This window comes from Bosea sp. (in: a-proteobacteria), assembly GCA_023910605.1.
Taxonomy (GTDB): domain Bacteria; phylum Pseudomonadota; class Alphaproteobacteria; order Rhizobiales; family Beijerinckiaceae; genus Allobosea.
This window is the reverse complement of the sequence record JAAVVV010000001.1, coordinates 2492143-2548067: the sequence shown is the minus strand read 5'-3', so window position 1 is coordinate 2548067 and position 55925 is coordinate 2492143. Positions and strand designations below refer to the sequence as shown.

The 55925-nt window shown below is 66.2% G+C and carries 53 protein-coding genes and 2 tRNA genes (2 of these 55 only partly in view); 39 read left to right on the top strand and 16 right to left on the bottom strand.

Translation table 11 applies throughout. From position 1 onward, the window contains the following. A protein-coding gene (gene dctP, locus HEQ16_12245; GenBank protein MCO4054793.1) for a TRAP transporter substrate-binding protein DctP crosses the window boundary here: on the top strand, positions 1 to 534 show its 3' end. The gene continues 555 nt to the left of window position 1, outside the view; 534 of the gene's 1089 nt are visible here — the last part of the coding sequence; its start codon lies beyond the left edge, outside the window; its stop codon occupies positions 532 to 534. Here the strand turns inward: dctP and HEQ16_12240 are convergent, their stop codons facing one another. Further along, a complete protein-coding gene (locus HEQ16_12240) occupies positions 535 to 735 on the bottom strand; it encodes a hypothetical protein (protein MCO4054792.1) in 201 nt (66 codons plus the stop codon). Here HEQ16_12240 and HEQ16_12235 point away from each other — a divergent pair. Next, positions 734 to 1336, top strand: coding sequence for a TRAP transporter small permease subunit (locus HEQ16_12235; GenBank protein ID MCO4054791.1), 603 nt, complete (start codon positions 734 to 736; stop codon positions 1334 to 1336). The two genes, HEQ16_12240 and HEQ16_12235, sit on opposite strands and share 2 nt — an antisense overlap. A gap of 43 nt (positions 1337 to 1379) precedes the next feature. Then, positions 1380 to 3029 carry a TRAP transporter large permease subunit gene (locus HEQ16_12230; protein ID MCO4054790.1) on the top strand — a complete coding sequence of 550 codons (1650 nt, stop codon included), beginning with the start codon at positions 1380 to 1382 and terminating at the stop codon, positions 3027 to 3029. Between the two features lie 83 nt (positions 3030 to 3112). Here the strand turns inward: HEQ16_12230 and HEQ16_12225 are convergent, their stop codons facing one another. From HEQ16_12225 to HEQ16_12205, 5 genes are all read right to left on the bottom strand, one after another. Further along, positions 3113 to 4195, bottom strand: a complete 1083-nt coding sequence (locus tag HEQ16_12225; protein ID MCO4054789.1) for a BMP family ABC transporter substrate-binding protein — start codon at positions 4193 to 4195, stop codon at positions 3113 to 3115. A gap of 355 nt (positions 4196 to 4550) precedes the next feature. Beyond that, positions 4551 to 5468 (bottom strand): ABC transporter permease, encoded by a 918-nt coding sequence (locus HEQ16_12220; protein MCO4054788.1) that lies wholly within the window; start codon positions 5466 to 5468, stop codon positions 4551 to 4553. Beyond that, entirely contained in the window at positions 5465 to 6550 is a 1086-nt protein-coding gene (locus HEQ16_12215; GenBank protein ID MCO4054787.1) for an ABC transporter permease, read from the bottom strand. Before HEQ16_12215 ends, HEQ16_12220 begins: the two co-directional genes overlap by 4 nt. After that, the gene (locus tag HEQ16_12210) at positions 6550 to 8085 is read right to left on the bottom strand and encodes an ABC transporter ATP-binding protein (protein MCO4054786.1); all 1536 of its coding nucleotides are present in this window, start codon (positions 8083 to 8085) and stop codon (positions 6550 to 6552) included. Before HEQ16_12210 ends, HEQ16_12215 begins: the two co-directional genes overlap by 1 nt. A 161-nt stretch (positions 8086 to 8246) precedes the next feature. After that, positions 8247 to 9215 carry a tripartite tricarboxylate transporter substrate binding protein gene (locus HEQ16_12205; protein ID MCO4054785.1) on the bottom strand — a complete coding sequence of 323 codons (969 nt, stop codon included), beginning with the start codon at positions 9213 to 9215 and terminating at the stop codon, positions 8247 to 8249. 216 nt (positions 9216 to 9431) lie between these two features. Between HEQ16_12205 and HEQ16_12200 the strand changes: the two genes are divergently transcribed. The 16 genes from HEQ16_12200 (at position 9432) to HEQ16_12125 (ending at position 29385) form a co-directional block, all read left to right on the top strand. After that, positions 9432 to 9776 carry a hypothetical protein gene (locus tag HEQ16_12200; GenBank protein MCO4054784.1) on the top strand — a complete coding sequence of 115 codons (345 nt, stop codon included), beginning with the start codon at positions 9432 to 9434 and terminating at the stop codon, positions 9774 to 9776. 14 nt (positions 9777 to 9790) lie between these two features. Further along, on the top strand, positions 9791 to 11296 hold the full coding sequence (locus HEQ16_12195) for a malonyl-CoA synthase (protein MCO4054783.1): 1506 nt from the start codon (positions 9791 to 9793) through the stop codon (positions 11294 to 11296). A gap of 100 nt (positions 11297 to 11396) precedes the next feature. Beyond that, positions 11397 to 12689: a nicotinate phosphoribosyltransferase gene (gene pncB, locus HEQ16_12190; GenBank protein ID MCO4054782.1), complete on the top strand. Its 1293-nt coding sequence runs from the start codon at positions 11397 to 11399 to the stop codon at positions 12687 to 12689. Between the two features lie 80 nt (positions 12690 to 12769). Then, entirely contained in the window at positions 12770 to 13543 is a 774-nt protein-coding gene (locus HEQ16_12185; GenBank protein MCO4054781.1) for a ferredoxin--NADP reductase, read from the top strand. 233 nt (positions 13544 to 13776) lie between these two features. After that, entirely contained in the window at positions 13777 to 15000 is a 1224-nt protein-coding gene (locus HEQ16_12180) for an ABC transporter substrate-binding protein (protein MCO4054780.1), read from the top strand. Between the two features lie 97 nt (positions 15001 to 15097). Further along, the gene (locus tag HEQ16_12175) at positions 15098 to 16996 is read left to right on the top strand and encodes an ABC transporter permease (GenBank protein MCO4054779.1); all 1899 of its coding nucleotides are present in this window, start codon (positions 15098 to 15100) and stop codon (positions 16994 to 16996) included. Then, positions 16993 to 17772, top strand: a complete 780-nt coding sequence (locus tag HEQ16_12170; protein ID MCO4054778.1) for an ABC transporter ATP-binding protein — start codon at positions 16993 to 16995, stop codon at positions 17770 to 17772. The genes HEQ16_12175 and HEQ16_12170 overlap by 4 nt, the downstream gene beginning before the upstream one ends. Beyond that, positions 17769 to 18482: an ABC transporter ATP-binding protein gene (locus HEQ16_12165; protein ID MCO4054777.1), complete on the top strand. Its 714-nt coding sequence runs from the start codon at positions 17769 to 17771 to the stop codon at positions 18480 to 18482. Before HEQ16_12170 ends, HEQ16_12165 begins: the two co-directional genes overlap by 4 nt. A gap of 47 nt (positions 18483 to 18529) precedes the next feature. After that, a complete protein-coding gene (locus HEQ16_12160; protein ID MCO4054776.1) occupies positions 18530 to 20629 on the top strand; it encodes a hydantoinase/oxoprolinase family protein in 2100 nt (699 codons plus the stop codon). After that, the gene (locus HEQ16_12155; protein ID MCO4054775.1) at positions 20626 to 22329 is read left to right on the top strand and encodes a methylhydantoinase; all 1704 of its coding nucleotides are present in this window, start codon (positions 20626 to 20628) and stop codon (positions 22327 to 22329) included. The genes HEQ16_12160 and HEQ16_12155 overlap by 4 nt, the downstream gene beginning before the upstream one ends. Then, complete coding sequence (locus tag HEQ16_12150; protein ID MCO4054774.1) at positions 22329 to 23201, top strand: FAD-binding molybdopterin dehydrogenase; 873 nt, start codon at positions 22329 to 22331, stop codon at positions 23199 to 23201. The genes HEQ16_12155 and HEQ16_12150 overlap by 1 nt, the downstream gene beginning before the upstream one ends. Before the next feature lie 17 nt (positions 23202 to 23218). After that, positions 23219 to 25978 carry a molybdopterin-dependent oxidoreductase gene (locus HEQ16_12145; protein ID MCO4054773.1) on the top strand — a complete coding sequence of 920 codons (2760 nt, stop codon included), beginning with the start codon at positions 23219 to 23221 and terminating at the stop codon, positions 25976 to 25978. Beyond that, a complete protein-coding gene (locus HEQ16_12140; protein MCO4054772.1) occupies positions 25975 to 27471 on the top strand; it encodes a 6-hydroxynicotinate reductase in 1497 nt (498 codons plus the stop codon). Before HEQ16_12145 ends, HEQ16_12140 begins: the two co-directional genes overlap by 4 nt. Continuing rightward, positions 27468 to 27932: a MarR family transcriptional regulator gene (locus HEQ16_12135; protein MCO4054771.1), complete on the top strand. Its 465-nt coding sequence runs from the start codon at positions 27468 to 27470 to the stop codon at positions 27930 to 27932. Before HEQ16_12140 ends, HEQ16_12135 begins: the two co-directional genes overlap by 4 nt. Before the next feature lie 5 nt (positions 27933 to 27937). Continuing rightward, positions 27938 to 28807 carry a UPF0280 family protein gene (locus tag HEQ16_12130; GenBank protein ID MCO4054770.1) on the top strand — a complete coding sequence of 290 codons (870 nt, stop codon included), beginning with the start codon at positions 27938 to 27940 and terminating at the stop codon, positions 28805 to 28807. After that, positions 28795 to 29385 (top strand): amino acid synthesis family protein, encoded by a 591-nt coding sequence (locus tag HEQ16_12125; protein ID MCO4054769.1) that lies wholly within the window; start codon positions 28795 to 28797, stop codon positions 29383 to 29385. Before HEQ16_12130 ends, HEQ16_12125 begins: the two co-directional genes overlap by 13 nt. A 65-nt stretch (positions 29386 to 29450) precedes the next feature. Here the strand turns inward: HEQ16_12125 and HEQ16_12120 are convergent, their stop codons facing one another. Then, entirely contained in the window at positions 29451 to 29828 is a 378-nt protein-coding gene (locus HEQ16_12120) for a hypothetical protein (GenBank protein ID MCO4054768.1), read from the bottom strand. Positions 29829 to 30045: 217 nt separating this feature from the next. Between HEQ16_12120 and HEQ16_12115 the strand changes: the two genes are divergently transcribed. Next, positions 30046 to 30741: a glutathione S-transferase family protein gene (locus tag HEQ16_12115; protein ID MCO4054767.1), complete on the top strand. Its 696-nt coding sequence runs from the start codon at positions 30046 to 30048 to the stop codon at positions 30739 to 30741. 83 nt (positions 30742 to 30824) lie between these two features. Further along, positions 30825 to 32231 carry an amidase gene (locus tag HEQ16_12110; protein MCO4054766.1) on the top strand — a complete coding sequence of 469 codons (1407 nt, stop codon included), beginning with the start codon at positions 30825 to 30827 and terminating at the stop codon, positions 32229 to 32231. 24 nt (positions 32232 to 32255) lie between these two features. Here the strand turns inward: HEQ16_12110 and HEQ16_12105 are convergent, their stop codons facing one another. Further along, on the bottom strand, positions 32256 to 33062 hold the full coding sequence (locus tag HEQ16_12105) for a MipA/OmpV family protein (protein ID MCO4054765.1): 807 nt from the start codon (positions 33060 to 33062) through the stop codon (positions 32256 to 32258). A gap of 199 nt (positions 33063 to 33261) precedes the next feature. Continuing rightward, entirely contained in the window at positions 33262 to 34731 is a 1470-nt protein-coding gene (locus HEQ16_12100) for a M81 family metallopeptidase (protein ID MCO4054764.1), read from the bottom strand. A 176-nt stretch (positions 34732 to 34907) separates the two neighbouring features. On the opposite strand from HEQ16_12100, the gene HEQ16_12095 reads away from it, so the two are divergent. The 4 genes from HEQ16_12095 (at position 34908) to HEQ16_12080 (ending at position 40063) form a co-directional block, all read left to right on the top strand. Continuing rightward, positions 34908 to 36509: an ABC transporter substrate-binding protein gene (locus tag HEQ16_12095; GenBank protein ID MCO4054763.1), complete on the top strand. Its 1602-nt coding sequence runs from the start codon at positions 34908 to 34910 to the stop codon at positions 36507 to 36509. Positions 36510 to 36639: 130 nt separating this feature from the next. After that, positions 36640 to 37578, top strand: coding sequence for an ABC transporter permease (locus HEQ16_12090; GenBank protein MCO4054762.1), 939 nt, complete (start codon positions 36640 to 36642; stop codon positions 37576 to 37578). Between the two features lie 17 nt (positions 37579 to 37595). Further along, positions 37596 to 38444 carry an ABC transporter permease gene (locus HEQ16_12085; protein ID MCO4054761.1) on the top strand — a complete coding sequence of 283 codons (849 nt, stop codon included), beginning with the start codon at positions 37596 to 37598 and terminating at the stop codon, positions 38442 to 38444. A gap of 2 nt (positions 38445 to 38446) precedes the next feature. Next, positions 38447 to 40063, top strand: a complete 1617-nt coding sequence (locus HEQ16_12080) for an ABC transporter ATP-binding protein (protein MCO4054760.1) — start codon at positions 38447 to 38449, stop codon at positions 40061 to 40063. 9 nt (positions 40064 to 40072) lie between these two features. On the opposite strand, the gene HEQ16_12075 is transcribed toward HEQ16_12080, so the two are convergent. Continuing rightward, positions 40073 to 41248, bottom strand: coding sequence for an aminotransferase (locus tag HEQ16_12075; protein MCO4054759.1), 1176 nt, complete (start codon positions 41246 to 41248; stop codon positions 40073 to 40075). A gap of 144 nt (positions 41249 to 41392) precedes the next feature. On the opposite strand from HEQ16_12075, the gene HEQ16_12070 reads away from it, so the two are divergent. From HEQ16_12070 to HEQ16_12040, 7 genes are all read left to right on the top strand, one after another. Beyond that, positions 41393 to 42160, top strand: coding sequence for an NAD-dependent deacetylase (locus HEQ16_12070; protein ID MCO4054758.1), 768 nt, complete (start codon positions 41393 to 41395; stop codon positions 42158 to 42160). 104 nt (positions 42161 to 42264) lie between these two features. Then, on the top strand, positions 42265 to 42870 hold the full coding sequence (locus HEQ16_12065; protein ID MCO4054757.1) for a cold shock domain-containing protein: 606 nt from the start codon (positions 42265 to 42267) through the stop codon (positions 42868 to 42870). 1 nt (position 42871) lies between these two features. Continuing rightward, on the top strand, positions 42872 to 43348 hold the full coding sequence (locus HEQ16_12060; GenBank protein ID MCO4054756.1) for a DUF192 domain-containing protein: 477 nt from the start codon (positions 42872 to 42874) through the stop codon (positions 43346 to 43348). Between the two features lie 103 nt (positions 43349 to 43451). Next, positions 43452 to 43528, top strand: a tRNA-Pro gene (locus HEQ16_12055). Between the two features lie 49 nt (positions 43529 to 43577). Further along, positions 43578 to 43880, top strand: coding sequence for an ETC complex I subunit (locus HEQ16_12050; GenBank protein MCO4054755.1), 303 nt, complete (start codon positions 43578 to 43580; stop codon positions 43878 to 43880). A 25-nt stretch (positions 43881 to 43905) separates the two neighbouring features. Continuing rightward, positions 43906 to 43982 (top strand) — tRNA-Arg (locus tag HEQ16_12045). Between the two features lie 77 nt (positions 43983 to 44059). After that, positions 44060 to 44659, top strand: coding sequence for a pyridoxamine 5'-phosphate oxidase (locus tag HEQ16_12040; GenBank protein MCO4054754.1), 600 nt, complete (start codon positions 44060 to 44062; stop codon positions 44657 to 44659). Positions 44660 to 44690: 31 nt separating this feature from the next. Here HEQ16_12040 and metC read toward each other — a convergent pair whose 3' ends face one another. Both metC and HEQ16_12030 read right to left on the bottom strand, forming a co-directional pair. Continuing rightward, entirely contained in the window at positions 44691 to 45881 is a 1191-nt protein-coding gene (metC, locus tag HEQ16_12035; GenBank protein ID MCO4054753.1) for a cystathionine beta-lyase, read from the bottom strand. Next, positions 45878 to 46204, bottom strand: coding sequence for a hypothetical protein (locus HEQ16_12030; GenBank protein MCO4054752.1), 327 nt, complete (start codon positions 46202 to 46204; stop codon positions 45878 to 45880). Before HEQ16_12030 ends, metC begins: the two co-directional genes overlap by 4 nt. Between HEQ16_12030 and HEQ16_12025 the strand changes: the two genes are divergently transcribed. From HEQ16_12025 to HEQ16_12005, 5 genes are all read left to right on the top strand, one after another. Continuing rightward, the gene (locus tag HEQ16_12025) at positions 46158 to 47186 is read left to right on the top strand and encodes an amino acid ABC transporter substrate-binding protein (GenBank protein ID MCO4054751.1); all 1029 of its coding nucleotides are present in this window, start codon (positions 46158 to 46160) and stop codon (positions 47184 to 47186) included. The two genes, HEQ16_12030 and HEQ16_12025, sit on opposite strands and share 47 nt — an antisense overlap. A gap of 140 nt (positions 47187 to 47326) precedes the next feature. Beyond that, entirely contained in the window at positions 47327 to 48349 is a 1023-nt protein-coding gene (locus tag HEQ16_12020) for an amino acid ABC transporter substrate-binding protein (GenBank protein MCO4054750.1), read from the top strand. A gap of 116 nt (positions 48350 to 48465) precedes the next feature. Then, positions 48466 to 49728, top strand: coding sequence for an amino acid ABC transporter permease (locus HEQ16_12015; protein ID MCO4054749.1), 1263 nt, complete (start codon positions 48466 to 48468; stop codon positions 49726 to 49728). Between the two features lie 10 nt (positions 49729 to 49738). Further along, on the top strand, positions 49739 to 51061 hold the full coding sequence (locus HEQ16_12010; protein MCO4054748.1) for an amino acid ABC transporter permease: 1323 nt from the start codon (positions 49739 to 49741) through the stop codon (positions 51059 to 51061). 30 nt (positions 51062 to 51091) lie between these two features. Then, a complete protein-coding gene (locus HEQ16_12005; protein MCO4054747.1) occupies positions 51092 to 51883 on the top strand; it encodes an amino acid ABC transporter ATP-binding protein in 792 nt (263 codons plus the stop codon). A gap of 49 nt (positions 51884 to 51932) precedes the next feature. Here the strand turns inward: HEQ16_12005 and HEQ16_12000 are convergent, their stop codons facing one another. From HEQ16_12000 to HEQ16_11990, 3 genes are all read right to left on the bottom strand, one after another. Continuing rightward, positions 51933 to 52298, bottom strand: a complete 366-nt coding sequence (locus HEQ16_12000; protein ID MCO4054746.1) for an EAL domain-containing protein — start codon at positions 52296 to 52298, stop codon at positions 51933 to 51935. Continuing rightward, positions 52259 to 53104: a 3-mercaptopyruvate sulfurtransferase gene (gene sseA, locus HEQ16_11995; protein MCO4054745.1), complete on the bottom strand. Its 846-nt coding sequence runs from the start codon at positions 53102 to 53104 to the stop codon at positions 52259 to 52261. Before sseA ends, HEQ16_12000 begins: the two co-directional genes overlap by 40 nt. A gap of 80 nt (positions 53105 to 53184) precedes the next feature. Beyond that, on the bottom strand, positions 53185 to 53904 hold the full coding sequence (locus tag HEQ16_11990; GenBank protein ID MCO4054744.1) for an alanyl-tRNA editing protein: 720 nt from the start codon (positions 53902 to 53904) through the stop codon (positions 53185 to 53187). Between the two features lie 373 nt (positions 53905 to 54277). On the opposite strand from HEQ16_11990, the gene HEQ16_11985 reads away from it, so the two are divergent. Both HEQ16_11985 and HEQ16_11980 read left to right on the top strand, forming a co-directional pair. Beyond that, a complete protein-coding gene (locus tag HEQ16_11985; GenBank protein MCO4054743.1) occupies positions 54278 to 54901 on the top strand; it encodes a cupin domain-containing protein in 624 nt (207 codons plus the stop codon). Between the two features lie 73 nt (positions 54902 to 54974). Then, on the top strand, positions 54975 to 55766 hold the full coding sequence (locus tag HEQ16_11980; protein ID MCO4054742.1) for an SDR family NAD(P)-dependent oxidoreductase: 792 nt from the start codon (positions 54975 to 54977) through the stop codon (positions 55764 to 55766). A gap of 3 nt (positions 55767 to 55769) precedes the next feature. Here HEQ16_11980 and HEQ16_11975 read toward each other — a convergent pair whose 3' ends face one another. After that, on the bottom strand, positions 55770 to 55925 hold the 3' end of the coding sequence (locus HEQ16_11975) for an MFS transporter (protein ID MCO4054741.1). 1170 nt of this gene lie beyond the right edge of the window; only the last 156 of its 1326 coding nucleotides appear in the window; the start codon falls outside the window, past its right edge; the stop codon is at positions 55770 to 55772.

Below are 55925 nucleotides of genomic sequence, written 5' to 3'. Positions count from 1 at the left end.
GCTCGCCTGGGCGTGGTCGCCCAGCAGATCGCGGGCGGCGACATCTATCCGGCGCTCGAGCGCGGCACGATCGACGCGGCAGAATGGGTCGGCGCCTATGACGACGAGAAGCTCGGCTTCAACAAGGTCGCCCGCTTCCTGTACTATCCCGGCTGGTGGGAAGGCGGCGCGGTGCTGCACACGCTCGTCAACACGGCCAAGTGGGCGGAGCTGCCGAAGCATTATCAGGCGATCCTGCGCGGCGCCTCGGCCTATGCCAACACCGAGATGACAGCGAAGTATGACGCCCGCAACCCGGCTGCCCTCAAGCGCCTGCTGAGCGCCGGCACGCAGCTGCGCGCCTTCCCGCAGGACGTCATGGACGCGGCGTTCAAGGCCTCGCAGGAGCTCTACGCCGAGATCAGCGGCCGCAACGCCGACTTCAAGAAGATCCATGACGCGCAGGTGGCCTTCCGGAATGACTACTACCTTTACAACCAGATTGGCGATTTCTCGTACGACAGCTTCATGATCCGCGCGCGCAGCCGCGCCTGATCACGAAGCCATGCCCATGCCGCCGCCGCGCGCCCAAAAGCGCGGCGGCACCCATGCGGGCGGCGATTGCAAGACGCCGGACTCCACAATCCTGGAACGCGCAGCAATTGCCGGGCCCATCCGGCTGCGCCAACGCACGCCGGCGTGACCCAGGCCACCAAGCCTCGCCGCCGGAACGAACTTCAAAGGAATGATGCTCATGACAGTGCTGCTTTCGATCTCGCGCGTGATCGATGCCATAAACGAACGGCTGGGCAAGATGACCGCATGGCTCGTGCTCGCGGCAGTGGGGATCTCGGCCGGCAACGCGACAGTGCGCAAGGTCTTCAACTGGTCTTCAAACGGCCTGCTTGAGGCGCAGTGGTACCTGTTCGGCGTGGTCTTCATGATCGGCGCCGCCTGGACGATGAAGGCCAATGAGCATGTCCGGGTCGATGTCCTCTCCTCGCGCCTTGTCAAATCCACCCGTGACCGCATCGAGGTTTTCGGGCTCCTGGCGTTCTTTTTCCCGTTCGCCCTCGTGCATCTTTACTACTCCTACCCGTTCTTCATGACCTCCTTCCGCACGCAGGAGTTTTCGACCAATGCGGGCGGCCTCATCATCTGGCCGGCCAAGTTCATGGTCCTCTTCGGCTTCTTCCTGCTCACGCTGCAAGGCGTCTCCGAGCTCATCAAGCGCATCGCGGTCATCACCGGCGCGCTCGAGGAGAAAGACGAGATGAAGGGCCACGAGGCCGAGGTGCTGCATGTGGTCGAGGCCATCGACCCCGACACTGCCAAGTCCATCGGCATCAAGCACTGAGCCATCGGCTCCATCACAATTCGACCTCAGGGCTTAGGCTTCAATGACCCAGTTCATCATCACCTATCTTTCCCCGATCATGTTCGTCTCGCTGATCGGCTTTTTGCTGCTCGGCTTTCCGGTCGCTTTCACGCTGGCGGCGAACGGCCTCATCTTCGGTTATATCGGCATCGCGTTCGGGCTGTTCACGCCCAACTTCCTGCAGGCGCTGCCCGAGCGGGTCTTCGGCATCATGGCCAACGAGACGCTGCTGGCGATCCCCTTCTTCACCTTCATGGGCCTGATCCTCGAGCGTTCGCGCATGGCCGAGGATCTCCTCGACACCATAGGCCAGCTTTTCGGCACGGTTCGCGGCGGGCTTGCCTATGCAGTCATCTTCGTGGGCGCGCTGATGGCGGCGACCACCGGCGTCGTGGCTGCCGCGGTCATCTCCATGGGCCTGATCTCGCTGCCGATCATGCTTCGCTATGGCTATGACCGGCAGCTGGCCACGGGCGTGATCATGGCGTCGGGCACGCTGGCGCAGATCATTCCGCCCTCGTTGGTGCTGATCGTGCTGGCCGATGTGCTGGGCCGGTCGGTGGGTGATTTCTACCAGGGCGCGATCATTCCCGGCCTGATGCTGACAGGTGCCTACGCATTGTATGTCTTCGTGCTGACCCTGATCAACCCGAAGGCGGGCCCGCCGCTGCCCCCCGAGGCGCGCACGCTGGGCGCCGGCGTCACCTCGCTCTTCGTCATGATCGGCCTGTCCGCGCTTGTTGGCGTGGGCGCCACCATGCTCTTCACCCCCCATGTCGAGCAGGCGCCGCATGTCTATGGCGCTTCGGTCGCGGTGATCTTCGCGCTTGCGGTGGCGATCGCCAACAAGCGCTTCAAGCTCAAGGTCCTGTCCTATCTCGCCGAGCGGGTGATCATGGTGCTGGTGCCGCCGCTGGCGCTGATCTTCCTTGTGCTGGGCACGATCTTCATCGGCCTCGCCACGCCCACCGAGGGCGGCGCGATGGGCGCGGTCGGCGCGCTGGTGCTGGCGGCCATGAACGGGCGTCTGACCTTCACGCTGACGAAGCAGGCTTGCGAGTCGACGCTGAAGCTCTCGGCCTTCGTGATGTTCATCCTGATCGGCGCGCGTGTCTTCGCGCTCACCTTCTATGGCATCAACGGCCATGTCTGGGTGAAGGAGCTGATGCTGTCACTGCCCGGCGGCGCTGTCGGCTTCATCATCTTCACCAATTTTGTCGTGTTCATCCTCGGCTGCTTCATCGATTTCTTCGAGATCGCCTTCATTCTGATGCCGCTGCTGGTCGCTCCGGCCGAGGCGCTGAAGATCGATATCGTGTGGTTCGGCGTGCTGATGGCCATGAACATGCAGACCAGCTTCCTGACTCCGCCCTTCGGCTTCGCGCTGTTCTATTTGCGAAGCGTGGCGCCACGTCTGAACTATACGGACAAGGTAACGGGCAAGCTGATCGAGGGCGTCCAGACGACAACGCTTTACCGAGGCGTCATCCCCTTTATCCTGCTTCAGGTGTTCATGGTGGTCGTGGTGTATTTCTGGCCGCAGCTGGTCCTGCACTACAAGGACGCCATCGTCGCCGTGGACCCGGCCGATGTGCAGCGGCAGCTCGACAACCTCATCATTCCGGGGCTAGGCGGCCCGGGCGCGGATGAGCCGCCGCCCCTGCGGTTCTGACCTTCACGGGGGCGGCAGGCCCCGGAAACAGGAAAGGCGGCCCTCGCGAGCCGCCTTTCGGATTTGTGCAGCGCCGGCAAGCCTCAGCCCGGAAGCGTGACCTCGATGCCGCGATAGAGATAATTCATAGAGCGGATCTGGTCGTCGGTCAGACGGCCGCCCGCCGCCACAGCCTCGGTGCCGTCGGCGCGGACGATCGGCCCGTCGAACGGGTGGAGGCGCCCGGCAGCCAGCGCGTCGGCGATGCGCTGGGCCTCGGAGGCTTCTTCCGGCGTCATGTTGGTGAAGGGCGCGAGGCGGAACATGCCCGAATTGAGGCCGCCCCAGACATCGCCCGGCTTCCAGGCACCGGCGATCACGGCCTTGGCGCGCTCGACATAATAATCGCCCCAATTGTTGACACTCGATGTCAGGTGGGCCCTGGGCGCGAAGCGCGTCATGTCTGATGCCTGGCCGAAGCCGAAGACGCCGCGCTCATTGGCGAGCTGGAGCGGAGCAGGGCTGTCCGTGTGCTGGCAGATCACGTCGCAGCCCTGGTCGATGAGGGCGCGGGCGGCGTCCGCCTCGCGGCCCGGATTGAACCAGGCGTTGGCCCAGACCACGCGGATCTTCATCGCCGGATCCACCGACCAGGCGCCGCGCATCACCGTGTTGATGGCGTGGATCACCTCGGGAACGGGGAAGGCTGCGATGTAGCCGATGGTCTTGGTCTTGGACTTGCGCGCGGCGATGACGCCCTGCACGTAGCGCCCTTCATAGAAGCGCGCATTGTAGAGCGAGACATTGTCGGCGGTGCGGGTGCCGGTGGCGCTCTCGAAGAAGACGTTCGGAAGCGTGGGGGCCACGCGCAGCGTGGGCTGGAAGAAGGAAAAGGACGTGGTGAAGATCAGGCGATGGCCCTGGCGGGCGAGCTGGGTCGCCACGCGCTCCATGTCGTTAGCGGCCACGGCCTCGACGGCGGTGGTCTTCACGGCCGCCCCCATAACCTCATCAAGGCGCTTGCGGCCGACATCGTGCATGGTGGACCAGCCGAAATCACCAACCGGGCCGACATAGATGAAGCCGACCTGAAGCGGAGAGGCCTGCGCGAAGGCTGGCTCGCCGAGGGTGGCGACCGCTGCGAGGGCGGTTGCCCCCTGCAAGGCCTGACGACGGTTGATCTGCATAATTCCACTCCTGTTTTAGGTGTTAATATGTAATGTCAAATAAAGAAGTATGCCTATGGCAGTGTTCGTCAATGGCAATGATTCGTCCATGCCATGCAGTTCTGGCGTGTGGATTTCCGTCCCATCGGCTTCGCTTCCGCCCGGATTGACATGCCCAGCCAGCGGCATGATTGCGAGCGGAGCAGGGCTGTCCATCGGCGCAGGTGGTGCGCGAACCGCAACGCCGGAGTGCGTCGCCTCGCTCGCCGCGGCGTAAGCGAGCATGTGTGGCGGGATGGCTGTGCTTGCGGCTCCCGGCGGCGCTCCGGGGCCGGATGAAGCCGGAGCTCCTGCCGTTCAGCGCAGGACCGGGCGCTCAGCGGTCCGGAACGAAGGGCACGCCGAGTGAGGCGGGAGCGGTCTGCTGGCCGCCGCGCCGGCTCATGATGATGACAAGCGCGATGATGGTGACGAGATAGGGCAGGGCAGCCATGAGTTGCGAGGGCACAGGCACGCCCGCGCCCTGCGCATGGAGTTGCAGGATGGTGATGCCGCCGAACACGTAGGCGCCAAACGCCGCGCGCCAGGGCAGCCAGGAGGCGAACACGACGATGGCGAGCGCAATCCAGCCGCGGCCGGCCGTCATGCCGGGCGACCAGAAGGGCGTGTAGACCAGGCTGAGATAGGCGCCCGCCAGGCCCGCGCAGCCGCCGCCGAACAGGATCGCCAGCAGCCTGATCTTCAGCACAGGATAGCCCAGCGCGTGCGCCGAGGCGTGGTTTTCTCCGCAGGCGCGCAGGACGAGGCCGGCCCGCGTGCGGCCAAGGAACCACCACACGCCGATGACGAGCGCGAAGGAGGCGTAGACGAACGGGTCCTGCCCGAACAGGGCCTTGCCGATGATGGGCAGATCGCTGAGCACGGGCAGATCGAGGCGGGCCATCGTCTCGCGCTTGGCGCCAACGAAGGGCGCGCCGATCACGCCGGACAGCCCGAGCCCGAAGATGCTGAGCGCGAGGCCGGACGCGACCTGATTGGCGGCGAGCCCCAGCGTCAGCACGGCAAAGATCGCGGACATCGCCATGCCTGCGATGATCGCCGCGCCGATGCCGAGATAGGAATTGCCCGTGAGGATGGCGATGGCGAAGCCGCAGGCCGCGCCCATGATCATCATGCCTTCAAGGCCCAGGTTCAGCACGCCGGCGCGCTCCACCACCAGTTGCCCGATCGCCCCGATGAGCAGGGGGGTGGAGGCTGTCATGATCGTCAGCAGGATGGCCTCGAACATGGTCATGCGGCGCGCTCCTGACCTTCGCCGCGCACGAGGCGGACGCGGTAGACGAGGAAGGCATCGCAGGCCAGAACGTAGAACAGGAGCAGGCCCTGGAAGACCCGCGTGACATCCAGCGGCAGGCGCAGCGAGATCTGCGCGTTCTCGCCGCCGATGAAGGTGATGGCGAGGAAGATGCCGGCGATCAGGCAGCCGATCGGGTTAAGCCGGCCGAGGAAGGCGACAATGATCGCGGTGAAGCCATAGCCGGGTGAAATCGAGGGCTGGAGCTGGCCCATTGCGCCAGCCACCTCGATGATGCCCGCAAGCCCTGCGAGGGCTCCCGAGATGGCGAAGACCGTCCAGGTCAGGCGCTTCTCGTTGAAGCCGGCGAAACGCGCGGCGCGCGGGGCTTCGCCCACGAGCCTGATCTCGAAGCCCTTTAGCGAGCGGGCCATCAGGATGGCTGCCACGATGACGACGATCATGGCGATGGCCGAGCCGATGTTGACGCGGCCATCAGCCATCAGTCGCACCGCCTGCGCCTCGCGCTCGAACATCACGCTCTGGGGAAAGTTGAACCCGGCCGGATCGCGCCAGGGGCCGCGCACCAGCCAGTCCAGAAACAGCTCCGCCACATAGACCAGCATGAGGCTCGTCAGGATCTCGTTGACGGAGAGTCGCGTCTTGAGGATGGCCGGGATCATGGCGAGCGCAGCGCCGCCGATCATGCCGGCGAGCATCATGGCCGGGAAAACCCAGGGGCCGTTAGCGACGCCATGGGTGGCGATGGCGACCCAGCCGCCGAAGATGGCGCCCATGACGAACTGGCCCTCGGCGCCTATGTTCCAGTTGTTCGACAGGTAACACAGCGACAGGCCGACCGAGATAAGGATCAGCGGCGTGGCCTTCACTGCGAGTTCCTGGAGCGCCCAGCCATCGGAGATCGGCGACCAGAAATAGACGCCGAGCGCCTTGATCGGATCAAGGCCCATGAGCACGAACATCACCGAGCCGGAAACCAGCGTGAGCGCAACCGCAATCAGCGGCGACAGAAGGCTCATCCAGCGCGAGGCTTCCTCGCGTTTGCTCAGCACGAGGCGCATCAGGCGGCTTCCTCGCGATAGGGCGCGAAGCCGGAACCGCCCATCAGCAGGCCGACCGCCTCCCGTTCCAGGCCGCGCGCGTCGAGCAGGGCGGAAAGCTGGCCGTGGAAGATGACCGCCATGCGGTCGGCGATCTCGAACAGTTCGTCGAGGTCCTGGCTGATGACGAGGACGGCCGCTCCGCCACGCGCCAGATCGACGAGAGCCTGGCGGATCAGCGCCGCGGCCCCGGCATCGACGCCCCAGGTGGGCTGGGAGACCACCAGCACCCTGGGGTTGCGCAGGATCTCGCGGCCAACCACGAATTTCTGGAGATTGCCGCCCGACAAGGCCCGCGCCTCGGGATCCCGTGGTCCCTTGCGCACGTCGAAGGCCTTGACGACCTTGTCGACCCATTCGAGCGTCGCAGCCCTGTCGATCAGGCCCGAGCGCACGAAGCCATTGGTGGCGTGGCCCGCGGCGAGCGCATTTTCGGACAGGCTGAGGCGCGGGGCTGCCGCATGGCCCAGCCGCTCCTCCGGAACGAAGGCGCCGCCAAGCCGCCGCCGGGCATTGATGCCGTCCAGCCCGCAAGCCTGCCCATCGAGGCACACCGCGCCGGCGCGCGGCGCCGCCACCTCGCCCGAGAGCGCAGCGAAGAGTTCGTCCTGCCCATTGCCCGCCACGCCTGCGATGCCGAAGACTTCGCCCGCGCGGACCTGAAGCGAAATTGCCTTCAGGCTCGTCCCGTGCGGATCAAGCGAGGGCACGGACAGGTCGTCCACCTTCAGCATCACGGGGCCGACGCTGGCCACAGGCTCATGGCGTGTCGGTGCGATGCGGGCCCCGACCATCATCTGGGCAAGCGCGCCAGCGCTCTGGGCGCGTGGATCGCAGTTGGCCACGACCTTGCCGTGGCGCAGGATGGTGGCGCTGTCGCAGATGCGGCGCACTTCCTCCAGCTTGTGCGAGATGTAGAGGATGGAGCAGCCCTGCGCCTTGATGTGCTCCAGCGTGGCGAACAGGCCTGCGACCTCCTGCGGCGTCAGCACCGATGTCGGCTCGTCGAGGATCAGGAGACGGGGTTCCTGCATCAGGCAACGGACGATCTCGATGCGCTGGCGCTCGCCAACCGACAGGCGCCAGACCTCGCGGCGCGGATCGAGCGGCAGGCCATAGGCGCGCGAGACCGCATCGAGGCGCATCGCTACGGAGGACACAGGCTCATTGCCCTCGATCGCCAGCGCCACATTCTCGGCCACACTGAGCGCATCGAAGAGCGAGAAATGCTGGAACACCATGCCGATGCCCAGCCGCCGCGCCTCGGAGGGGCTCCGAAGATGAACGGACTGGCCGCGCCAGAGCAATTGCCCCTCGTCGGGCTGGAGCAGGCCGTAGAGGATCTTGACGAGGGTGGACTTGCCTGCGCCGTTCTCGCCCAGGAGAGCGTGCACCTCGCGCTCCGCGACAGCCAGATCGACATGGTCATTGGCGACCAGCGCGCCAAAGCGCTTGACGATGGCTTTCGCCTCGATGAGGGGCGGCGGAAAGGTCATGGAGAGGCGGCGCTTTCAGGATGCGGCCACGCGAGTGTGGCAGGTGCGGCGACGCCGGCAAAGGGCCGGCCGCGCCGCCGCTGTGGGAAAGCCTGCCGTTTTCACGACAAGAGAAGGCGCAGCCTGGGCCACGCCTTCATGACGCCGGCCGATCAGGCCCGTCAGAGCGCGACCTTGGCCTCGGCCACGACCTTGCCCCAGCGCGCGATCTCGGCCTTGAGGAAAGCCGCGAACTCGGCGCCCATCATGGTGGGGATGTCCGAGCCGTTGCGGGCCCACGCGTCCTTGATCGGCTGCGAGGCGAGGGCCTTGCGCAGTTCGCCGCCGATGCGCTCAACGATTTCAGGCGGCGTGCCCTTCGGCGCCCAGAGCGCATACCAGGTGGCGACCTCGAAGCCGGGCAGGCCAGCCTCGGCGGTGGTCGGCACGTCCGGAATCGCGGGGGACCGCCTGGCCGCGGCGACGGCGAGGCCGCGCAACGTGCCGGCCTGGATGTGGCTGGCGGACGAGCCGAGCCCGTCGAACATCACCTCGATCTGTCCCGCGATAAGGTCGGCAAGGGCCGGGCCCGCGCCGCGATAGGGCACGTGCACGAGATTGACGTCAGCCTGCAGCTTGAACAGCTCGCCCGTAAGGTGATGCGTCGTGCCGTTGCCGGCCGAGCCATAATTGAGCTTGCCGGGGTTAGCCTTCAGGAAGGCGATGAATTCGGCCAGCGTCCTGGCCTGCACCTTGCCGGGATGGACCGCGATGACCTGCGGCGGCGTCGCGACGAGGCCGATCGGCACGAGGTCCGTCTCGATGTTGTAGTCGAGGCGCGGGTAGAGCGCCGGAGCAATGGCGTGGTGGGCCGCGCCGATGAAGAAGGTGTAGCCGTCCGGCGTGGCCTTGGCTGCGGCGGAAGCGCCCGTGGTGCCACCGGCGCCTGCGCGGTTCTCGATCAGGATGCGCTGTCCGATCTGCGTCTCGAGCTGGGCGGCAAGCGGCCGCGCGAAGGCGTCGGTGCCGCCGCCTGCGGCGAAGGGCACGATGAAGGTGATGGGGCGCTGCGGCCAGGCGGCCTGGGCAAAGGCCGGAACGGGCGCGAGAAGCAGCGCCGCCGCAATGCCGGCCAGCGCCGTGCGGCGCATGACGCCGGAGGTTTCGGTTGTCATTCTTGGCGTTCTCCCTGATGCCCGCCGTGGATCCGGCGGTTGTTGAGGCGTCGTTGCGGTAAAGATTGCCCCTAAAGCCGGGAAATCAAGCAGCCTTGGAGCATGGGACGGCTCGCGACCATATCCGAGAAGCCTTTGCACTGCGCGACGGCATGGCTGCACCGCGCCTCCGCGGCGGCAGGCCAGTCGCCTGTGCGGATCGCGTCGGGAACCGGCTGGTGTTCGTCGAACGAGCGGCTCACGAGGTTGGCGACGCGCAGCTGGAGCCGATGGTGCGGGAAGCCTTGTGGCGCACCTGTCGAGCGCTTCCATCCTGGCGACGGGGCGCGCCTCGAAAGAATCCATCCGGCCACGCACCTGTCGCAGAAAGGCCTCAGGGAAGGCTTCGGCGCAATGGCCAACGATCTGCATGACTTGCTGCATGACTTGCCCATGGTCGAAGCCTGTCATCAGCGCTATGCAGATCATGGGGTCAGCGCCCTCTCTCCCGAACTGAAGCTCGAATTGTCCGGTCTTGCCTCCAAGCCGGCATCTTGAAGAAACCGAAACGCATGCCGAATCATCTTTTTGATCTCATCCGCTCACGCATGCCATCGCCTGCGAGCCCGTTCCTCGTTCATCCCGACGGCGCCACGATCAGCCATGGCGATCTCGACGCCATCTCCGCGCGCATCGCCCATGGCCTCGTCGCGGCGGGCGTCGCGCCGGGGGACAGGGTCGCGGTGCAGGTCGAGAAAAGCGCGAGCGCGCTGATGCTCTATCTGGCTTGCGTGCGGGCCGGCGCGGTGTTCCTGCCGCTGAACACGGCCTACACCCTGGCCGAGCTTGAATACTTCATCACCGATGCCGAGCCGTCGCTGATTGTATGCGATCCTGCCAAGGCCGAGGGCATCGCCCGGATCGCGCGCGGCGCGGCAATCGAGACGCTGGACGCGCGTGGCGAGGGCAGTCTCATGGCCCGCACGGCGCAGCAGCCATCGCGCTTCAGCGATGTGGATCGCGCTGCCGATGATCTCGCCGCCATCCTCTACACCTCGGGGACGACAGGGCGCTCCAAGGGCGCGATGCTGAGCCATGACAATCTTGCCTCGAACGCGCTGACGCTGGTGGATTGCTGGAGGTTCACGCGGTCCGACGTGCTGCTGCATGCACTGCCCATTTTCCACACGCACGGGCTCTTCGTCGGCACGAATGTGGTCCTGTTCGCGGGGGCTTCCATGCTGTTCCTGCCGAAGTTCGACGCGGACGAAGTGATGAGGCTGATGCCGCGCGCCACGACCATGATGGGCGTGCCGACCTTCTATGTGCGCCTGCTCGATCACCCGGGACTGACCCGCGAGGCCACCGCCCATATGCGGCTGTTCATCTCCGGCTCCGCGCCGCTGCTGGCCGACACGCACAGGGATTGGAGCGCCCGGACGGGCCACGCCATCCTCGAGCGCTACGGCATGACCGAGACCAACATGAACACCTCGAACCCCCATGACGGCGAGCGCGTGCCGGGCACGGTCGGATTTCCGCTGCCAGGGGTCGAGGCGCGGGTGGTTGAACCTGAAACGGGAGCGTCCCTGCCGTCCGAACAGATCGGCATGATCGAGGTGCGCGGGCCCAACGTGTTCAAGGGCTACTGGCGCAACCCCGAAAAGACCGCCGCGGAGTTCCGCCCGGACGGGTTCTTCATCACCGGCGATCTCGGCAAGATCGATGCGCGCGGCTATGTCCACATCGTGGGACGCGGCAAGGACCTCATCATCACGGGGGGCTACAATGTCTATCCCAAGGAGGTGGAGAGCGAGATCGATGCGCTGCCCGGCGTGGCGGAAAGCGCGGTTATCGGCCTGCCGCACAAGGATTTCGGCGAGGCGGTGACCGCCGTCGTGGCGCGCGCCAGGGGCGCGAGCCTTGAGGAAGCCGCCATCATCAAGGCGCTGGAGAGCCGGCTCGCCCGCTTCAAGCAGCCGAAGCGCGTGTTCATCGTGGACGAGCTGCCGCGCAACACCATGGGCAAGGTGCAGAAGAACGTGCTGCGGCAGACCTATGCCGACAGCTTCGCATAGCGTGTCCTTAGCCGGGGCGCCGAGCCTTCTCCCCCCTCGCCATGGCCTGGAATTCATGGTCATTTCAGCGCGACGATCCTGACCGGACTTTGTTGAGCCCATGACCGACCTCGCCCAGCGCGTCTACAACCACACCTGGAAGATCGATCCGATCGTCCGTTCGCTGCTGGATACGGATTTCTACAAGATCCTCATGGCGCAGACGATCTGGCGGCGGCAGCGCGACACCTCCGCGCGTTTCTCGCTGATCAACCGCACGACCCGCATCAGGCTGGCCGAGATCATCGATGTCGGCGAGTTGCGCGAGCAGCTTGACCATGTGCGTTCGCTCAAGCTCTCCCGCGGGGAGAGCACATGGCTGCGCGGCAACATGTTCTATGGCCGCCGCCAGATGTTCTCGCCTGACTTCATGGAGTGGTTCGAGGCGCTGCGCCTGCCGGATTACCAGCTGGAGATCCGCGAAGGGCAATATGAACTCACCTTCGACGGGCCCTGGGTCGAGACCACGATGTGGGAGATCCCGGCGCTGGCGATCATCAACGAGCTTCGTTCGCGCGCGGTTCTGCGCGGGCTTGGCCGCTTCGAGCTTCAGGTGCTCTATGCGCGGGCGATGACGCGGGTGTGGGAGAAGATCACCCGCCTGCAGAAGCTGAAAGATCTGCGCATCGCCGATTTCGGCACGCGGCGGCGCCACGGCTTCCTCTGGCAGGACTGGTGCGTGCAGGCCATGATCGAGGGCCTCGGCGGCAATTTCCTCGGGACGTCGAACTGCCTCATCGCCATGCGGCGAGAGGTGGAGGCGATCGGCACCAACGCTCACGAACTGCCCATGGTCTATTCCGCACTGGCAAGGAACGATGCAGAACTCGCCGCTGCTCCCTACCAGGTGCTCGCCGACTGGCAGCAGGATTACGAAGGCAACCTGCGCATCATCCTGCCGGACACCTATGGCACGACCGGATTCCTTGCGAGCGCGCCGCAATGGATGGATGCCTGGACCGGCATCCGCATCGACTCCAAGGACCCTATCCTCGGGGGCGAGGAGGCGATCGCCTGGTGGAAGGGCCGCGGCGTCGATCCGCTGACCAAGCAGATCATCTTCTCGGACGGCCTCGACGTCGATGCCATCGAGGCGATCCATCGCCATTTCTTCGGCAAGGTGCGGTTCGGCTTCGGCTGGGGCACGCTGCTGACCAATGATTTCCGCGGCCTTGCCCGCGAGCGTTCGCTCGACCCCATTTCCGTGGTTTGCAAGGTCGTCTCAGCCAATGGGCGCCCGGCGGTCAAGATATCGGACAATCCCACCAAGGCCACCGGCCCGAACACCGAGATCTCGCGCTACATGCGCGTGTTCAACGTTGAGGCGCAGCCGATGCGCGAGGTGGTGGTGTGAACCATCGGTTTTTCGTGGCCATGCTTGCTGGCCGATCATTCGTGCACTAATGAGCGCCGACGCTTCCGGAGCAAGTCTGAATGGCTGCCTTTTTCGAAGAGACCGTGACCCATGTCCATCACTGGACGGACCGGCTCTTTTCCTTCCGCACCACGCGCGATCCCGGCTTCCGTTTCGAGAACGGGCAATTCGCGATGATCGGCCTTGTGGTCGATGGCAAGCCGCTGCTGCGCGCCTATTCCATGGCCAGCCCCAACCATGACGAGGAGCTGGAGTTCTTCTCGATCAAGGTGCCGGACGGGCCGCTGACCTCGCGCTTGCAGGGCATCGTGCCCGGCGACACCGTGCTGATCGGCCGCAAGGCCACCGGAACGCTGGTGCAGGACAGTCTGCTGGACGGCCGCAACCTTTACCTTGTCTCGACGGGAACGGGCTTTGCGCCCTTCGCCAGCATCATCCGCGATTTCGCGATCTATGAGCGCTACGAGAAGGTGATCGCGATCCATGGCTGCCGTCAGGTGTCGGAGCTTGGCTACAGCCAGCATGTCGTGAGCCGCGTGCGCGATGACGAGTACCTTTCGGAGGTCGCGGCGGGGAGGCTGGTCTATCACCCCACCGTCACGCGCGAGGCCTTCGGCAACACGGGCCGGGTGACGGACGGCCTCGCCGACGGGAGCATTCCGGCAAAGGCCGGACTGGGCCTCCTGGATCCGGCCGTGGACCGCGTGATGATCTGCGGCTCCGAGGCCATGCTCAAGGACATGGTCGTGATGATGAAGCAGCGCGGCTTTGCCGAAGGTTCCTCGTCGAGCGCCGGCCATTACGTGATCGAGAAGGCCTTCGTCGAGAAGTGAGGCTGGTCGCCTGCCTTGCCCTCATTGCGAGGCGAGGCCGAAACAATGCGGTCTGGGCGCGTAGCCATCCCGGTTCGGGCTTGCGGGCGGCGGCAAGGGAAGGCCGGCGGCGCGGACAGGCTCCTGGCCTGCCTGAAACCTTCGCCCACGCTCGTTCAAGCATAACGCTTGCAGCGGCTGCGGGGCCAGATATCATCCTGCCCGGGTTGGGCACCAAGGCTGGAGATGGTTCGATGACGATCAAGACGACGCGCCGCACGGTGGTGGGCGGCATGGCTGCGGCGGCGCTGGCCGCGCCATTCGGGGCGAGGGCGCAGACGCCGGCTTCGGGCGCGCCGATCCGGATCGGAGAAATCAATTCCTACAGCCGCATGGCCGCCTTCGCGCTGCCCTACCGCAACGCCATCCAGATGGCGCAGGACGAGATCAACGCCAAGGGCGGGGCGCTTGGCCGGCCGCTTGAGTTCGTGTTCCGCGATGACGGCTCGACGCCGGGCGATGCGGTGCGTGTGGCCGAGGAACTGGTGACGCGCGAGAATGTCTCGTTCATCGCCGGCACCTTCCTGTCCAATGTAGGGCTTGCGGTGTCCGACTTCGCCAATCAGCGCAAGATCATGTTCATGGCCACCGAGCCGCTGACCGACGCGCTCACCATGGCGCAGGGCAATCGCTACACTTACCGCCTACGGCCCTCCACCTACATGCAGACCAGGATGCTGGTGGAGGCGGTGAAGGCCCGCGGCATCAAGCGCTGGGCCATCGTCGCGCCCAACTACGAGTATGGCCAGTCGGCGGCCGCCAACTTCAGGAAGCTGATGGCCGAGGCGACGCCTGGCTTCGAGGTGGTGGCCGAGCAGTTCCCGGCTCTGGGGCGCATCGATGCCGGCGCGACCGTGGGCGCGCTCGCCCAGTCGCGGCCCGACGGCATCTTCAACGTGACCTTCGGCGCGGACCTGACCCAGTTCGTGCGTGAGGGCAACACGCGCGGCCTGTTCGAGCGGCGCACTGTGGTGAGCCTGCTGACCGGCGAGCCGGAATACATGATCCCGTTGGGCGAGGAGACGCCGGAGGGCTGGATCGTGACCGGCTACCCCTGGGAGCAGATCACCGATCCGGCGCATGCGGCCTTCGTCAACGCCTATCGTTCCCGCTTCAACGACACGCCGCGGCTTGGCTCGTTCCTTGGCTACGTCTTCGCCTATATGAGCCGCGATCTGATCGCCAAGGCAGGCTCGCTCGAGACCGAAGCGCTGCTCAAGACCTTTGACGACATGAAGTTCGAGACGATCTCCGGGTCTGTCACCATGCGCGGCATCGACAAGCAGGCAACCATGGGCGCCTGGGTCGGGGAGACCACGCTGAAGGGCAAGGCCGGCGCCATGAAGAACTGGCGCTTCGAGGATGGGGCGAAATACATGTTCAGCGAGGCCGAGGTCAGGGCGGCGCGTAAGGCGTGAGGGCATTCACCGTCATGGCCGGGCCTGACCCGGCCATCCCGTCCGGGGCTGGGGTTCTCGGGTCTCCGCTTCGCTCCGCCCGAGAATGACGACCGCCATGGATCTTTCCTTCATCGTCATCCAGTCGCTGTCCGGGCTTGCCAGCGCGGCGTCGCTGTTCATCATCGCCTCCGGCTTGACGATCGTGTTCGGCGTGACGCGGATCGTGAACTTCGCGCATGGCTCGCTCTATATGCTGGGTGCGTATCTGGCCGTCACCATTGTGCCGATGCTGCTTGAGGTCGACCGCTCGCTGCCCATGTTCCTGCTCGGCGTGCTTGTGTCCGCGCTCATTGTCGGCGTGATCGGCGCGGCGATGGAGATCGTGCTCCTGCGCCGAATCTACAAGGTGCCGGAACTCTTTCAGTTGCTTGCCACTTTCGGCGTCGTGCTGATCGTGCAGGATCTCGTGATCAAGCTCTGGGGCGCGGTCGAGATCCCCGGCCCCCGCGCTCCTTCGCTTCGGCACGGCGTCTACATCATGGACCAGCGCTTCCCGGCCTATGAACTGTTCCTGATCGGGGCGGGGCTTGTCGTGCTGCTTGGCCTCTGGCTCCTGATGCAGAAGACGCGCTTCGGCGTGCTGATCCGCGCCGCCACGCAGGACCGCGAGATGGTCGGCGCCTTGGGCGTCAACCAGGCCTGGCTGTTCACCGGCACGCTGTTCCTGGGGGCCTTCCTCGCCGGGCTTGGCGGCGCGCTGCAGATACCGCGCGTGGCGGTCAACACGCAGATGGACATCTCCATCATCACCGAGGTTTTCGTGGTGACGGTGATCGGCGGGATGGGTTCGATCCCCGGCGCCTTCGTCGCCGCGCTGATCATCGGGCAGTTGCAGGCCTTCGGCATCCTGATCTTTCCCAAGATCACGCTCGTGCTGGTGTTCCTGCTGATGGCGGTGGTGCTTGTCGTGAAGCCCTGGGGCCTGTTCGGCCGCCCCGATGCGGCTGCGGGCCGCGCCATCCTGCCCGAAGGCATCCTCTCGCTGAAGCGTTTCGGCCGGGTCGACAGGATCGTGGCGGCGGTGGCGATCTGTTTGCTGCTGGCGCTGCCGGTCGTCGGGGACAACTATATGGTCAAGGTCGGCATCGAGGTGCTTGTGCTGGCGCTTGCGGCGTTCTCACTGCATTTCCTGATCGGTGTGGGCGGCATCGTGTCGTTCGGCCACGCGGCCTATTTCGGGCTGGGCGCCTACGCGGCGGGGCTGCTCGTCACCAAGGGCGGGCTGTCCATGGAGCCGGCTATCCTGCTGGCGCCCCTGATCGCCGGCGCCTTTGCAGCCTTGTTCGGCTATTTCATCGTGCGCCTGTCTGGCATCTATCTCGCCATGTTGACGCTGGCCTTCGCGCAGATCGTCTATGCGGTCTGCTTCCAGTGGGTCGAGGTCACGGGCGGGGACAATGGCGTGGTCGGCGTCTGGCCCTCGGCCTGGGCCTCGAACCGGCAGGTCTATTTTTATCTCGTGCTGGCCTTCACCCTCAGCGCGATCATCGCGCTGCGCCATTCCATCTACGCGCCTTTCGGCTATGCGCTGAGGGCCGCGCGCGACAGCGCCGTGCGGGCCGACGCCATCGGCATCGATGTGCGCCGCATCCGCTGGTTCGCCTTCACCCTCTCGGGTGCGGCGGCGGGCCTGGCGGGCGGCCTGTATTCCTTCTCCAAGGGCTCGATAGACCCGACCATGATCTCGATTCCGATGTCGGTGGACTTTCTCGTGATGGTTCTGCTCGGCGGCATCCAGACAGTGATTGGCCCGATCGTGGGCGCGGCGGCCTTCCACTCGATCAAGGATTTCTTCATGCCGCTTACGGATTTCTGGCGGCTGTTCCTCGGGCTGTCCATCATCACCATGGTGCTGGCCTTCCCGCGGGGCATTGCCGGCGCAAGCGCGCTGCTCACCGACGCCAGGGCCCGTGCTGCAAGTCCGCCTCCGGCCGAGGCAGGCGCACGGCCATGAGCCTGCTGAGAGTCGAAGGCCTCAACAAGCGGTTTGGCGGCGTGGTGGCCGCACGCGACGTTCGTTTTTCGCTCGAGGCGGGCGACATGCTCGCCATCATCGGGCCGAACGGGGCGGGCAAGTCCACCACCTTCAACATGGTGGGCGGCCAGCTGAGGCCTGATTCAGGCCAGGTGCTGTTCGACGGGCAGCCGATTTCCGGGCTTCAGCCGCGGGAGGTCTGGCGGCGCGGCATCGGGCGCACCTTCCAGATCGCGCAGACCTTCGTGTCGATGAGCGTGGCCGAGAACGTGCAGATGGCTCTGATCTCATGGCACGGGCAGCTGATGTCGTTCGGCGCGCCTGCGGCGACGCTGCACCGGGACGAGGCGCTGGACCTGCTCGCCCTTGTCGGCATGCGCGAGGATGCGGACAGGCCGGTGCGCGAGCTCGCCTATGGCGACGTCAAGCGCGTGGAGCTGGCCATCGCGCTCGCATCCAAGCCACGATTGCTGCTGATGGATGAGCCCACCGCCGGCATGGCCCCGCGCGAGCGGGCGCAGCTCATGGAACTGACCGCCGGCATCGCCAGGGCGCGCGGGATCGGCGTGCTCTTCACCGAACACGACATGGACGCCGTCTTCGCCCATGCCGATCGTATTCTCGTCCTTGTGCGCGGCGAGATCATCGCCGAAGGCAAGCCCGACGAGGTGAGGGCGAATGCGCGGGTGAAGCAGGTCTATCTCGGCGATATGGGCGTTGAGGCGGCCATGCGCGCGCGCCGGGGGCGGGCATGAGCGAGCCGCTTCTCTCCGTGCAGCGCCTCACGGCCGCCTATGGCCAGGCCTCGGTGCTGTTCGACGTGACGCTGGAGGTCAGGCGCGGCGAGGTCGCGGCGTTGATGGGCCGCAATGGCGCAGGCAAGACGACGACCCTCAAGGCGATCATGGGGCTGATCGAGGCCCGCGCCGATCGGGTGCAGTTTGCCGGCCAGGACATCAGGCGACTGCCGAGCTTCCGGATCGCGCGGCTGGGGCTGGGCTATGTGCCCGAAGAGCGCCGCATCTTCACGGACCTCACCGTGCAGGAGAACCTCGAAGTCGGACGCCGGCCCGCACGCGAGGGCCGCCCGGCCTGGACGCTGGAACGGCTCTACGCGATCTTCCCCAACCTCGCCGAGATGGAGGGACGCCGCGCCTCGGCCATGTCGGGCGGCGAGCAGCAGATGCTCACCATCGCGCGCACGCTGATGGGCAACCCGGACATGGTGCTGCTGGACGAGCCCTCCGAGGGCCTCGCGCCCGTCATCGTCGAGCAGATGGCGGAGGCCGTCATCGCCATGAAGGCCACGGGCATCGCCGTGCTGCTGTGCGAGCAGAACCTGCATTTCGCCGCCGCCGTCTCCGACCGCGCCTTTGTCATCGAGAAGGGCGCGATCCGCTATGAGGGCACGATGGCCGAGCTGGAGGCCAATGACGCGGTGCGAGAAGCCTATCTGACGGTGTGAGGGCGAGCCCTGACGGGCACTTGCCCGGCAAACTCATTCGTGCACAAATGATCGTGCAAGCTTGGGGGGTCTGCCGATTGCGCCGCGTTGCAGGAATCGATGTGGGGGGCACGTTCACCGATCTGCTGCTCTATGAAGCGGCGGCGGGATTGGCCGGGCAGGAGCCGGCAGGCGCGATCCGGCTGGCCAAGATTCCGACGACGACCGAGAATCAGGCGCATGGCGTGATCGCCGCCATCGAGGCGGCCGGGGTTTCGCCGGCCGATCTCGACCTCATCATCCATGGCACGACAGCGACCACCAATGCGGTGCTGGAGCGCAAGCTGGCGCGCGTCGGCCTCATCACCACCATGGGCTTTCGCGACACGCTGGAGCTTGGGCGACGCACCCGGCCCAGGCCCTATGGCCTTTTCGGCACGTTCGAGCCGCTGATTCCGCGTGAGCTGCGCATCGAGGTGCCCGAGCGCATGGATGCGCGCGGGCAGATCGTGACGGCGCTCGACGAACGAGCCGTGCGCGAAGCGGCCGGGCGGCTGGTTGCGGAGGGCTGCGAGGCGCTGGTGATCCACTTCCTGCACGCCTACGCCAACCCCGCCCATGAGATGCGCGCCGGCGCGATCGCGCGCGAGGTCTGGCCCAATGGCTATGTCACGCTCGGCCATGCGCTGCTCTCGGAATACCGCGAGTACGAGCGGGGCACGACGGCGAGCGTGAACGCCGCCGTGCAGCCTATCCTCGACCGCTATGTCCGGCGTTTGCAGGGCGAGCTGGAGGGCCGCGGCTTCCGGCGCGACCTGCTTGTCATGAACGGCAATGGCGGCACGGTCTCCGCCCGGCTGGTGGCGCGCGAGGCCGCCAAGACCGTGATGAGCGGGCCGGCATCGGGCGTGATGGCGGCTGCTGCGACGCTGGAGCAGAGCAGCCTCGCCAACGCGATCACCTATGACATGGGCGGCACCTCCACCGACGTCGCGCTGATTCATGGCGGCGTGCCGGAGGTGTCGGCTGAACTGACCATCGCCTACGGCCTGCCAATCCATGTGCCCATGGTCGATGTGCGCACCGTGGGCGCGGGCGGCGGTTCCATCGCCTCGCTCAACGCCGCCGGAATGCTGACCGTGGGGCCGCATTCGGCCGGCTCGGAGCCAGGCCCGATCTGCTATGGCCGGGGCGGGCGCGCGGTGACGATCACGGATGCGAACCTCGTGCTGGGCCGGCTCGATCCCGGCAAGCTCCTTGCCGTGCGCAATCCCGTCACGGTCGAGCATGTGCGCGCTCTGGTCGATGAGCAGCTTGCCCGGCCGCTCGGGCTCAGCGTCGAGGCTGCGGCGGCTGCGGTGCTGACGCTGGGCAATACCCACATGGCAGGCGCGATCCGGATGGTCTCGCTTTCGCGTGGGCATGATCCGCGCGATTTCGCTCTCTTTGCCTTTGGCGGCGCCGGCCCGCTTCATGCCGTGGCGCTGGCGCGGGAGCTGGGGCTGGCCGAAGTGCTGGTTCCGGCGCGTCCGGGGCTCACCAATGCGCTGGGCTGCCTCGTGGCGGATCTCAGGCAGGACTTCGTGCAGACGATCAACGTGCCGCTCGACGGGGCGGACATGGGCCTTGTGGCGCGCGTGCTGGCCGAGCAGGTCGAGCAGGGCCTCAAGATCAATGCCGCGGAGCAGGACGAGATCGTCGAGACGATCGTGCTCCACGGGGCCGACATGCAGTTCCGCGGGCAGACCCATCTCATCCGCGTGGCGCTTCCCTCGATGGATGTAAGCCGCGAGCAATTGCAGGCCCTGTTCGAGGCTGCCTATTTCCAGCGCTTCCAGGTGTCCTTGCCGGAGATCAGGGCGGTGCTGGTCAACCTCGTGACGTCGGTTGTGGGCAAGCGCCGGCGCCTGCCGCTGGGCAGCCTGATAGATGCCGCAGGCCGGAAGGCCAGCACGGCTGAGGCCGTGGTCAGCTCGCGCCCGCTCCATGCCGATGGGGAGTGGCGCGCGGCGAGGATCTACCAGCGCGAATGGCTGCCGATCGATGCCGTGGTGCCGGGGCCAGCCGTGATCCAGCAGCTTGATGCGACGACCGTGGTGGAGCCGGGCTGGACGGCGCGCGTCGACGCGATCGGCAATCTCAGGATCACGCCCGGAGCGCCCTCATGACGACGCATCCCATGCTCGACCCGCTCACGGTGGCGGTGATTCAGGCCGGCCTGACCCAGGTCTGCAACGAGATGGACATCGCCTTCACGCGCGCCGCCTTCTCGCCGGTGATCGCCGAGGCCGATGATCGCTCATCGGGGATCTATGCCAGCACCGATGGCGCCTTGATCGCGCAGGGCGAGTTCGGCCTGCCGGTCTTCGTCGGCACCATGCAGTATTCGACCGCCGAGCTCACTCGGCTGATCGGCGAGGGCGCGGTGGCCGGTCCGGACGCTGACGACATCTACATCGTCAACGACCCTTATCTGGGCGGCACCCATCTCATGGATGTCCGCTTCGCCATGCCGTTCTTCGTTGACGGCGCGCTGTTCTGCTGGCTGCAAAACACCGGCCACTGGCCGGATATCGGCGGGATGGTGCCGGGCGGGTTTTCGGCCAAGGCGACGGAGGTCGAACAGGAAGGGCTGCGGCTTCCGCCCGTGAAGCTCTTCAAGCGCGGCGTCATGGACCGTGAGATCCATTCGATCATTTGCAGCAACATCCGCGTGGCCGACCAGCGCATCGGCGACATCAAGGCCCAGGCCTCGGCGCTGAAGGTCGGGGCGCAGCGGCTGCGCGAACTGATCGAGCGTCATGGCGCGTCGACCGTGAAGGCCGCGATCGGCGATATCCGCGTCAGGGCTGCCGATCTGATGCGCGCCCACATCGCGACCATACCTGATGGGGTCTATGCCTCGGAGGCCTTCGTCGACTCGGACGGCGTCGTCAACGAGCCGCTCAAAATCGCATTGAAAATCACCGTGCAAGGCTCTGAACTCGGATTTGATTTCACGGGATCGTCCCCGCCTTGCCGGGGGCCGATGAACTCGGTGATCGCAACCACCTTGTCAGCCGTCTATCTGGCGGTGCGGCATATCTTCCCTGACACGCCCCTCAATGCGGGCGCGTTCGAGCCGCTCAATGTCCTCAGGCCGGAGGGCACCTTCCTCGATGCGCGCTATCCGCGCCCGGTTTCGGGCTGCGCCGCGGAGGTCTCGCAGCGCATTGCGGAGGCCGTGTTCCTTGCGCTGGCCCAGGCCATACCGGACAAGGTCACGGCGGCCCCTGCGGGGTCCTCGGGCAATTTCGCGCTCGGCGGCTTCGATCCGGCCAAGGGCGCGGCCTATGTGATGTATCAGATCTCGGGCGGCGGCTATGGCGGCAATGTCGAGCATGATGGGCTCAGCAATGGCTGCTCGACCATCGGCATCTCCAAGACCGCGCCTGTGGAGGTGATGGAGCAGTATTACCCCATCCTGTTCCGCCGGTTCGCGCTGCGCGAGGGGTCTGGCGGGGCTGGCCGGCATCGCGGCGGCTTCGGCGTCCATTACGAGGTCGAGTTGCTGCGCGGACAGGCGAGGGCCTCCTTCGTGATGGACCATGGCCGCTTCGGCCCGCCGGGCGTGCAGGGCGGCGCGGATGGCGCGCCGAACGTGGTGCGCATCCATCGTGGCGGCGTCGTCTATACGCCCGAGCATCTGTCGAAGGACCAGGACATACCGCTGAGCGCCGGCGACCGGGTCGAGGTGATGACGCCAGGCGGCGGCGGCTATGGCCCGCCTTGCGAAAGGGCGCCCGCGCTGATCGCCCGCGATGTGGCGCGGGGCTACTACACCGCCGATGAGGCGGCGCGGCTGTTCGGCTGGAGGGAGGCGTCATGATCGGTTATCACCGCCCCTCGACGCTGGACGAGGCGCTGGCGGTTCGCGCGGCGCATGACGTCACTGTGCTGGCCGGCGGCACGGACGTCTATCCCGCCAAGGTGACGCGCGCCGCGTGGGGCGATCCGGTCCACAGGGATGTGCTCGACATCTCGGCCCTGCCTGGCCTGCGGGGCATCGCGGCCAGCGATGCAGGCTGGCGGATCGGTGCGCTGACCCGCTGGAGCGATGTGATCGGCGCGGGATTGCCGCCTTTGTTTGACGGGCTGAAAGCCGCGGCGCGTGAGGTGGGCGGCGTGCAGATCCAGGCAAGAGGGACCCTTGCGGGCAATCTGTGCACCGCCTCGCCGGCCGGCGACGGCATCGCCTGCCTGATGGCGCTCGATGCCTCGGTGGAGTTGGCGAGCCTGAGGGGGCGGCGCGTCCTGCCGCTCGCGGACTTCAATCTCGATTACCGGCGCACGGCGCTGGCCGCCGACGAGATCGTCACGGCTGTGCTGATCCCGCCGTTCGGAGCATCCGCACGCAGCCATTTCGTGAAGCTCGGCGCGCGGCGCTATCTCGTGATCTCCATCGCCATGGTGGCGGCGAGCCTTGCCGTGGATGAGGCGGGGCGGATCGTGGCGGCGCGCGTGGCGGTGGGCGCGTGCTCGGCTGTTGCGAAGCGGCTGACGGGGCTGGAGGCCGCGCTGGCCGGCCAGCCGCTTGCCGCTGCTCCCGAGGTCGTGGAAGCCAGCCACTTCAAGGCGCTTGCGCCAATCGACGATGTGCGCAGTTCGGCGGCCCATCGCCGCGCGGCGGCTCAGATGTTGACCCGAGATTGCCTCGCCGGACTTGCGCAGACTTCGGTTACGGGAAGGGGGTGCGCATGAGCCCGGCGCTTCAGGACATGGCCTCCACCCTTCTCATCGTGAATGGGGAGAGCCACCGCGTTGCCGCCGACCCGTTCCGGCCGCTTTCCGACACGCTGCGCGAGGGGCTTGGCCTGACCGGCACCAAGATCGGCTGCGAGGCAGGCGATTGCGGGGCCTGCACCGTGCTGCTCGATGGAGACCCTGTCTGCGCCTGCCTGGTGTCGACAGCGCAGGCCGAGGGCTGCGTGATCGATACGGTGGAGGGGGCGGGCCCGGGAGGGATCACGGACAGGCTGAGGGCAGCCTTCCTTGCCCATGGCGCGGCCCAGTGCGGCATCTGCACGCCGGGCATGCTGATGGCGGCCGCCGCGCTGCTGGCGCGCAACCCGGCGCCGGATGCGCGCGCGGTCGAGGATGCGATAGGCGGCGTGCTCTGCCGCTGCACGGGCTATGTGAAGATCATCGAGGCCGTTCTGGCGACGGCGACCGGGAGCTCTGCCAATCGCGCGGAACAGGCGGCGCAGAGCGAGGCCCCCATCCCTGCGGTCGGTCAGTCCATTCCCCGCCTCGACGGCTGGGCGAAGGTGGCGGGCGCCGAGCTGTTCGGGGCCGATGCCGCTCCGGCCGATGCGCTGTGGATGCGGGTGGTGCGCTCGCCCCATGCGCGTGCCCGCTTCATCCTGGGCGAACTGGAAGCCGTGAAGGCCTTGATGCCCGGTCTTGAGGCCATTCTCAGCCATGCCGATGTGCCCGGCGAAAACAGCTTCGGGATATTCCCTCATCTTAAGGATCAACCGGTTCTGGCGCCAGGCCATGTCCGCTATCGCGGCGAGGCGGTGCTGGCGCTGGTCGGCTCGCGGGCTGCGGTCGAAGGCCTCGCCGACAGCGCCCTGCCGATCCAGTGGAGCGTGGAGCCGGCAGTAAAGGGCGCGGAGCAGGGGCTCAGCCACGACGCGCCGGTCTTGCACGCTTTCGCGCCTGACAATGTGCTGGCCCGCGGCCTTCTGCGCTACGGTGATGTCGGCAGGGGACATGCCGAAGCCGCCGCGACGGCCGAGGGCGATTTCACGACGGCATTCGTCGAGCATGCCTATATCGAGCCTGAGGCCGGTTTCGCGGAGCGCATCGGCGACCGGATCGAAATCACCGCCTGCACCCAGGCGCCTTACATGGATCGTGACGAGGTGGCCCGGGTGCTCGGCATCGCGCAGGACGCGGTTCGCATAAGGCCCAGCGCCTGCGGCGGCGGCTTTGGCGGCAAGCTCGACGTATCCGTGCAGCCCTTGCTTGCGGTCGCGGCCTGGAGGCTTAAGCGGCCCGTGCGGATCATCTACAGCCGCATCGAGAGCATGGCGTCCTCGACCAAGCGCCACCCGGCCCGGATCAAGGCAAAAGCTTCCGCCGATGCGGCGGGGCGGCTCACGGCCTATGAGCTGGAGGGCGACTTCAACACCGGCGCCTATGCCTCCTGGGGTCCCACAGTGGCCAACCGCGTGCCCGTGCACGGGGCCGGGCCTTACCGCGTGCCGAATGTCTGGAACCGCACGCGGGCGGTCTACACCAACGAGACGCCGGCAGGCGCCTTTCGGGGCTTCGGCGTGCCGCAGGCCGCCATCGCCAACGAAAGCCTGATGGATGATCTCGCCGACCAGCTCGGCATGGACCGCTGGGCGATCCGCCGCGCCAATGCGCTGGCGACCGGCGACACGACCTATTCGGGCCATGTGCTCGCAAGCTCGGCCGGCCTGCCGCAGTGTCTTGATGTGCTGAAAGAGGATTGGGATCAGGCGCTTGCGCGCTGCGCCTCGCATAATGAATCATCGCCGCGGCGGCAGCGGCGTGGCGCTGGCATCGCCTGCATGTGGTATGGCTGCGGCAACACCTCGTTGTCGAACCCCTCGACGATGCGGCTTGCGCTTCGACGCGACGGAACGCTGACCTTCTTCAACGGCGCCGTCGATATCGGCCAAGGTTCAAGCACGATTCTGACGCAGATCGCGGCCGATGCGGCGGGCCTTGCCGTCGAGGCCTTCAGCCTCGTGGTCGGCGACACCGACCTCACCGCCGATGCCGGCAAGACATCGGCCTCGCGCCAGACCTATGTGTCGGGCAATGCCGCGCGCCTGGCCGGCGAGGCCTTGCGGGCGCGCATCCTCAAGCTCGCCAATGCCGGCCCCGACGCACGGCTCGCGCTCTCGGGCGCCACCTTGTCGGTGCACGATGGCGAGGTCGTTCGGACCCTCGATCTGCCAAGCCTGCCTGCCGGCGAGGATGGAACCGTGCTGGAAGGCACAGGCAGCTGGGATCCGCCGACCACAGGCCTTGATGCGGACGGGCAGGGCATGCCTTACGGCACCTATGGCTTCGCGGCGCAGATCGCCGAGGTGGAGGTGGACACAGCGCTGGGCACCGTGAAGGTGCTCAACATCATCGCGGCCCATGATGTCGGCCGCGCCATCAACCCGGTCCTCGTCGAGGGCCAGATCCATGGCGGCATCGCACAGGGACTGGGGCTCGCGCTGATGGAGGAGTTCATACCAGGCCGCACCGAGAACCTGCATGATTACCTGATCCCGACAGCGGGGGACATGCCTCCGATCAGGACCTACCTGATCGAAGATCCCGAACTCACCGGGCCTTACGGCGCCAAAGGCGTGGGCGAACCTGCGCTCGTGGCCACGGCGCCTGCGATACTCGGCGCGATCCGCCATGCCTGCGGCGTGCGCATGACGCAGGTGCCGGTCCTGCCGCACAGGCTGTGGGCCGCCCTGCATGGGGAAGAGGGCAGGGCATGAGCGACGCGCTATCCACCGCCGCGCGATCCGCGAAGCTCGGCGTTTCCGAGGGCGACGGCATCGTCCGTTGCGATGCCTGCCCCGTGCTGTGCCGCATCCGGCCCGGCCGGTCCGGGGCGTGCTCGCGCTATGCCAATGTGGCGGGAGAACTCGTTCGCACGGACCCGGTTCTGCTGCTCCACCAGACGGTTGAAGGGGGCGGCAAGCTCGTCGAATTCGCCGGGACGGACTGGAACGGACAGCCGCTCGATCCCTCGCGCACCTTCATCACCGGTGTGGGTTCCGGAACGACCTATCCCGACTACAAGCCGGCGCCCTTCATCGTCGCCTCGGAACATGAGGGGGTCGACACCGTCACTGTCGTGACTGAGGGCATTTTCAGCTATTGCGGCGTCAAGGTGAAGATCGACACCGACCGGCATCTGGGGCCGGAGGCGGCGACCATCCTGGTCGAGGGCGAGCCGGTGGGTCATGTCACCACGGCCGAATACGGCTCCCAGATGCTGTCGATCGGCGGCGTGCGGCACCTTACGGGCGGCAGCAAGCGTGAGGGCAATGTCACCTGCGACGCCCTGCTGAAGCTGTGCTCGGGCGAGCCGGTGACGATGAACATCGCAGGCGGCCACGAGGTGATCGTGCAGGCCGGGATGGCCCCCATCGTCGATGGCAAGCCGGAGCAGCGCATGCGGGTCGGCTGCGGCTCTGCCACGATCGGAATCTTCGCCAGGCAATGGCTCGGGCATGTGGACGAGGTGATTGTGGTGGATGACCACATCACGGGCGTGCTCACCGAGCATCAGGCCGGCAAGGTGCTGGGCATGAAGGGGGCGGGCGTGCGGGTGCGCGGCCGCAAATCCACGCCGGGGCGCTATTTCCAGGTGGCCAACCCGGGGCTTGGATGGGGCGGGACGGACATCAGCGATCCGCTGTCGGTCATCGCCAGGATCGACGCTGAAGCCGCCTGGCCCGGCTTGCGGCTGCTGCTCACCTCGACGACGGGAGAGGATGCGCTCTATTGCATCCTCGACGATCGACTGGTTCCCGTTCCCGCCGCGATGCCGGCCGCTGTGCAGGCTGTCGTCGACCGCATCGGCGAGAATTGCGAGCCGTCGCTGTGCTCAGTGCTGTTCATGGCCGGAGCCGGAGGTAGCCTCAGGGCCGGCGTCAGCGAAAACCCGGTGCTGCTGACGCGCTCGGTCGCGGCAGGCGAGACGCGGGTGACGTTGGGCGGCGCGCCTGCGCATATCTGGGCGGGCGGCGGGATCACGGTGATGGCGGACGTGACGCGGATGCCGAAGGGCTCGTTCGGCTATGTGCCGACCCCTGCCATCGTCGCGCCGATCGAATTCACGCTGCCGCGCAGCCTTTATGCCCGGCTTGGCGGCCATATGGGAGATATCGTCTCCATGGATGACGTGCTGATTGCGCTGGCGCGGGAGGCGCGGTTCGAGTCCTGGATGGACGGCAATCCCTGGCCCAAGGAGCGGGGATGAGACGGGCGGGCAAGCTGCCGGAGCCGGCTGCCGCTGATGACGCCCCCGCGCGCTATGTGCTCGAGGAGCAGGTGGGCTTCCTGCTTCGCAAGGCGCAGCAGCGCGCGACGGAGCAGTTCAATGCGGTCATGGCACCCTTCGGCGTAACGCCCACCCAGTTCGCGGCGCTGGCCAAGCTCGATGATCTCGGCCCGCAATCGCAGAACCAGCTCGGGCGGCTGACGGCGATGGATCCTGCCACGATCTTCAGCGTGGTCGGGCGGCTGGCGCGACGGGGCTGGGTCCAGCTTACGCCTGCGCCTGAGGATGCGAGGCTGGTGATCGTGGCCCTGACAGACGATGGGGCCAGCGCCGCCAGCGCGATGAAGGCTGTCGCTGCGGAGGTGTCGGCCCGCACGCTCGCGCCGTTGTCTGCGGCAGAGGCGGCGCGCTTTGTCGCCCTGCTTGCCCGGTTAGGCTGAAGGCCATGCGGGAGCGCCCGGCCATCCGTAACCTTTCCGGGGACCGGCTGCACATGCAGCAAGGACCCATCGACATCGTGCTGAGGGCCTGGGGCGAGGCAAGCGCCGTGGCCGCGGCGCGGCAGGCCGCCCAGGCGCGCTTCGCCACAATCCTGTCCGAGCTGTGCTCCGAGCTTGCTGCCCTGCGCCGGCCCATGGGCGAGGGCGCCCGGCTGCACGGCGGGGTGGCGCTCAGGATGCAGCGGGCCTGCCAGCCCTTCGCCGGCCTCTTTGTGACGCCGATGGCTGCTGTCGCCGGGGCGGTGGCGGATGAAATCCTGGCCGCCATGATCGCGGCCGCGCCGCTCGACAAGGCTTTCGTCAATGATGGCGGCGACATCGCGGTGCATCTTGCGGCAGGGCATTCGCTGGCTATCGGCGTCATGGGCCATGCCTCGGGCGCCGGCGTGCCGCAGGCCAGCGCCGGCCTTGTGCTGCGCAGCGCCGACACAGCGCGCGGCATCGCCACGTCAGGCGCGGGTGGACGATCCTTCTCGCTCGGCATCGCGGACGGGGTCACGGTGCTGGCGCGCGATGCCGCCACGGCAGATGTCGCTGCGACGCTGATCGCGAATGCGGTCGATTGCGACCACCCCGGCATCATCCGCCGGCCCGCCACCTTGCTCGACCCGGACAGCGACCTTGGCGCGCTGCCGGTCACCGTCGCAGTGCCGCCCTTGCCGCCTGACAGCGTGATGCGAGCGCTGTCGGCAGGGCTGCACCGCGCCCGCCTTTATCGCGCCCGAGGGCTCATCGCGGATGCGGCGCTTCATCTCCAGGGCCAGAGCCTGACCCTTGTCGATCGTCTTCAACCCGAACTGGAATGCCTGAAATGACCGTGAAGCTGCGCAAGATCGTGACCTACGTGGAGGAGATCCGCCATGATGGCGGCCCGGATCGTGCGAAGCCCGCGCTCAAGGGCTGGGTGGCGGCGATCATCCACAACCCCTTCGCAGGGCGCTACGAGCCTGATCTGCAGTGGTTCATGGATGAGCTGAAGCCGCTCGGCCTCGAATGCTCCACCCGCCTGTGCGCCGCGATGGGCATCAAGCCTTCCGAGGTCGAGGCCTATGGAAAGGGCTCGATCGTCGGCGTGGCAGGGGAGGTCGAGCATGGCGCGCTGTGGCACGTGCCGGGCGGCTATGCGATGCGGGAACTGATTGGCCAGGCGCTGGCGATCGTGCCGTCCGCTGCGAAGGTGGCGGCCATGGGCACGCCCATCGACCTGCCGATCCACCACAAGGATGCGGCCTATGTGCGCTCGCATTTCGACGCGATGACGTGCGTGGTGCCCGATGGTCCCAGGCCCAACGAGATCCTGTTCGCGCTATGCATGTCCACCGGCGGGCGACCCCATGCGCGGATGGGCGGGCTGGAAGCCGGCGCGATCAGCAAATGGGATGGTTTGCGCTGAGGACCTGTCGTGCAGAAAAAGCCGGGGCCAAACCGCGACTGCGCATGCCGGCCCCGGCGCGCGCTTCACTGGCGCGCAGCCTTCAGGCGCGCGCGGCACTCGACGTTGAATGCACGCCATGTCTTTCCCTGCGCGCCGAGGGCGGCCTTGTTGGCGCGCCATTCCGCGCCGCACTTGCGCATGCGGTCATCATTGGCAAGCTGGGCTGCCGAACGCTGGCGCCTTGGCTTGGCGGTATCCGCCTGGGCGGGCGCAGCCGCAGCCGCAGCCCCGGCCGCAGCCGCAGCCGCAGCCGCGGCCGGAGCCTGGGCTGGCGCCGCCGGCTGAGGGCGCGCCACGCGGGGCTGCAGCGGGTTGCCTTGCATAGCGGAAGGAACCTGGGCCAGCGCGCCACCGGCGCTCAGGATAAGGCCCGCGCAAACGAGGGCGTTGCGGATCAACATGGATGTCATCTTTCCCCTGAGAGAGGCTGCGGCCTGGCTGCCCCGCCAGTTGCCGTTGTGGAGTGCCACGGTGCAAATGTGTAATCTCGCTGATGTGAATTGCAACTGAGCCGATCGCCTGGCTTTCGCGCCGGCGTTGGGCGTGCCAGGCATCGCAGAATTGCTGGCCAGCGACTAAAATGGCCATGACGGACACCGAAAACGGAGACTGGACCCCATGCCCGCGCCCATCGAACTGTTCTACTGGCCAACGCCGAACGGCTGGAAAATCACCATCGCGCTGGAAGAGATGGGGCTGCCCTACGCCATCACACCAGTGAACATCTCGAAGGGCGACCAGTTCAGGCCCGAATTCCTGGCGATTTCGCCCAATAACCGTATACCCGCCATCATCGATCCCGAGGGGCCGGGCGGGCAGCCCATCTCCGTCTTCGAGTCAGGCGCAATCTTGCAATATCTCGGCCGCAAGACCGGACAGTTCTATCCTGCCGACGAGCGCAAGCGCGTCCTCGTCGAGCAGTGGCTGATGTGGCAGATGGGCGGTTTTGGCCCGATGCTCGGTCAGAACCACCATTTCAACCATTATGCTCCCGAGAAGATTCCCTACGCGATGGAGCGCTACATCAAGGAAACGAACAGGCTCTACGGGGTGCTGAACAAGCAGCTCGCGTCCCATGAGTTCGTGGCCGGGGATTACTCGATCGCTGACATGGCCATGGTTGGCTGGGCCAAGGGCTGGGAGCGCCAGAGCCAGAACATCGCGGATTTCCCGCATGTGAAGCGCTGGCTGGACACGATGCTGGCGCGGCCGGCAGTGGCGCGCGGTCTGGGCATGGCTGCGGAGTTGCGGGACCCGGCAGCTCTGCACGATCCTGCGGCACGGGCGGTGCTGTTCGGGCAGACGGCCCGCTGAAACCTGTGGAGGCGCAGCAAGCTGGGCCTGCACATGAGCGAGAACGAGCGCGACGCACTCGCGCGCTGGCTGGAGCAGAACTGATGGCAACGGGTTGGGAACAATGGTTCGATGTCGCCGGATTGACCGATGCCTATCGGCGGCGGGCGGTCTCGCCAGTCGAGATCCTGACGGACGCCTGCCGCAGGCTCGACACGATCGCGGCCGCGCTCAACCCTGTGTCGCACGAGGACCGGGACGCCGCCTTCGACGCGGCCCGCGCTTCCGAGGCGAGGTGGATGCGGGGCGAGCCGCGTGGCGCGATCGATGGCGTGGTGACCAGCATCAAGGCCAATATCGCGCGCAATGGCTGGCCCATGCGGCGCGGCTCGCATCTGGGGTCGGCGGCGCCGATGCTGTTCGACAGCCCTGCCGCGGCCAGCCTCGACCGCGCCGGCGCCGTGATCCTGTGCCAGACGACCATGCCGGAGTTCGGCTGGAAGGGCGTCGGCGACAGCCCGCTCACGGGGATCACTCGCAATCCGCATGATCCGTCGCGCACGACGGGCGGCTCGTCGGCCGGGGCTGCGGTGCTGGCCGCGCTAGGCATCGGCCATCTGCACCTCGGCACTGACGGGTTGGGTTCGGTGCGCATTCCGTGCAGCTTTTCCGGCGTTTTCGGGCTCAAGCCCAGCTTCGGCCGCGTGCCGGCCTATCCCGCTTCACCCTTTGGCGTGCTCGCCCATCTCGGGCCCATGGCGCGCAGCGTCGCCGATGCCGCCGCCATGCTCAACGTTCTGGCGCAGCCCGATGAACGCGACATGCTGGCATGGAACAGCCCGCCGCCGGATTACCGGATCGGGCTGGATGATGGTGTGCGCGGGCTGCGCATCGCCTGGTCGCCGCGCATGGGCCATGTGCGCGGGCTCGACCCGGAGGTGGAGGCGATCTGCGCCGCAGCGGTCCGGCTGTTCGAAGGCCTGGATGCGCGCGTCGAGGAAGCCGATCCGGGCTTTTCAGGAGAGGATGCCCGCGCCGCCGCCGACATCATGTGGCAATCGGGCGCCGCCGCCGTGCTCGCGACCTTGCCCGAGGGGCGCCGGCCGGAACAGGATCCCGGCTTCGTCGCCGCAGGCCTTGCAGGGACGAAGCACGCCGCGACAGCGCTGATCGGCGCGTTGACGACGCGCGCGGCGATCGCAGAGACGATGCGGCGCTTCCATGAGCGGCATGACCTGCTGGTGACGCCGACCATGCCGATTCCCGCCATCGAAGCGGGCCGCGACACGCCCATTGACGGGTCCTTCGGCAACGATTGGGTGAACTGGTCGCCCTATACCTATCCGTTCAACCTCACCGGCCAGCCTGCCGCTTCCGTGCCCGTGGGCAGGACGAAGGCCGGGCTGCCCGTGGGGCTACAGATCGTGGGGCCGGCGCGCCAGGATATGCTGGTGATGCGCGCCGCCAGGGCGCTGGAAAGCGTCGTCGGATATCGCCACCTTCAAGCCTGATGAGCGATAGGCTCATCGCCACGCTCACTGCGTCAGGTTGAAGGTCCAGGCCGTGGAGAAACCAAGCTCGATCTGGTGGCGCGAGCCGAGCGGGCTGACCACAACCGGCGCACGCGAGGCGCCGCCGGTGAGATAGTCATACTTCACATAGGCCGTGGATTTCACGGCCGGCGTCCAGCGATAGCTCGCCTGCGCGGTCGCACCGACCGAGTGGACGCCGCCCTTGCCATTGTAGACCGGATAGCCGGAAGCGGCAGACTCGGCCGGGCTGACCGAGAAGTAGCTGTCGACATAGCGCTCGCTCACGATCGTCATGCGCGGGCCGGCGCCGAAGGACCAGACCGCGTTGGGATCAGTGAAGGCATCCAGTTTCAGCTCGCCCACCAAGCCCTTGTGGCCGCCGATTCCCTGACGCATGTCGCCACGCAGGCGGAGCCATGATGTCGGATAAAACTCGCCGAAGCCGCCGATCTCGATGCCGAACGGCACCTTCTCGAGGCCAGAAAGGCGGCGGTCATCCTTGCGGCTGCGCGGCATCACCAGCGCGCCGCCCGCGCCGAAGCGCCAGTTTTCGCCATTGACCAGCCCGATGCTGATGGCATCATCCTCCGCCGACCACCAGCGGACAGCGCCTGCCCGGCCGAAGCGGATGATGGGCCGGAAGGCGATGGAGAAACGGTCCGATCCCTCGTAGGTGGGCTCCATCCGCACGCCTGCGCCGACCGTGGCCTGCCAGGCGCCGGGCTGCGCTGCGGATTGCGCGAGGGCGCCAGAGGCTGCGCAGACCGTCAGCGTGGCCAGAAGGGGTAAAAACGCACGCTGTCTTGACATGGTCGAGATTCACCGTGATGGGGCCGCTGGCTCAGAGCTGCGACATGTCGCCAGGCGAACGGCCGGATGGCGCGTTCACAGGAAGTTATCGTGAACGCCTTGGGTGAATCTGCTGCTAAAGGATATTGTTAACTGATCCTTGCGCCCGCGACAGGTTGAAGCACAAAGCCGGCGGCCAGCCCGGGTGGGGCAAATGGGCCTAATTGAACGGATAGATGCCCGGCTTGAGATGGCTATAGGTCAGGCGGGTGTTGTCCGAAGTTGTGACGCCGTCGCCGTCAAGGGTGATGCGGTGCTTCTCGAAGGGTCGGAAGCCGGCCCGGTAATGCACCCGGCTCTTGAGCAGGATGTAGCGACAATGCGCCGGCTCGATGCCGATATGGGTCAGGATGCCCGCGTCCCAGGGTTCGTGGTGCAGGCTGGTGACGACGATCTGCATGCCGCCCGTCTCGAACACCGCACAGGGTCCTGCCGTCACCTTTGAGCCGGTGTACATCGGCCCGCGCACCGTCCACTCGCCATCCGACAGACGCCGCACGCGCCCTGTGAGGCGCAGCGGCCTGGCTGGAAAGCCGATCGAAGGCAGTTCGGTCTTGCCGCCCAGATCGAGCGTGATCGTGGCGCCGACGCCCGCCTGCTGCATCAGCTTCACGGCTTCCGGGTCCCAGAGGGCCGCCATCGCGACGCCCTCCAGCCCCTGACGAAGCACTTCGGCGATGACGGTCATGACGTCCGACGAGCCGCCCGAGCCGACATTGTCGGCATGGTCGAGCAGCACCACGGGGCCATCGACGATCGATTTGGCCCGCGCCACCGCCTCTTCGAGCGGCTGGTGCACATGGAACCAGTCCGTCCGATGATCGCGGGCATAGGCCAGAAGCCTGTCGCGCGCCTCGACTCCGGCGTGGCGGCTGGCATCGGCCACCACCACGATCGACAGCCCCGCATCCGGGATGTCGGCCATGGGAAATCCGCCGAAGATCGACGCGGCGAGGATGCCCTCGCGGCTTTCCTCGGCCCGGCATAGTGCGATGGCGCCGGCCATCGGCTCCTCATCGGTGCCCATGCGCAGGGTCTGGGCCAGGATGCCGGCCTGGCCCCAGACGATCACGGGTTTCACCTCGCCCTTGAGCGCCCGCATCATGATGCGCCCGCACTGCTCGCCGGCCTTGTACATGTCGACGTGGGGATAGGTCTTGTAGCTGACGACGACGGTGGCGTTGTCCATGATGTCGCCGGTCATGTTGCCATGCGGATCGAAGGTGACCGCGATCGGCAGATCAGGCGCGATCTCGCGCATGCGCTTCAGAAGCGGTCCCTCGCCATCGACCATGCCAGCGGGAACCATAGCGCCGTGCAGATCGAGCAGGGCTGCATCGAACGGCCCCTCGTTCTCGAGCGCCGAGAGGATGCGGCCCGTCAGGTAATCATAGGCCTCGCGTTCCACGAAGCCGGACGGCATGCCTTCGGCGGCGATGGGCGTGACGATTTCCGCGCCGGCCTCGGCCGCCAGATCGATATAGGCGGCGAGCGGATGATTCGTGCCGCGATAGGCGCGGACCACGTCCTCGCCCTCCTGAAGGCCCCAATCCCTGAAACGTTGAAGCGGCGTCGGGACCGGCGAAAACGTGTTGGTCTCGTGCTTCATCATGGCAAGGAGCAGGCGCATCGACAGTTTCCCGAGACTGCCCGGACGATCGGGCTTCACCGTGCGATTGGAAGCCAAGTTGACAGCAGGTGCAATGGCGTCCTGTAATCGTTTTTCATGGATGGCGCGTGATGCAGGCGCATGACGCGCTGTGTCTGTCGGCGCCACAGGGCGATGATCTCGGAAGGGGTTTAACGATGAGCATTTCACGGCGCGAACTGATGGCCGGCGCTGCCGCGCTGACCGGCGGCCTTGCCCTTCCGAAAGGTCAGGCCATGGCGCAGGCCTCGTCACGGGGCACGCTACGCGTGATTCCGCACGCAGCGCTCACCACGCTCGATCCGGTCGCCACCACCGGCTACATCGTGCGCAATCATGGCTACATGATCTGGGACACGCTGTTCGCGCAGGATGAGCAGCTTGCCGTGAAGCCGCAGATGGCCAGCGGTGTCGAGGTTTCGGCCGACAAGCTGACCTACCGGATCACGCTGCGCGACGGCCTCGCCTGGCATGACGACACGCCCGTGACATCTGCCGACTGCGCGCCCTCGCTCATTCGCTGGGGCCAGGCGGATGGCATGGGCCGGCGCCTGTTCACCTATATCGAGAGCGTGACGACCGATGGCCCCAAGGTCATCGTCATCAAGCTCAAGCGCCCTTACGGCCTCGTGCTGGAATCGATCGGCAAGCTTTCAACCAACGTGCCTTTCATGATGCCCAAGCGCTTCGCCGAGAAGCCCGTCACCGACCGGCTCGGCGCGGACGACATGATGGGCTCGGGCCCGTTCCGCTGGAACAAGGCAGAGTATCGCCCCGGTGCGCGCGTGGTCTATGACCGCAATGCCAGGTATGTCCCGCGTTCGGAGCCGGCCTCCAACGCCGCCGGCGGCAAGGTGGTGCATCTCGAACGGGTCGAATGGGTCAATTTCCCCGATCCGAACACCGCGCTGAACGCACTGATCTCGGGCGAGGTCGATTATTATGAGCAGGTGCCCGCTGATCTGCTGCCCATCATCAGCCGCGCTCCCGGGGTGAAGGTCCAGAACTTCAATCCGCTCGGCAACCTCGGCATGGGGAGGTTCAATTCACTGCAGGGTCCGACGGCAAATGCAGGCATCCGCCGCGCAATCGCCAAGGCGATCAACCAGAGCGAGTTGCTGAAGGTCGCGATTGGCAATCCGGAGTTCTACAAGACCTGCGCATCGGTCTATCCATGCGGGACGACATTCGAAAACACCTCCGGTTCCGAACTGGTGTCGAAGTCCTCGCTCGACGAGGCGCGCGCTATGCTCCGGGCAGCAGGCTACAATGGCGAAAAGATCGTGCTGCTGGCTACGACCGATATTCCCGTGCAGAGCGCCATGGCGCAGTACACGGCGGATGTGCTGAAGCGCATCGGCATGAATGTCGACGCGCAGGCGATGGACTGGGCCACCGTTCTGCAGCGCCGGACCAGCAAGAATCCGATCGATCAGGGCGGCTGGAGCATGTTCTTCACATGGTGGGAAGGGGCGGATCTGCTCGATCCCGTCATCCAGTTTGCCTTGTCCGGGCTTGGCGAGCAGGGCGCCTGGGTGGGCTGGTCGAAGGACGACGATATGGAAAAGCTGCGCACGGCCTATGCCGAGGCGGCCACTCTCGACGATCAGAAGAAGATCGCGGCGCAGGTGCAGGCCCGCGCCTTCGAGCAGAGCTTCAGCGTCTACACCGGCATGTTCTATGTGCCGACCGGCTTCCGCGACAACATCTCCGGAATCCTCCAGGCTCCGCCCTTCTTCTGGAACATCAAGAAGGGCTGAGGCCAGGCTCGTCGCCATCACGACGGGCGCCATGATCCCGCCGACTCCCCATGGGGCCGGCGGGCAATGCGGCCGGGGTTGAGGCTTGCGCAAGAGCCTGAAACGGAATGACCGGAACGACGTCTCTCCCATGCTCAAGCTTATCGCCACGCGCGTTTTGTCCACCATCCCCGTCATGGGGGTGGTGGCGCTGATCGTCTTCTTCATGCTGCGCCTGTCGGGCGATCCGGCCGCGATCCTGGCCGGCGACACGGCCTCGCCCGATCAGGTCGAGCGCATCCGCATTTCCCTTGGCCTCACCAAACCGCTCTACGAGCAGTTCTTCGGCTGGATCGTGCAGTTGCTGCGTTTCGACCTTGGCACCTCGCTGTTCACCGGGCTGCCGGTGACGACCCTGATAGCCCAGCGGATAGAGCCGACGGCCATGCTGGCGCTGACGACCATCATCTTCTCGGTGCTGGTCGCCGTGCCGATGGGCGTGCTGGCCGCATGGAAATCGGGCGGCTGGATCGACCGGCTGGTGATGGTCATCTGCGTGATGGGCTTTTCGGTGCCCGTCTTCGTGATGGGCTACTTCCTGATCTTCAACTTCGCGATAACGCTGCGCTGGTTCCCCGTCCAGGGCTACACCAGCCCCTTTGTCGATTTCGGCCGGTTCGTCAGCCAGATCACGCTGCCGACGCTGACGCTGTCGTTCATCTATGTCGCGCTGATCGCCCGCATCACCCGCGCCAGCGTGATCGAGGTGCTGGGCGAGGACTACATCCGCACCGCGCGCGCCAAGGGTCAGATCGAGCTCAAGGTGCTGTTCCGCCACGCGCTGAAGAATGCGGCCGTGCCGATCGTGACCGTCATCGGGCTGGGCGTGGCGCTGCTGATCGGCGGTGTGGTGGTGACGGAAAGCGTCTACAACATCCCCGGCCTCGGCCGCCTCGTCGTCGATGCCATAACCCGGCGCGACTATCCCATCATTCAGGGGCTCATCCTGTTCTTCGCCCTGATCTATGTCGTGCTGAACCTCATCATCGACATCATCTACACGCTGGTCGACCCAAGGATCCGCTATTGAGCACGCCAGCCATCCCGATGCCGCGGGCGCGCCTGAGCGGCCTTTTTCCGTTCCTCAAGCGCTACCCGCTCGTGGCGATCGCAGGGGCCATACTGGGCGCCATCGTGCTGGCGGCCGTGCTCGCGCCCCTGATGGGCACGCGTGACCCGACATCCATGTCGCCGCTTCAGCGCCTGCGTCCGGCATCGGATGTCTACTGGCTTGGCACCGACCATCTCGGCCGCGACGTCTGGAGCCGGCTTGTCTATGGCGCGCGCGTGTCCGTGGTGGTCGGGCTTGCGGTGGCCGGGCTGTCGATCTTCATCGGCCTCGTGATCGGCCTTGTGGCCGGCTACATCCGCTGGCTCGATGCGGTGGTGATGCGAGTCATGGACGGCCTCATGGCCATTCCCGGCATTCTGCTGGCGATCGCGCTGGTGTCGGTGTCCGGCGCCAGCCTGATGACCGTGATCATCGCCATCATGGTTCCGGAGATCCCGCGCGTGGTGCGCCTCGTCCGCTCGGTGGTGCTGACGGTGCGCGAGGAGCCCTATGTGGAGGCCGCCGTGTCGATCGGCACGCCGATGCCGCTCATCCTTATCCGCCATATCCTGCCCAACTGCATTCCGCCGCTGATCGTGCAGGCCACCTATGTGGCCGCCTCGGCGATGCTGACCGAGGCCATCCTGTCCTTCCTCGGCGCGGGCACTCCGCCGACGATTCCGAGCTGGGGCAACATGGTGGCCGAGGGACGCCTTCTCTTCCAGATCGCGCCGTGGAACCTGCTGTGGCCCGGCGTGGCGCTGGCCGTGACGATCCTGTCGGTGAACATTCTGGGCGACGGTCTGCGCGACCGGCTCGATCCCAAGCTGGCGAAGCGGATGTGAGCATGCCTGAGCCGGTTCTGAGCATCGAGGATCTGCGGGTCGAGCTGCCCCGCAGCGGCGACCGCACCCATGCGGTCGAAGGCGTGAGCCTGAACGTGGCGCGCGGCGAGATCGTCTGCGTCGTGGGCGAAAGCGGCTCGGGCAAATCCGTCACCGCGCAGGCAGTGATGGGACTGCTGCCCAGGGGCCAGCTCACGCGCAGCGGCGGGCGCATCGTGCTCGAAGGCGAGGACATCTCCAACGTCTCGATGGACCGCCTGCGCGACCTGCGCGGCAGCCGCATGGCGATGATCTTCCAGGAGCCGATGACCGCGCTCAACCCGGTGATGACCTGCGGCGACCAGGTCGATGAGGTGCTGTCGATCCACACCGCGCTTGGCGCCGATGAGCGCAAGGCCCGCGTCCTGGAGGTGATGCGGGCCACTCATCTTCCGGATGTCGAACAGCTCTACAACGCCTATCCGCACCAGCTTTCAGGCGGCCAGCGGCAGCGCGTCATGATCGCCTCGGCGCTGGTGATGGACCCGGCGCTGCTGATTGCCGACGAGCCGACGACCGCGCTCGACGTCACCACCCAAAAGCAGATCCTCCAGCTGATCCGCGAGCTTCAGCAGCGGCGCGGCACGGGCGTGCTCTTCATCACCCATGACTTCGGAGTTGTGGCCGAGATCGCGGACCGCGTGGCCGTGATGCGGCATGGCAAGCTCGTCGAGCACGGGCCGGTCCAGGAGGTGCTGCGCCGCCCGCGCGAGGATTACACCAAGATGCTGATCGGCTCGGTGCCGAGCCTCACGCCACCCCAGCGCAGCGCCATCACCACGGGGGAGGTTGCGCTGAAGACCACCGCGCTCGCCAAGACCTATGGCGAGACGGGGCTCTTCCGCAAAGGTCGCGTGGTGAAGGCCGCCAGCGACGTCACGATCGAGGTGCGGCGGGGCGAGACCCTTGGCATCGTGGGCGAGTCGGGCTCGGGCAAATCCACTGTCGCCCGCTGCGTGGCGCGGCTGATCGATCCCAGCTCCGGCGAGATCAGGATCGCGGGCGTTGACGTGGCGCGGATGGGGCAGCGCGAATTGCGCCCCTATCGGCGCAAGGTGCAGATCGTGTTCCAGGACCCGTATCGCTCGCTCAATCCGCGCCGCAGCGTCGGGGCCAGCATGGTCGAGGGACCCATGAACTTCGGCATGGCGCGGGACGCAGCCGTGCGCAAGGCCGGCGAATTGATGGCGCTCGTCGGGCTCAAGGCCGACGCACTCGACAGGTTTCCGCACCAGTTCTCCGGCGGGCAGCGCCAGCGCATCTGCATCGCGCGCGCCCTGATGATGGAGCCGGAGCTGCTGATCGCTGATGAAGCTGTGTCCGCGCTGGACGTTTCCGTGCAGGCACAGGTGTTGGAACTGCTCGATGACGTGCGCAAGCGCTTCGATCTCGCTGTGCTGTTCATCACGCATGACCTGCGCGTCGCCGCGCAGATCTGCGATCGCATCGTGGTGATGAGCAAGGGGCAGGTGGTGGAGCAGGGCCCCACCGGCGCGCTCTATGCCAACCCGCAGCATCCGTACAGCAAGGCGTTGCTGGAAGCGGCGCCGGGGCGCGGCTTCGGCTTCGGCCTGGGCTGAGCCGGGGCTTCAGCGCCGGCTGGCGAGCGCCAGACGGGACACAGCTTCGGCGATCTGGCCCCGGCCGACATTGGCGAAGGCCATGCGCAGGTGGCCATCCTGTCCTGGCCCGAAATAGGAACCCGGCAGCGCCAGAACCCCCCAACGCCGCGCCAGCATCTCGGCCACCTGCACGGCATGCGTATCCGCAAAGGGATGGCGCACATAGGCGAAATAGGCGCCGGACTGGTCGACGGACCAGTCATTGAGCTCGCTCATGGCGCGGCGGAAGGCTGCGGCGCGGCTGTTGATGTCCTGCCGGTTCGTCTCGCGAAAACCGGGCAGCGCGTCGATGCCCCAGCCCAGGGCCGCCTGGCCGGGGCGGGCGGGGCAGATCTGGATGCAGTCAAGCACCTTGCCGATCTGCGCCTGCCGTTCCTCTCCGGCCACGATGGCGCCCAGCCGCCAGCCCGGGACGGCCCAGGCTTTCGAGAAGCTGTAGAGGTGGATCAGAGTGTCACGCCAATCGGCGCTGCCGAACAGCGCGTGAGGCTGGTCCGCGCCCGCCGGCATGAAATCGCGATAGGTTTCGTCGAGCACGAGCGCGATGCCGGATTGCCGGCACAGGTCGGCGAAGGCAGCGATGAGGACGGCGGGATAGACCGCGCCGGTCGGATTGTTGGGCGTGACGAGGACGATGGCCCGGGTGCGGTGGTCAATGAGCGCGCGGGCCGCCTCGACATCGGGCGCGAAGCCGCAGGAAGCGCTCGTGGCGAGCGGCTGGACCGCGATGCCGAGCATGCCAAGGGTCATCTGATGGTTGAAATACCATGGCGTAGGCACGATCACCGCGTCCTGAGCGCAGGCCAAGGCCATCATCACGGTGACAAAGGCCTGGTTGCAGCCGGCGGTGATGGCGATGTCGGCCGGCGAGAACGCGCCGCCATAGGTTGTGCTCAGGTCTCGCGCCAGCGCCTCGCGCAGGATCATGTCGCCCTGGATCGGGCCATAGCGCGCCGCATCGGCGCTGCCGCCCAAGAGCGCGGCCCGCTCCAGCAGTGCGGAGGGCGGCGCGGAGCCGGGCGCTGCCTGCGACAGGTCTATTGCGGGGCCGTGCCGTCCGTCATACGCGGCCAGCCAGCTCTTGGCCTCGGGGATGGGCGGGGTGCCGGTGTCGACCAGCAGCGGATTGATGGAAAAGCTCATGGGGCGACACTGAAGCTGACGGCCGCGCAATGCGCAAGCCGCGCCTGCAAGCCGCGAAACCCATCTTGCGCTTCGCGTCCGCGATGCCAGCTATGGCATCAGGCCAGGCGCGGGGACACACGCCGCAAGAACGAGGAAGCGGGAATGGTGGCGAGCGCAGACGCCGCAGCGCAGATCGAGCGGCTTGCGGCAATGGTGCGGCAGGCCAGGAGCGTGGTGGCGTTCACCGGCGCCGGCATCTCGACCGAGTGCGGCGTGCCCGATTTCCGCTCGCCGGGCAGCCCTTGGATGCAGAACAAGCCGATTCCCTTCGATGCCTTCGTCGCGAGCCCAGAGGCGCGCAAGGAAGCCTGGCGGCGCAAGTTCGCCATGGACGACGCATTCGCCGGCGCGCGCCCGGGGCGCGGCCACAGGGCGCTGGCGCATCTGGTCAACACCGGCCGGATGCCCGCCATCATCACCCAGAACATCGACGGGCTGCATCAGGATGCGGGCGTCGAGCCCGTCCGCGTGATCGAGCTGCATGGCAACGGCACCTATGCCGCCTGCCTCGACTGCGAGCGGCGCCACGAATTGCCGCCGCTTCGCGCGGCCTATGAGCGGGCGGGAACGCCGCCGCGCTGCGAGGCCTGCGACGGAATCGTCAAGAGCGCGACGATCAGCTTCGGCCAGCCCATGCCGCAGGCGGAACTGCGGCGCGCCCGCGACGTTGCGGAGGCATGCGACCTGTTCCTCGCCATCGGCTCTTCGCTGGTGGTCTATCCAGCCGCCACGCTGCCGCTGCTCGCCAAGCGGGCGGGTGCCGCGCTGGTGATCGTCAACGGTGAGCCTACAGACTATGATCCGATCGCGGATCTGGTGGTGCGCAGCGACATCGGCGAGGCCCTCGAACCACTCCTAAGGGTTGAGTGACGTTACGTCGACAGTGACAGGCAGTTTGTGGCGAGACATGTGCGCTGCCAACAACAATGCTATCGTTAGTCGACGAATCGCGTTGTGCAGTGGGGCGGCAGTCGATGATCGACGATCGGGACAGGAAAATGATGAGTTATGTCCGAACAGGTCTGTTGGACTCCGGGGATTCCGCGCATGGGGGCGAGCTGGAGCAGGGCATCGAGATCGGTGGTCGCGTGAAGTGGTTCGACGTGACCAAGGGCTTCGGCTTCCTCGTTCCGGACCAGGGCGGCTCCGACATCCTGCTGCATGTGACCATCCTCAAGCGCGATGGCTTCGGAACGGTGTCGGAGGGCTCCCGCGTGGTGGTCGAGGCCGTGCCGCGGCAGAAGGGGCGGCAGGCGGTGCGCGTGATTTCGGTGGATAACTCCACCGCTCTGCATCCGGCTGAACTGCCCCTGCCGCGCACCCATGTGCAGGTCACGCCGACCTCCGGCTATGAGCGTGTGATGGTGAAGTGGTTCAACCGACTGCGCGGCTTCGGCTTCGTCACGCGCGGCGAAGGCCACCCGGACATATTCGTGCATATGGAAGTGCTGCGTCGCTACGGCATCCAGGATCTGACTCCGGGCCAGTTCGTGTTCGTGCGTTTCGGCGACGGGCCAAAGGGGCAGATGGCTGCCGAGGTGCGCCTTGACGGCACCGCGAACGGGCCACCGGTCAGCTGAGATGAGCCGCCATGCTGCGGGACCGACACGGCGGCGCGCATGGCTGATGGTCGCGGCGGTTGCGCTGGTTGCGCTGCCGGGGGCTGCCCTTGCCCAGGCGCTGGAGACCTTGACGCTGGTGACCGCCAGCGGCCGCCACGATTTCCAGGTTGAAGTCATGCGTACGCCCGAACAACTGGCGAGGGGGCTCATGTTTCGCCGGTTCATGCCCCAGGATCGTGGCATGCTGTTTGATTTCCAGCGCGTCGAGCCCGTTTCCATGTGGATGCAGAACACCTACATCCCGCTCGATATGGTCTTCATCCGTGCGGACGGAACCGTGGCGCGGATCGCCGAGCAGACCGAGCCGCTCTCGACGCGCACGATTCCCTCCGGCGAGCCGGTGCTGGGTGTGCTTGAGGTCAATGGCGGGATGGCCGCGCGCATCGGGCTCAAGCCTGGCGACAAGGTCGACCATCCGCTCTTCACGCGGCGCTGAGCCGCTCCCGCCGGGGATTGCGCGGCTTTGATGCCGTTCGGCCCATCGCGATGCTTGCCCGCGCAAACGCTGCATGTTACTCGCATGATCCCGGTCGATGCCTCGGGGTGTGGCGCAGTCTGGTAGCGCGCGAGTTTTGGGTACTTGAGGTCCTAGGTTCGAATCCTAGTACCCCGACCATCGACCGGGATCCTTTGCCCGCGACCTTTTCGCAAAGCGCCTGACGCCCATGACCGCACGGATTTATCGACCCGCGAAGACAGCGATGCAATCGGGCGCGGCCAAGACGCGCTGGCTGCTCGAGCATGAGCCGGAGTCGCCGCGCCAGGTGGAGCCACTGATGGGCTGGACCTCGTCAGGCGATATGAAATCCCAGATCAAGCTCTGGTTCGACAGCGCCGAAGAGGCCATCGCCTATGCCGAGCGCAACGGCATCGCCTATTGCGTCGAGCGCACGGCGGAGTCGTCTCGCAAGGGCATGTCCTATTCGGACAACTTCAAGTTCACGCGTGTCGGCCAGTGGACGCATTGAGCAGAGCCTGACCAGGGCGCGTTACGACTCCGTAGCTCAGTTGGATAGAGCAGCAGCCTTCTAAGCTGCGGGTCGCAGGTTCGAGCCCTGCCGGGGTCGCCAATTTCCCAGTCCGCACCGAGCGTGGCCGGCATGGCCGCCGCTCGCTTCGCGCGACATCGCGAAAAGGCGCCGATCGCATGGATATTTCAGGGATTGCAGCATTTGCGGACACTCTCGCCGCCGCCCGCGCCGATGCGTGGGCGCGGTTCTGCGAGGGCGTCACCAACAGGCGCTCGCCCTTCCATTCGCCCATGATCGCCAGCGTCTCGCCAGAGGGGCGCCCGCGCGTCCGGGTCGTGATCCTGCGCGGCTGCGAGCCGGCACGGGGATTGCTGCGCTTCCACACCGACCGGCGCAGCGCCAAGTTCGCCGAATTGTCGGCACGTGCCGAAGCCGCGATGACGGGCTATGACGCCGCCGCCAAGATCCAGGTCCGGGTCGAAGGCGCCGTGACGCTGCATGTCGACGATTCGGTTGCTGACGCGGCCTGGGAAGGCTCGCGCCAGTTCAGCCGCATCTGCTATGGCACCCATCCCGGACCTGGCTCGGAACTGGCCGAAGCGGGGGCATTCACCTTGCCCTCGGCCGATAACGACATCGCCGCGGGTCGCGCCAATTTCTGCGCGGTGCAGCTCCATGTCGCCAGCCTCGAATGGCTTTACCTGGCAGCCTCGGGCCACCGGCGTGCGCATTTCGATCTCGCCTCGGAGCATCCGGGACGCTGGCTCTCGCCCTGAAGCGCCGCCTCACGGAGAGAGCCGGGAAGCCTCACATCGCCGCCCTCAGGCGTGCGAAGCCGGCGTCGAGATCCTCCTTGAGGTCTTCGACATCCTCGAGGCCGATGTGGATGCGGATGCAGGGGCCGCCGGGCTCCCATTTCGTCACGGTGCGATAGGTGCTGCAATCGAAGGGCAGGACGAGGCTCTCATAGCCGCCCCATGACGCGCCCATGCCGAACAGCGCCAGATGATCCACCATCGCGGCCACTGCCTGCCGCGGCGCGGGGTTGAGCACGATCGAGAAAAGCGAGGAGGCGCCAGTGAAATCGCGCTTCCAGATGGCATGGCCCGGGTCGCTTTCGAGCGCCGGGTGGAGCACCTGCCGCACCTCGGGACGCTCGGCTAGCCAGCGGGCGATCTCAAGGCCGGCCTTCTCCTGCTCGCGCAGGCGCAGGGGCATGGTCCGGATGCCGCGCAGGGTCAGGAAGGCGTCCTCCGGGGCGACGATCACGCCGAGTTGCTCCCAGGCGTCGCGCAGGCGCTTGTAGAGTTCCGGCGTCCGCGCCGAGACCGTGCCGATGAGCACGTCGGAATGGCCGGCATAGTATTTCGTGCCGGCCTGTATGGAGAGATCGACGCCGGCTTCGTGGCTGTCGAAATAGAGCGGCGTCGCCCAGGTGTTGTCCATGATCACAAGCGCGCCGCGCTCATGCGCGACGGCCGCGATCGCGGGGATGTCCTGCATCTCGAAGGTCTGCGAGCCCGGCGCCTCTGTGAAGACGACCCTCGTGTTCGGCCGGAACAGCGCGGCGATGTCAGCGCCTAGCAGCGGATCGTAATAGGTCACCTCAACGCCCATGCGCTTCAGCATGCCTTCGCAGAATGTGCGGGTGGGGCGGTAGACGCTGTCGGTGACGAGCATGTGGTCGCCTGCCGAGAGCGTGGCGAGCAGCGGCAGGGTGCAGGCCAGAAGGCCCGAGGGGCAGACCACCACGCCCGCGCCGCCTTCCATCGCGTTAAGGGCCAGTTCCAGCGCATCCAGGGTGGGATTGCCCAGGGTGCCGTACATATAGCGCGCCTTGCGCTCAAGGAAGGCGTCGAGCGACTGGTAGACAACGGTCGAGCCCCGGACGATGGGCGGGTTCACGAAGCCGTAGCTGTCCTCGGGGTCGCGGCCCGCCATGACGATGCGGGTGCGCTCCCTGAAGCGCTTGAGGCCTTCGAGCGAGACTTTCTTCATGTGGATGACTTCTTTTTCATCAAAACTGGCGGGCCGCCACTGTGGCGGCGCTTGACGTGAACGTCAAACTGGCCTGCAATCACGATCGAGGCGATGGACAATGATCTCATTGGCTGATCGCTGCGCGTGCTTGACGGGGGGGAAACGCTCTGGCAGGTGCATATGATACAAAAGTCGACTGTCCGCTGCGGCGTGACGGGAATGATCGAGCTTTTGGGGGCAAGAGGCATCAAAGCCGCAGGCCGCAAGGCCATGCGCACATATCGGGAGATGATGATGAAGATTTTGATGACCGGGCTCGTCGCCGGCGCGGCGATGGCCATGGCCGTTTCAGCCGCCAGCGCGCAGCAGCGTTCCCAGCTTGAACAGGTCAAGGCGCGCGGCGCGCTGGTCTGCGGCGTGGGCACCGGCCTCGCCGGCTTCGGCATTCCCGATGCGCAGGGCAACTGGTCGGGCCTTGATGTCGACTATTGCCGCGCCATCGCGGCCGCGATCTTCGACGATCCGAGCAAGGTCCGTTTCGTGCCGCTGACCGCGCAGTCGCGCTTCACCGCGCTGCAGTCGGGCGAAGTGGACGTGCTGATCCGCAACTCGACCTGGACCATGTCGCGCGACACGGCGCTCGGCATCAGCTTCCTTGCCACGAACTATTATGACGGCCAGGGCTTCATGGCCAAGAAGAGCCTGGGCGTGACCTCGGCGCTCAAGCTCGATGGCGCCACTGTCTGCGTGCAGCAGGGCACCACGACCGAACTGAACCTCGCGGACTTCTTCCGGCGCAGCAACCTGAAGTACACGCCCGTGACCTTCGCCACCAATGACGAGACGCGCAATGCCTATGAATCGGGCCGCTGCGACGCCTTCACCACCGATGTCTCGGGCCTTTATGCCGAGCGCCTCAAGCTGTCGCAGCCAGACGACCACATCGTCCTGCCGGAGGTCATCTCGAAGGAGCCGCTGGCGTCCTCCGTGCGCGCCAATGGCGACCAGCAGTGGGCGAACATCGTGAAGTGGACGCACTACGCGATGATCAACGCCGAGGAGCTTGGCGTGACGAAGGCCAACCTCGCGCAGCAGCTGACATCCGCCAACCCTGAGATCCGCCGCATGCTCGGCGTCGAAGGCAAGTTCGGCGAGGGCATCGGCCTGACCAATGACTGGGCCGCCCGCATCGTCAAGCATATCGGCAATTACGGCGAGAGCTTCGAGCGCAATGTCGGCCAGGGCTCGCGCCTGAAGATCGGCCGCGGCGTGAACGCGCTGTGGTCGAATGGCGGCCTGCAGTACGCGCCGCCGATCCGCTGAGAGATCGCGGCTTCGCGCATGACAAAAGCCGGGTGTCGGACAGTTCGTCTGACACCCGTTTTTTGTACCAGCGGATGACTGCATCCCGCAGTGTCCAATGCATCGATTATTTTCCAACGCTCCTGGGGGAGATCAACATGATGAAGTTTCTCGTAGCCTTGGCCGCCGGCACGGCCGTCGCCGGCTCCGCGCTGGCGCAGACCGCGCCCGGCCCGGCGCTGAAGCAGGTCCGCGACCGCGGCGCGCTGGTCTGCGGCGTGGGCACCGGCCTCGCCGGCTTCGGCATTCCCGATGCGCAGGGCAACTGGTCGGGCCTTGATGTCGACTATTGCCGCGCCATCGCGGCCGCGATCTTCGACGATCCGAGCAAGGTCCGTTTCGTGCCGCTGACCGCGCAGTCGCGCTTCACCGCGCTGCAGTCGGGCGAAGTGGACGTGCTGATCCGCAACTCGACCTGGACCATGTCGCGCGACACGGCGCTCGGCATCAGCTTCCTTGCCACGAACTATTATGACGGCCAGGGCTTCATGGCCAAGAAGAGCCTGGGCGTGACCTCGGCGCTCAAGCTCGATGGCGCCACTGTCTGCGTGCAGCAGGGCACCACGACCGAACTGAACCTCGCGGACTTCTTCCGGCGCAGCAACCTGAAGTACACGCCCGTGACCTTCGCCACCAATGACGAGACGCGCAATGCCTATGAATCGGGCCGCTGCGACGCCTTCACCACCGATGTCTCGGGCCTTTATGCCGAGCGCCTCAAGCTGTCGCAGCCAGACGACCACATCGTCCTGCCGGAGGTCATCTCGAAGGAGCCGCTGGCGTCCTCCGTGCGCGCCAATGGCGACCAGCAGTGGGCGAACATCGTGAAGTGGACGCACTACGCGATGATCAACGCCGAGGAGCTTGGCGTGACGAAGGCCAACCTCGCGCAGCAGCTGACATCCGCCAACCCTGAGATCCGCCGCATGCTCGGCGTCGAAGGCAAGTTCGGCGAGGGCATCGGCCTGACCAATGACTGGGCCGCCCGCATCGTCAAGCATATCGGCAACTACGGCGAGAGCTTCGAGCGCAATGTCGGCCAGGGCTCGCGCCTGAAGATCGGCCGCGGCGTGAACGCGCTGTGGTCGAATGGCGGCCTGCAGTACGCGCCGCCGATCCGCTGACGACAATCTGGACAGCGTCCGGTTCGTGGCCGGACGCTGTTCTTTCACAGGCAGCGCGCGCCTGTGGTTGCGCGCACAGGCGACATGCGCCAGCATTGAGACGCTTGGCATGATCCATGCGAAGCGGGAAAGCAAGACGAGGCACGGCCGCCGAAAAGGCAAAGCCCAAGCCTCCGGAAGGAAGGGGCAGGACATTGTCGATTCAAGATGCACCGGAGACCGGCAAAGCTTCTTTGCTGTATGATCCAAAAATCCGTGGCTACGTCTACCAGGTGTTATTGATCGGTGTGGTGGGCTTTATTTTCTATGAGGCCATCAGCAATGTCATTGAAAACCTCGAACGCCAGAAAATCGCGCGCGGCCTCGGCTTCTGGAACAACACGGCCGGCTTTGACATCAACCAGGCGCTTTTCCCCTACACCTCGACCTCGAGCTATGGCGACGCCTTCTGGGTCGGCTTGCTGAACACGCTGCTGGTCGCGGCGATCGGCATCGTGCTCGCCACCATTCTCGGCTTCATCGTCGGCATCGCGCGGCTGTCGCGCAACTGGATCATCGCCAAGGCCGCGATGGTCTATGTCGAGGTGATCCGCAACCTGCCGCTGCTGCTGCAGTTGCTGTTCTGGTACAATGCCGTGCTCAAGCCGCTGCCCGGCCCGCGGCAGTCCATCACCATGCCGGCAGGCGTGATGCTGAATAATCGCGGCCTGTTTGTGCCCGAGCCTGTCTTCGGTGCGGGTGCAGGGCTTATCGGCGCGGCTTTCCTGCTGGCCGTGTTCGGCTCTCTTGCGTTCTATATGTGGGCGAAGAAGGTCCAGGCGGAGACCGGCAAGATCCATCCGGTCGGCTGGGTCACGTTCGCGGCCCTCACGCTCCTGCCTTTGCTGGCCTATTTCGTGATGGGCCGACCCGTATCATTCAACTATCCGGCGCTGGCCGGCTTCAATGTGCGCGGCGGCATCACGGTCTATCCGGAGTTCGTGGCCCTGCTGCTTGGCCTTGTCACCTACACCGCGGGCTTCATCGCGGAAGTGGTGCGCGCCGGCATCCTGGCGGTGTCGCGCGGGCAGTGGGAGGCTGCGGATTCGCTGGGCATTCCCTATGGCCGCACGCTGAGCGCGGTGGTGATTCCGCAGGCGATGCGCGTCATCATCCCGCCGCTGACCTCGAACTATCTCAACCTGACAAAGAACTCTTCGCTGGCGGTGGCGATCGGCTATCCGGACCTGGTGCAGGTCTTCGCCGGCACAGTGCTGAATCAGACGGGGCAGGCGGTCGAGATCATCGGCATAACCATGGCGGTTTATCTCACCATCAGCCTGCTGACCTCGATGTTCATGAACTACTACAATAGCCGCATGGCGCTGGTCGAACGGTGAGGATGCGGACATGAACGTCATAGCCTCCAGCAATTCCGCCTATGTGCAGAGTCAGGCGCTGCCGCAGCTTCCGGCGCCCGCCGGGACGAAGGGCGCCGTGCACTGGATCAGGACCAACCTGTTCTCCTCGCCCCTCAACACCATCCTGACGCTGATCGCGCTCTACATCATCGCGACGACGATCCCCGCGTTCGTGAAGTTCTACGTGATCGACGCGGTATGGACGGGCAGCGACCGTGACGCCTGCCTGCGCGACAAGATCGGCCGCGAGGTCGGCGCGTGCTGGGCCTTCGTGGTCGATCGCTATCGCTACTTCATCTACGGCTCCTATCCGGTCGATCAGCGCTGGCGCGTGAACATCATCTTTGCGGCGTTCCTCATCTCGATCTTCTGGATCCTGTGGGAGAAGGCGCCGGCGCGGTCCGTTGGCCTGTTCTTCTTCTTCGGCGTGCTGCCTGTCACCGCCTGGATGCTGCTCTATGGCGGGGCGCGCTCCGAGTTCTGGTACATGGTGATCGGAGCTGCGCTGTTCGCCTGGGCCATCTATGGCAACGTCATCGCCATGCGGAAGGGCGAAACGGGGGTGTTCACCCGCCTCGACAGCCTGCTCAAGTTCGGCATTCTTGCCGGAATGCTGGTCTTCGGGCTTGCCGTTGGCGGGCAGGGGCTGCCCGTCGTCGAGACCGGGCTTTGGGGCGGCATTCTGGTGACGCTGCTGATCGCCTCGGCGGGCATCGTGTTCTCCTTGCCGCTCGGCATCGCGCTGGCGCTGGGGCGGCGCTCGAAGCTGCCCATCATCAAGATGTTCTCGGTGATCTTCATCGAGTTCGTGCGCGGCGTGCCGCTCATCACCGTGCTGTTCATGGCCAATGTGATGCTGCCGCTGTTCGTGCCGGCCGAATGGTCGCCGGACCGGCTGCTGCGTCCGCTGATCGGTGTCGCGCTCTTCGCCGCCGCCTACATGGCGGAGGTGGTGCGCGGCGGCCTTCAGGCCATCCCTAAGGGCCAGTATGAGGGGGCGATGTCACTGGGCCTCGGCTATGGCCAGATGATGCGCTTCATCGTGCTGCCGCAGGCGCTGCGAATCGTCATCCCCGGCATCGTCAACACCTTCATCGGCCTGTTCAAGGACACGACGCTGGTGACGATCATCGGCATCTTCGACTTCATGAAGACGATCGAGGCGTCGCTGGTCGACCCGGAATGGGCCACGCCTACCACACGCGCGACGGGCTACGCCTTCGCGGCCATCTTCTACTTCATCTGCTGCTGGGGCATGTCGCGCTACTCGATTTCCGTCGAGCGTAAGCTTGCGGCCGGCCAAAAACGCTAGATATGCAAACAATCCAGAGGAGTTCACCTGATGGCCGCAACCGCACTCGCCTCCAAGCCTGCTGCCCTGAAGCAAACCAGCCTCAACACCGAGACCGCCGTCGAGATGATCGGCGTCAACAAGTGGTATGGCGATTTTCATGTCCTGCGCGACATCAACATCAAGGTGGCGCGCGGCGAGCGGCTGGTGATCTGCGGGCCGTCAGGCTCCGGCAAGTCGACCATGATCCGCTGCATCAACCGGCTGGAAGAGCACCAGAAGGGCAACATCATCGTCGACGGTACGGAGCTCACCAACGATCTCAAGAAGATCGACGAGATCCGCCGCGATGTCGGCATGGTGTTCCAGCACTTTAACCTCTTTCCTCACCTCACCATCCTCGAGAACCTGACGCTGGCTCCGATCTGGGTCCGCAAGATGCCAAAGAAGGATGCCGAGGAGGTGGCGATGCACTATCTCACGCGCGTCAAGATCCCCGAGCAGGCGCTGAAGTATCCGGGGCAGCTCTCCGGCGGCCAGCAGCAGCGCGTGGCCATCGCCCGCTCGCTGTGCATGAGCCCCAAGATCATGCTGTTCGACGAGCCGACTTCGGCGCTTGACCCCGAAATGGTCAAGGAGGTGCTCGACACCATGGTCAGCCTGGCCGAGGAAGGCATGACCATGCTGTGCGTGACCCACGAAATGGGCTTCGCGCGGCAGGTCGCCAACCGGGTCATCTTCATGGATGCCGGCCAGATCGTCGAGATGAACGAGCCGAACGAGTTCTTCAAGAACCCGCAGCACGAGCGGACCAAGCTCTTCCTCAGCCAGATCCTGCACTGAGGCAAGCCTTGCCGGCGCGCTGATTGATGTAGCGCCGGCAGCCTGCGGCTCAACTCGCGAGCTGCCGCAGCCGCGTTTCCATCGCCGTCGCCAGTGTTTTTTCAATGGGAACGTGTTGGCTGAAGAAACAGCCCTGGCCCATGTCGACGCCAAGACCGCGCAGGGCGCTGAGTTCCGAGGCGATTTCCATGCCTTCGGCGACGATCATGCCGCCGGGTTGCCGCGCAAAGAAGATCGGCGCTGATGCAAGGGCCGCCGTGCGCCGTCGCCGCTGACCAGTATCTCGTTGAGAAACATCATGCGATGCGTCCCTGAGCCGAGGGGACAAACATGGATTTAGGATATCGACGGGGCGCCAAACTGCCTGTCTTTGGGTCAGCCCTGCTCGATCGCGGCGTTTTTCTGTGAGGCCCATTCGGCCCAACTCCCGTCATAAAGCGCCTTTGGCGGCTTTCCGACCAGTTCCATCGCAGCCGAGAGGATCGCGGCGGAGACGCCGGAGCCGCAGGTGGTGATCACCGGCTGGTCAAGATCGACCCCCGCCGCCGCCATCGCCGCCTTGATGGCGGTTTCGTCCTTGAGCTGGCCGTTCTCGATGATGGCCGCAAAGGGCAGGTTCACCGCGCCCGGCATGTGGCCGGATGGCAGGCCAGGCCTGGGCTCCGGGTCCGCGCCCGTGAAACGGCCTGCCGGACGGGCATCGACCACCTGCGCGCTCCTGGCGCCGAGCGCGGCCTTCACATCGGCCATGCTCGCCACCGCCGCCTCGTTGAAGGCGGCGTTGAACCGGGCCGGCGCGCGCGGATGCGCCGGCCCGGTTTCCAGCGGACGGTGCTCTTCGCGCCAGCGCGGCAGCCCGCCATCAAGCACGCGCACATCCTTCGCCCCGAAGGTGCGGAAGGTCCAGCGCACGCGCGGGGCCGAGAAAAGGCCGATGGCGTCATAGACGATGATCGTCATGTCGTCGGCGATGCCGAGCGCGCCGACCTGTGCGGCGAACTCCCCGGCCGTAGGCAACATGTGCGGCAGCGCGCTGGCCTTGTCCTTGACCGAGTCGATGTCGAAGCGGACGGCGCCCGGTATGTGACCTGCATGGTATTCCGCCTCCGCGTCGCGGTTCATCGTCGGCAGGAAATAGGTGCCGTCGATGACGACGAGGCCGGGCTGGCCCAGCCGCTCGGCAAGCCATTCGGTGGAGACGAAGATGTCGGCGCGGCTCATGGCAGGCTCCCGGATGGTGGCAGGTTTACCGCAGGATAGGCTCAGGCGGTGCGTTTTGCGAGCGCGGGCATGGCTGCCTGTCAGCCCAGCGTAATCCTGACGCGCCGGTTCTGCTTGCCCTTGCTCTGAATGTCCGTGACGAGCACCGGCCCGATCTCGGCGGTGTTGCGCACATGGGTTCCGCCGCAGGGCTGGAGATCGATCCCCTCGATCTCGACAAGACGCACGCGGCCCGAGCCGCGCGGGGGCTGGACCCGCATGGTCTTGACGAGGCCGGGATTGGCATCGAGTTCTGCATCGGTGATCCAGCGATCCGTCACAGCCGCGTTGCGGCCGATCAGCTCGGCCAGCCGGGCTGCTATGTCGGCCTTGTCGAGGCCGGCCTCCGGAATGTCGAAATCGAGCCGTCCATCGCCGTCGCCGATGGCGCCGCCGGTCACGGGGTAAGGGAGCACGCAACTGAGCAAATGCAGGGCGGTGTGCACGCGCATGCGCTTGAGGCGAAGATCCCAGTTGATTGCGGCGGTTACGGCCTCGCCCACCGCAGGCGCGGGCTGGCCTTCGAGCGGAACATGCAGCACCACCGACCGGTCGGCGGGATCGTAGACGGCCGCGCCGATGGCGATGGAGCTTCCGTCGGCGCGGAGCAGGGCCCCGGCGTCGCCAGGCTGGCCGCCGCCATTGGCGTAAAATGCCGTCCGGTCAAGAATGATGGCGCCTCTTTCATTGACGCAGATCACTGTCGCCCCATGTTGCGCCAGATAGGCATCATCGCGAAACAGCAGGTCTGTGGGGGGCATCGGCTCAGTCCATGGGCGCAGGGCCAGCCGCCATGGCAGCCCGTCAGCGGCGGCACGTTACGGAGATGATCGCGGCGCCGCAAGGGCGGTGAATTGATGGCCGGCCAAGCCGGAGCGCGATCCCCGGGACGGGGTCTCCGAGCCAGCGCATGCGTCATATACGGAAAAATACGATATCGTGTTTTAAATAGCTTAACCCACTGATAATAAAATAATTTCATACGATTTAAAAGGAATGATCCATCCCTGTTGAATCGGCGTAAAAGACTATGGAAACCTGCGGCGTCCCTGGAGCCCCTTCCGGTTTGGGTCCGCTGTCTTGAGGAATGCGATTGTGAATCATCACGCGCCCGCATCGTCGTCGGCCCGTCCGCTGGACACGCTCCTTGCCGAGTATGCGGCGGGGACGCTGCCGCGCCCGCTTCACGCGCTGGTTGGCGCGCATCTGGACCTCAATCCTGACAGCGAGTGTTTTGTCGGCAGTCTCGAGCTTCTGCGTGGCGCCGAGATGGAGAAGGAGTCTCCCGCGCCGGTTTCCTCCCGCGACCGGATGCTGGCGAGCATCCTTGCGGTGGATGCCGCCACGCCACACGCTTCCGACGAACCGCCGGCCGATCCGGTTTTCACGCCCGCGCTCCGGCGTTATCTGGGCATGGCGTCGAGCGAGGTTCCGTGGCGCCGGGTTCTTCCGGGCGTGCGCGAGCATGTGGTGCACGATGCCGATGGCGTCGAGGCCAAGCTCTACTGGATCAAGGCAGGCCGGAAGATCCCGTCCCACACTCATGAGGGGCAGGAGTTCACCATCGTTCTGAAGGGCGGCTTCACCGACGTCTCCGGGCATTTCTGTCGCGGTGACGTGGTCATCGCCGATGAGGATGTGGACCACAAGCCGGTGGCTGACAGCGATGAGGATTGCATCTGCTTCGCTGTGACCGATGCGCCCCTCAAGCTCACCGGCCCCGTGGGCAAGGTGTTCCAGAGCATTTTCCGCAACTGATCGTCGTCTGGCCGCAATCGTCGCGCCGCGATGGGGCAACGCTCTCCATTGCGGCGTTGTCTTGAGGTGACCCATGAACATCAAAGCCATGACGCCAACCGACGGAGTGGCCTGGCTCACTGGCGCCAGCTCCGGCATAGGCCGGGCCACCGCCCTTGAACTTGCCAGGCGGGGCTGGACCGTTTGCATCACGGCTCGGCGCATCGAGGAACTGGAGGCGGTCTGCGCCGAAGCTTCCGGGTTGCCAGGCCGCATCATCGCGCATGTGGGCGATGTGACGGACGAGACCGGCATGGCGCAGCTTGTCGACGGGATCGAGCGCGTGCACGGCCCTATCGCGCTGGCTTTCTTCAATGCCGGAGTGGCGCCCTACACGCGGGCCGGCGCGCTTGACGTTCAGGCCTTCCGGCAGGCCATGGCGGTCAACGTGCTCGGCGTCGCCAATGGGCTTGCCCCCGTGCTGGCGCGCATGGGCGAGCGCGGCAAGGGACAGGTCGCCGTCAATGCGTCTGTGGCGGGTTACCGCGGCCTGCCCAAGGCTGCCGCCTATGGCGCGTCGAAGGCCGCTGCGATCCATCTGTGCGAGGCGCTGAAGTTCGACTGCGACAATCTCGGAATCCGGATGCAGGTGGTCAATCCGGGCTTCATCGACACGCCGCTCACGCAGAAGAATGATTTTCCCATGCCGTTCCTGATGTCGATGGACAATGCCGCCAGGCGCGTCGTCGATGGTTTCGAGCGCGGAGGGTTCGAGATCATCTTCCCGCGGCGGCTGGCCTTCATCCTCAAGGTGATGCGGATCCTGCCCTATGCGTGGTATTTTCCGCTCATCGCGCGGCAGACAGGCTGGAACCGCAAGGGCTGATCGTCAGCCACGTCTGGCCGCTATGGTGGCCGCCACGGCAGCCAACTCGTCCTTGTCGAGTGGAAAGCGCCAGATCAGGGCCACGGCGCCGATCTTCAGCGCGACCGGCAGGCCCGCATAGAGCAGGCCCAGGGCAGCGAGCCCGCCTTCGGTGCGGAT

Bases quoted from the DNA above. Each gene is read 5' to 3' on its own strand.
- HEQ16_12225 (MCO4054789.1), bottom strand. From the start codon at position 4,195: ATGCAGATCAACCGTCGTCAGGCCTTGCAGGGGGCAACCGCCCTCGCA.
- HEQ16_12105 (MCO4054765.1), bottom strand. From the start codon at position 33,062: ATGTCAAGACAGCGTGCGTTTTTACCCCTTCTGGCCACGCTGACGGTC.
- HEQ16_12140 (MCO4054772.1), top strand. From the start codon at position 25,975: ATGAGCGACGCGCTATCCACCGCCGCGCGATCCGCGAAGCTCGGCGTT.
- HEQ16_12215 (MCO4054787.1), bottom strand. From the start codon at position 6,550: ATGCGCCTCGTGCTGAGCAAACGCGAGGAAGCCTCGCGCTGGATGAGC.
- HEQ16_12020 (MCO4054750.1), top strand. From the start codon at position 47,327: ATGAAGTTTCTCGTAGCCTTGGCCGCCGGCACGGCCGTCGCCGGCTCC.
- HEQ16_12135 (MCO4054771.1), top strand. From the start codon at position 27,468: ATGAGACGGGCGGGCAAGCTGCCGGAGCCGGCTGCCGCTGATGACGCC.
- metC (MCO4054753.1), bottom strand. From the start codon at position 45,881: ATGAAGAAAGTCTCGCTCGAAGGCCTCAAGCGCTTCAGGGAGCGCACC.
- HEQ16_12155 (MCO4054775.1), top strand. From the start codon at position 20,626: ATGACGACGCATCCCATGCTCGACCCGCTCACGGTGGCGGTGATTCAG.
- HEQ16_12240 (MCO4054792.1), bottom strand. From the start codon at position 735: ATGAGCATCATTCCTTTGAAGTTCGTTCCGGCGGCGAGGCTTGGTGGC.
- HEQ16_12130 (MCO4054770.1), top strand. From the start codon at position 27,938: ATGCGGGAGCGCCCGGCCATCCGTAACCTTTCCGGGGACCGGCTGCAC.
- HEQ16_12175 (MCO4054779.1), top strand. From the start codon at position 15,098: ATGGATCTTTCCTTCATCGTCATCCAGTCGCTGTCCGGGCTTGCCAGC.
- HEQ16_12050 (MCO4054755.1), top strand. From the start codon at position 43,578: ATGACCGCACGGATTTATCGACCCGCGAAGACAGCGATGCAATCGGGC.
- HEQ16_12120 (MCO4054768.1), bottom strand. From the start codon at position 29,828: ATGTTGATCCGCAACGCCCTCGTTTGCGCGGGCCTTATCCTGAGCGCC.
- HEQ16_12010 (MCO4054748.1), top strand. From the start codon at position 49,739: ATGAACGTCATAGCCTCCAGCAATTCCGCCTATGTGCAGAGTCAGGCG.
- HEQ16_12230 (MCO4054790.1), top strand. From the start codon at position 1,380: ATGACCCAGTTCATCATCACCTATCTTTCCCCGATCATGTTCGTCTCG.
- HEQ16_12080 (MCO4054760.1), top strand. From the start codon at position 38,447: ATGCCTGAGCCGGTTCTGAGCATCGAGGATCTGCGGGTCGAGCTGCCC.
- HEQ16_12025 (MCO4054751.1), top strand. From the start codon at position 46,158: ATGAAGATTTTGATGACCGGGCTCGTCGCCGGCGCGGCGATGGCCATG.
- HEQ16_12085 (MCO4054761.1), top strand. From the start codon at position 37,596: ATGCCGCGGGCGCGCCTGAGCGGCCTTTTTCCGTTCCTCAAGCGCTAC.
- HEQ16_12115 (MCO4054767.1), top strand. From the start codon at position 30,046: ATGCCCGCGCCCATCGAACTGTTCTACTGGCCAACGCCGAACGGCTGG.
- HEQ16_12000 (MCO4054746.1), bottom strand. From the start codon at position 52,298: ATGGGCCTCACAGAAAAACGCCGCGATCGAGCAGGGCTGACCCAAAGA.
- HEQ16_12170 (MCO4054778.1), top strand. From the start codon at position 16,993: ATGAGCCTGCTGAGAGTCGAAGGCCTCAACAAGCGGTTTGGCGGCGTG.
- HEQ16_12235 (MCO4054791.1), top strand. From the start codon at position 734: ATGACAGTGCTGCTTTCGATCTCGCGCGTGATCGATGCCATAAACGAA.
- HEQ16_12145 (MCO4054773.1), top strand. From the start codon at position 23,219: ATGGCCTCCACCCTTCTCATCGTGAATGGGGAGAGCCACCGCGTTGCC.
- HEQ16_12070 (MCO4054758.1), top strand. From the start codon at position 41,393: ATGGTGGCGAGCGCAGACGCCGCAGCGCAGATCGAGCGGCTTGCGGCA.
- HEQ16_11990 (MCO4054744.1), bottom strand. From the start codon at position 53,904: ATGCCCCCCACAGACCTGCTGTTTCGCGATGATGCCTATCTGGCGCAA.
- HEQ16_12005 (MCO4054747.1), top strand. From the start codon at position 51,092: ATGGCCGCAACCGCACTCGCCTCCAAGCCTGCTGCCCTGAAGCAAACC.
- HEQ16_12220 (MCO4054788.1), bottom strand. From the start codon at position 5,468: ATGACCATGTTCGAGGCCATCCTGCTGACGATCATGACAGCCTCCACC.
- HEQ16_12180 (MCO4054780.1), top strand. From the start codon at position 13,777: ATGACGATCAAGACGACGCGCCGCACGGTGGTGGGCGGCATGGCTGCG.
- HEQ16_12015 (MCO4054749.1), top strand. From the start codon at position 48,466: ATGCGAAGCGGGAAAGCAAGACGAGGCACGGCCGCCGAAAAGGCAAAG.
- HEQ16_12060 (MCO4054756.1), top strand. From the start codon at position 42,872: ATGAGCCGCCATGCTGCGGGACCGACACGGCGGCGCGCATGGCTGATG.
- HEQ16_12205 (MCO4054785.1), bottom strand. From the start codon at position 9,215: ATGCGCCGCACGGCGCTGGCCGGCATTGCGGCGGCGCTGCTTCTCGCG.
- HEQ16_12210 (MCO4054786.1), bottom strand. From the start codon at position 8,085: ATGACCTTTCCGCCGCCCCTCATCGAGGCGAAAGCCATCGTCAAGCGC.
- HEQ16_12090 (MCO4054762.1), top strand. From the start codon at position 36,640: ATGCTCAAGCTTATCGCCACGCGCGTTTTGTCCACCATCCCCGTCATG.
- HEQ16_12165 (MCO4054777.1), top strand. From the start codon at position 17,769: ATGAGCGAGCCGCTTCTCTCCGTGCAGCGCCTCACGGCCGCCTATGGC.
- HEQ16_12065 (MCO4054757.1), top strand. From the start codon at position 42,265: ATGATCGACGATCGGGACAGGAAAATGATGAGTTATGTCCGAACAGGT.
- HEQ16_12195 (MCO4054783.1), top strand. From the start codon at position 9,791: ATGCCGAATCATCTTTTTGATCTCATCCGCTCACGCATGCCATCGCCT.
- HEQ16_12040 (MCO4054754.1), top strand. From the start codon at position 44,060: ATGGATATTTCAGGGATTGCAGCATTTGCGGACACTCTCGCCGCCGCC.
- HEQ16_12030 (MCO4054752.1), bottom strand. From the start codon at position 46,204: ATGGCCATCGCCGCGCCGGCGACGAGCCCGGTCATCAAAATCTTCATC.
- sseA (MCO4054745.1), bottom strand. From the start codon at position 53,104: ATGAGCCGCGCCGACATCTTCGTCTCCACCGAATGGCTTGCCGAGCGG.
- pncB (MCO4054782.1), top strand. From the start codon at position 11,397: ATGACCGACCTCGCCCAGCGCGTCTACAACCACACCTGGAAGATCGAT.
- HEQ16_12125 (MCO4054769.1), top strand. From the start codon at position 28,795: ATGCCTGAAATGACCGTGAAGCTGCGCAAGATCGTGACCTACGTGGAG.
- HEQ16_12110 (MCO4054766.1), top strand. From the start codon at position 30,825: ATGGCAACGGGTTGGGAACAATGGTTCGATGTCGCCGGATTGACCGAT.
- HEQ16_12095 (MCO4054763.1), top strand. From the start codon at position 34,908: ATGAGCATTTCACGGCGCGAACTGATGGCCGGCGCTGCCGCGCTGACC.
- HEQ16_12100 (MCO4054764.1), bottom strand. From the start codon at position 34,731: ATGCGCCTGCTCCTTGCCATGATGAAGCACGAGACCAACACGTTTTCG.
- HEQ16_12160 (MCO4054776.1), top strand. From the start codon at position 18,530: ATGATCGTGCAAGCTTGGGGGGTCTGCCGATTGCGCCGCGTTGCAGGA.
- HEQ16_12075 (MCO4054759.1), bottom strand. From the start codon at position 41,248: ATGAGCTTTTCCATCAATCCGCTGCTGGTCGACACCGGCACCCCGCCC.
- HEQ16_11980 (MCO4054742.1), top strand. From the start codon at position 54,975: ATGAACATCAAAGCCATGACGCCAACCGACGGAGTGGCCTGGCTCACT.
- HEQ16_12185 (MCO4054781.1), top strand. From the start codon at position 12,770: ATGGCTGCCTTTTTCGAAGAGACCGTGACCCATGTCCATCACTGGACG.